Annotated in this window: 44 protein-coding genes and 3 pseudogenes (1 of these 47 cut by a window edge); 21 read left to right on the top strand and 26 right to left on the bottom strand. The window is 73.1% G+C overall.

Annotated features, from left to right (window positions below):
* Window positions 1–12,814, bottom strand: partial view of a type I polyketide synthase gene (locus tag ACZ6EM_RS28055; RefSeq protein WP_465773522.1) — the 5' portion only. 1,499 nt of this gene lie to the left of the window's left edge; 12,814 of the gene's 14,313 nt are visible here — the first part of the coding sequence; the start codon lies at window positions 12,812–12,814; its stop codon lies beyond the left edge, outside the window.
* A 370-nt stretch (window positions 12,815–13,184) separates the two neighbouring features.
* On the opposite strand from ACZ6EM_RS28055, the gene ACZ6EM_RS28050 reads away from it, so the two are divergent.
* A complete protein-coding gene (locus ACZ6EM_RS28050) occupies window positions 13,185–13,517 on the top strand; it encodes a hypothetical protein (protein WP_465773520.1) in 333 nt (110 codons plus the stop codon).
* A 798-nt stretch (window positions 13,518–14,315) separates the two neighbouring features.
* Here the strand turns inward: ACZ6EM_RS28050 and ACZ6EM_RS28045 are convergent.
* The 5 genes from ACZ6EM_RS28045 to ACZ6EM_RS28025 form a co-directional block, all read right to left on the bottom strand.
* A complete protein-coding gene (locus ACZ6EM_RS28045) occupies window positions 14,316–14,762 on the bottom strand; it encodes a hypothetical protein (RefSeq protein ID WP_465773519.1) in 447 nt (148 codons plus the stop codon).
* Window positions 14,763–14,801: 39 nt separating this feature from the next.
* The gene (locus tag ACZ6EM_RS28040) at window positions 14,802–14,966 is read right to left on the bottom strand and encodes a hypothetical protein (protein ID WP_401055222.1); all 165 of its coding nucleotides are present in this window, start codon (window positions 14,964–14,966) and stop codon (window positions 14,802–14,804) included.
* Between the two features lie 16 nt (window positions 14,967–14,982).
* Window positions 14,983–15,186, bottom strand: a complete 204-nt coding sequence (locus ACZ6EM_RS28035) for a CsbD family protein (RefSeq protein ID WP_401055223.1) — start codon at window positions 15,184–15,186, stop codon at window positions 14,983–14,985.
* A gap of 216 nt (window positions 15,187–15,402) precedes the next feature.
* Window positions 15,403–15,666 carry a hypothetical protein gene (locus ACZ6EM_RS28030; RefSeq protein WP_452179747.1) on the bottom strand — a complete coding sequence of 88 codons (264 nt, stop codon included), beginning with the start codon at window positions 15,664–15,666 and terminating at the stop codon, window positions 15,403–15,405.
* Window positions 15,641–16,327: a type III effector protein gene (locus ACZ6EM_RS28025; protein WP_452179746.1), complete on the bottom strand. Its 687-nt coding sequence runs from the start codon at window positions 16,325–16,327 to the stop codon at window positions 15,641–15,643. Before ACZ6EM_RS28025 ends, ACZ6EM_RS28030 begins: the two co-directional genes overlap by 26 nt.
* 109 nt (window positions 16,328–16,436) lie before the next feature.
* On the opposite strand from ACZ6EM_RS28025, the gene ACZ6EM_RS28020 reads away from it, so the two are divergent.
* The 4 genes from ACZ6EM_RS28020 to ACZ6EM_RS28005 all read left to right on the top strand — a co-directional run bounded on the left by ACZ6EM_RS28020 (window position 16,437) and on the right by ACZ6EM_RS28005 (window position 18,207).
* Window positions 16,437–16,871 (top strand): Hsp20/alpha crystallin family protein, encoded by a 435-nt coding sequence (locus tag ACZ6EM_RS28020; protein ID WP_452179745.1) that lies wholly within the window; start codon window positions 16,437–16,439, stop codon window positions 16,869–16,871.
* Window positions 16,872–16,998: 127 nt separating this feature from the next.
* The gene (locus ACZ6EM_RS28015; protein ID WP_465773518.1) at window positions 16,999–17,352 is read left to right on the top strand and encodes an STAS domain-containing protein; all 354 of its coding nucleotides are present in this window, start codon (window positions 16,999–17,001) and stop codon (window positions 17,350–17,352) included.
* Window positions 17,349–17,753, top strand: a complete 405-nt coding sequence (locus tag ACZ6EM_RS28010; protein ID WP_401049091.1) for a DUF2267 domain-containing protein — start codon at window positions 17,349–17,351, stop codon at window positions 17,751–17,753. The genes ACZ6EM_RS28015 and ACZ6EM_RS28010 overlap by 4 nt, the downstream gene beginning before the upstream one ends.
* Before the next feature lie 52 nt (window positions 17,754–17,805).
* Window positions 17,806–18,207 carry a DUF2267 domain-containing protein gene (locus tag ACZ6EM_RS28005; RefSeq protein ID WP_401049089.1) on the top strand — a complete coding sequence of 134 codons (402 nt, stop codon included), beginning with the start codon at window positions 17,806–17,808 and terminating at the stop codon, window positions 18,205–18,207.
* Window positions 18,208–18,662: 455 nt separating this feature from the next.
* Here ACZ6EM_RS28005 and ACZ6EM_RS28000 read toward each other — a convergent pair whose 3' ends face one another.
* From ACZ6EM_RS28000 to ACZ6EM_RS27985, 4 genes and pseudogenes are all read right to left on the bottom strand, one after another.
* A complete protein-coding gene (locus tag ACZ6EM_RS28000; protein ID WP_401049087.1) occupies window positions 18,663–18,899 on the bottom strand; it encodes a DUF6296 family protein in 237 nt (78 codons plus the stop codon).
* A gap of 269 nt (window positions 18,900–19,168) precedes the next feature.
* Window positions 19,169–19,885: a proton-conducting transporter transmembrane domain-containing protein gene (locus tag ACZ6EM_RS27995; protein ID WP_465773517.1), complete on the bottom strand. Its 717-nt coding sequence runs from the start codon at window positions 19,883–19,885 to the stop codon at window positions 19,169–19,171.
* 279 nt (window positions 19,886–20,164) lie between these two features.
* Window positions 20,165–20,488: a plasmid stabilization protein gene (locus tag ACZ6EM_RS27990; protein ID WP_452179740.1), complete on the bottom strand. Its 324-nt coding sequence runs from the start codon at window positions 20,486–20,488 to the stop codon at window positions 20,165–20,167.
* Between the two features lie 2 nt (window positions 20,489–20,490).
* Window positions 20,491–21,347: pseudogene (locus ACZ6EM_RS27985) on the bottom strand (SDR family NAD(P)-dependent oxidoreductase).
* 120 nt (window positions 21,348–21,467) lie between these two features.
* Here ACZ6EM_RS27985 and ACZ6EM_RS27980 point away from each other — a divergent pair.
* Complete coding sequence (locus tag ACZ6EM_RS27980) at window positions 21,468–22,154, top strand: HAD family hydrolase (protein WP_465773516.1); 687 nt, start codon at window positions 21,468–21,470, stop codon at window positions 22,152–22,154.
* A 10-nt stretch (window positions 22,155–22,164) separates the two neighbouring features.
* Window positions 22,165–22,893 carry a class I SAM-dependent methyltransferase gene (locus ACZ6EM_RS27975; protein WP_465773515.1) on the top strand — a complete coding sequence of 243 codons (729 nt, stop codon included), beginning with the start codon at window positions 22,165–22,167 and terminating at the stop codon, window positions 22,891–22,893.
* 652 nt (window positions 22,894–23,545) lie between these two features.
* On the opposite strand, the gene ACZ6EM_RS27970 is transcribed toward ACZ6EM_RS27975, so the two are convergent.
* Entirely contained in the window at window positions 23,546–24,004 is a 459-nt protein-coding gene (locus ACZ6EM_RS27970) for an SRPBCC family protein (RefSeq protein WP_465773514.1), read from the bottom strand.
* A gap of 183 nt (window positions 24,005–24,187) precedes the next feature.
* Here ACZ6EM_RS27970 and ACZ6EM_RS27965 point away from each other — a divergent pair, with 183 nt between their 5' ends.
* The 3 genes from ACZ6EM_RS27965 to ACZ6EM_RS27955 all read left to right on the top strand — a co-directional run bounded on the left by ACZ6EM_RS27965 (window position 24,188) and on the right by ACZ6EM_RS27955 (window position 26,115).
* Entirely contained in the window at window positions 24,188–25,072 is an 885-nt protein-coding gene (locus ACZ6EM_RS27965) for a Rieske (2Fe-2S) protein (protein ID WP_465773513.1), read from the top strand.
* 166 nt (window positions 25,073–25,238) lie between these two features.
* Window positions 25,239–25,895 carry a HemK2/MTQ2 family protein methyltransferase gene (locus ACZ6EM_RS27960; protein WP_401051788.1) on the top strand — a complete coding sequence of 219 codons (657 nt, stop codon included), beginning with the start codon at window positions 25,239–25,241 and terminating at the stop codon, window positions 25,893–25,895.
* Window positions 25,879–26,115, top strand: a complete 237-nt coding sequence (locus tag ACZ6EM_RS27955) for a CDGSH iron-sulfur domain-containing protein (protein ID WP_401051786.1) — start codon at window positions 25,879–25,881, stop codon at window positions 26,113–26,115. The genes ACZ6EM_RS27960 and ACZ6EM_RS27955 overlap by 17 nt, the downstream gene beginning before the upstream one ends.
* Here ACZ6EM_RS27955 and ACZ6EM_RS27950 read toward each other — a convergent pair.
* A complete protein-coding gene (locus ACZ6EM_RS27950; protein ID WP_401051784.1) occupies window positions 26,089–27,084 on the bottom strand; it encodes an iron-containing redox enzyme family protein in 996 nt (331 codons plus the stop codon). The two genes, ACZ6EM_RS27955 and ACZ6EM_RS27950, sit on opposite strands and share 27 nt — an antisense overlap.
* A gap of 311 nt (window positions 27,085–27,395) precedes the next feature.
* Here ACZ6EM_RS27950 and ACZ6EM_RS27945 point away from each other — a divergent pair, with 311 nt between their 5' ends.
* The 3 genes from ACZ6EM_RS27945 (at window position 27,396) to ACZ6EM_RS27935 (ending at window position 30,660) form a co-directional block, all read left to right on the top strand.
* Entirely contained in the window at window positions 27,396–28,415 is a 1,020-nt protein-coding gene (locus ACZ6EM_RS27945; protein ID WP_401051782.1) for a YihY/virulence factor BrkB family protein, read from the top strand.
* A gap of 115 nt (window positions 28,416–28,530) precedes the next feature.
* Entirely contained in the window at window positions 28,531–29,103 is a 573-nt protein-coding gene (locus ACZ6EM_RS27940; RefSeq protein ID WP_401051780.1) for a flavin reductase family protein, read from the top strand.
* Between the two features lie 1,020 nt (window positions 29,104–30,123).
* Window positions 30,124–30,660: a hypothetical protein gene (locus ACZ6EM_RS27935; protein WP_401045481.1), complete on the top strand. Its 537-nt coding sequence runs from the start codon at window positions 30,124–30,126 to the stop codon at window positions 30,658–30,660.
* Window positions 30,661–30,963: 303 nt separating this feature from the next.
* Here ACZ6EM_RS27935 and ACZ6EM_RS27930 read toward each other — a convergent pair.
* Window positions 30,964–31,572, bottom strand: a pseudogene (locus ACZ6EM_RS27930) (molybdopterin-dependent oxidoreductase); the annotation flags it as partial.
* Here ACZ6EM_RS27930 and ACZ6EM_RS27925 point away from each other — a divergent pair.
* Complete coding sequence (locus ACZ6EM_RS27925; RefSeq protein ID WP_401045503.1) at window positions 31,572–31,715, top strand: hypothetical protein; 144 nt, start codon at window positions 31,572–31,574, stop codon at window positions 31,713–31,715. The pseudogene ACZ6EM_RS27930 and the gene ACZ6EM_RS27925 overlap by 1 nt on opposite strands.
* A 144-nt stretch (window positions 31,716–31,859) precedes the next feature.
* Window positions 31,860–32,012: a hypothetical protein gene (locus ACZ6EM_RS27920; RefSeq protein WP_401045483.1), complete on the top strand. Its 153-nt coding sequence runs from the start codon at window positions 31,860–31,862 to the stop codon at window positions 32,010–32,012.
* On the opposite strand, the gene ACZ6EM_RS27915 is transcribed toward ACZ6EM_RS27920, so the two are convergent.
* From ACZ6EM_RS27915 to ACZ6EM_RS27900, 4 genes are all read right to left on the bottom strand, one after another.
* Window positions 31,994–32,536, bottom strand: a complete 543-nt coding sequence (locus ACZ6EM_RS27915) for a DUF6328 family protein (protein ID WP_465773512.1) — start codon at window positions 32,534–32,536, stop codon at window positions 31,994–31,996. The genes ACZ6EM_RS27920 and ACZ6EM_RS27915 overlap by 19 nt on opposite strands.
* A gap of 150 nt (window positions 32,537–32,686) precedes the next feature.
* Window positions 32,687–33,031: a hypothetical protein gene (locus tag ACZ6EM_RS27910; protein WP_452179733.1), complete on the bottom strand. Its 345-nt coding sequence runs from the start codon at window positions 33,029–33,031 to the stop codon at window positions 32,687–32,689.
* A gap of 139 nt (window positions 33,032–33,170) precedes the next feature.
* Window positions 33,171–34,139 (bottom strand): LLM class F420-dependent oxidoreductase, encoded by a 969-nt coding sequence (locus tag ACZ6EM_RS27905; protein ID WP_452179732.1) that lies wholly within the window; start codon window positions 34,137–34,139, stop codon window positions 33,171–33,173.
* A gap of 322 nt (window positions 34,140–34,461) precedes the next feature.
* Window positions 34,462–34,713, bottom strand: a complete 252-nt coding sequence (locus tag ACZ6EM_RS27900) for a hypothetical protein (RefSeq protein ID WP_465773511.1) — start codon at window positions 34,711–34,713, stop codon at window positions 34,462–34,464.
* Between the two features lie 95 nt (window positions 34,714–34,808).
* On the opposite strand from ACZ6EM_RS27900, the gene ACZ6EM_RS27895 reads away from it, so the two are divergent.
* A complete protein-coding gene (locus tag ACZ6EM_RS27895) occupies window positions 34,809–35,123 on the top strand; it encodes an SsgA family sporulation/cell division regulator (protein WP_465773510.1) in 315 nt (104 codons plus the stop codon).
* Window positions 35,124–35,294: 171 nt separating this feature from the next.
* On the opposite strand, the gene ACZ6EM_RS27890 is transcribed toward ACZ6EM_RS27895, so the two are convergent.
* Window positions 35,295–37,907 (bottom strand): DUF6493 family protein, encoded by a 2,613-nt coding sequence (locus ACZ6EM_RS27890; RefSeq protein ID WP_465773509.1) that lies wholly within the window; start codon window positions 37,905–37,907, stop codon window positions 35,295–35,297.
* Window positions 37,904–39,283, bottom strand: coding sequence for an SWIM zinc finger family protein (locus ACZ6EM_RS27885; protein ID WP_465773508.1), 1,380 nt, complete (start codon window positions 39,281–39,283; stop codon window positions 37,904–37,906). The genes ACZ6EM_RS27890 and ACZ6EM_RS27885 overlap by 4 nt, the downstream gene beginning before the upstream one ends.
* 17 nt (window positions 39,284–39,300) lie before the next feature.
* Here ACZ6EM_RS27885 and ACZ6EM_RS27880 point away from each other — a divergent pair, with 17 nt between their 5' ends.
* A complete protein-coding gene (locus tag ACZ6EM_RS27880) occupies window positions 39,301–39,984 on the top strand; it encodes a transposase (RefSeq protein ID WP_465773507.1) in 684 nt (227 codons plus the stop codon).
* 23 nt (window positions 39,985–40,007) lie between these two features.
* Here ACZ6EM_RS27880 and ACZ6EM_RS27875 read toward each other — a convergent pair whose 3' ends face one another.
* Window positions 40,008–40,214: a hypothetical protein gene (locus tag ACZ6EM_RS27875; RefSeq protein ID WP_465773506.1), complete on the bottom strand. Its 207-nt coding sequence runs from the start codon at window positions 40,212–40,214 to the stop codon at window positions 40,008–40,010.
* Between the two features lie 271 nt (window positions 40,215–40,485).
* Between ACZ6EM_RS27875 and ACZ6EM_RS27870 the strand changes: the two genes are divergently transcribed.
* The 4 genes and pseudogenes from ACZ6EM_RS27870 (at window position 40,486) to ACZ6EM_RS27855 (ending at window position 44,095) form a co-directional block, all read left to right on the top strand.
* Window positions 40,486–41,523 (top strand): hypothetical protein, encoded by a 1,038-nt coding sequence (locus ACZ6EM_RS27870; RefSeq protein WP_452179725.1) that lies wholly within the window; start codon window positions 40,486–40,488, stop codon window positions 41,521–41,523.
* Window positions 41,524–42,190: 667 nt separating this feature from the next.
* On the top strand, window positions 42,191–42,508 hold the full coding sequence (locus tag ACZ6EM_RS27865) for an Arm DNA-binding domain-containing protein (RefSeq protein WP_465773505.1): 318 nt from the start codon (window positions 42,191–42,193) through the stop codon (window positions 42,506–42,508).
* Window positions 42,509–42,561: 53 nt separating this feature from the next.
* A pseudogene (locus ACZ6EM_RS27860) lies at window positions 42,562–42,729 on the top strand (pirin family protein); the annotation flags it as partial.
* Between the two features lie 1,165 nt (window positions 42,730–43,894).
* Window positions 43,895–44,095, top strand: a complete 201-nt coding sequence (locus ACZ6EM_RS27855) for a hypothetical protein (RefSeq protein WP_401045494.1) — start codon at window positions 43,895–43,897, stop codon at window positions 44,093–44,095.
* A gap of 21 nt (window positions 44,096–44,116) precedes the next feature.
* Here the strand turns inward: ACZ6EM_RS27855 and ACZ6EM_RS27850 are convergent, their stop codons facing one another.
* From ACZ6EM_RS27850 to ACZ6EM_RS27825, 6 genes are all read right to left on the bottom strand, one after another.
* Complete coding sequence (locus tag ACZ6EM_RS27850) at window positions 44,117–45,847, bottom strand: hypothetical protein (protein ID WP_452178473.1); 1,731 nt, start codon at window positions 45,845–45,847, stop codon at window positions 44,117–44,119.
* Between the two features lie 4 nt (window positions 45,848–45,851).
* On the bottom strand, window positions 45,852–46,334 hold the full coding sequence (locus tag ACZ6EM_RS27845) for a hypothetical protein (protein WP_401045499.1): 483 nt from the start codon (window positions 46,332–46,334) through the stop codon (window positions 45,852–45,854).
* Window positions 46,331–50,395: a discoidin domain-containing protein gene (locus ACZ6EM_RS27840; RefSeq protein ID WP_465773504.1), complete on the bottom strand. Its 4,065-nt coding sequence runs from the start codon at window positions 50,393–50,395 to the stop codon at window positions 46,331–46,333. Before ACZ6EM_RS27840 ends, ACZ6EM_RS27845 begins: the two co-directional genes overlap by 4 nt.
* Entirely contained in the window at window positions 50,392–52,647 is a 2,256-nt protein-coding gene (locus tag ACZ6EM_RS27835) for a hypothetical protein (RefSeq protein ID WP_465773503.1), read from the bottom strand. The genes ACZ6EM_RS27840 and ACZ6EM_RS27835 overlap by 4 nt, the downstream gene beginning before the upstream one ends.
* Before the next feature lie 7 nt (window positions 52,648–52,654).
* A complete protein-coding gene (locus ACZ6EM_RS27830; protein WP_465773502.1) occupies window positions 52,655–56,962 on the bottom strand; it encodes a DUF6603 domain-containing protein in 4,308 nt (1,435 codons plus the stop codon).
* Window positions 56,963–57,014: 52 nt separating this feature from the next.
* On the bottom strand, window positions 57,015–57,671 hold a 657-nt coding region (locus ACZ6EM_RS27825; protein ID WP_465773501.1), incomplete at its 5' end, for a hypothetical protein.

Raw genomic sequence — 57,671 nt, 5'->3', positions numbered from 1 at the left:
GGACGACGTCCACGCGGTCGAGCGTCGGCGCGCCGGGCGCGCCGCGCAGCACCTCGGTCAGGGACCAGTCGGTGTGCGGGGCGAGCGCCCGTTCGCAGGCGGCGATCGCGGCGGCGAACGGCGCGGAGGCGTCGAGCGCCGCCGCGGCCATGCCGGCCCACTGCGAGCCCTGGCCGGGGAAGACGAAGGCCGTACGGCCGCCGCGCGCCCGGTCCCGCACCGCGTCGGGCGCGGGTTCGCCCGCCGCGAGGGCGTCCAGTCGGCCGAGGAGCGCGTCGCGGTCGCGGCCGACGGCTGCTGCCCGGAAGGGCAGGGCGGGGCGGGTGGTGGCGAGCGCACGGGCCGGGGCGGCGGCGCCCCCGTCGGGGCCGGCCCGCAGGTGCTCGACCAGTCGGCTCGCCTGTCGGCGCAGGGCCTCGGGGGTCATGGCGGAGAGCAGCCACGGAACGGTGGTCCCGGTGTCCTCGGACGGTTCGCCGTCCGTGCCGTCGGGCAGCGGGGCGTCGTCGGCTGCGGGCGCTTCCTCCAGAACGGCGTGGGCATTGGTGCCGCTCATGCCGAACGCGGAGACGCCGGCCCGGCGCGGCCGGTCCCCGTCCGGGGCTTCCCAGGGGCGGGCGTCCGCGAGCAGCCGGACCGCGCCGGCCGACCAGTCCACCCGGCTGGACGCCTCCTGTGCGTGCAGGGTGCCGGGGAGCACGCCGTTGCGCAGCGCGAGCACGGTCTTGATGACGCCGGCGACCCCGGCGGCGGCCTGGGTGTGCCCGATGTTGGACTTCAGCGATCCCAGCCACAGCGGGCGGTCGGCGGGCCGGTCCTGGCCGTAGGTGGCCAGCAGGGCCTGCGCCTCGATGGGGTCGCCGAGCACGGTGCCGGTGCCGTGCCCCTCGACCAGGTCGATATCGGCGCCGGACAGTCCTGCCGCGGCCAGCGCGGTCCTGATCACCCGCTGCTGCGCGGGGCCGCTCGGAGCGGTGAGGCCGTTGCTGGCACCGTCCTGGTTCACCGCGGTGCCCCGGACGAGGGCGAGGACCGGATGTCCGAGGCGGCGCGCGTCGGAGAGGCGTTCCACCAGCAGGACGCCCACCCCTTCGCCCCAGCCCGTGCCGTTCGCCGCTTCGGCGAAGGAGCGGCAGCGGCCGTCGGGCGACAGGCCCTGCTGACGGCTGAACTCGACGAAGACGTCCGGGCTCGCCATCACCGCGGCGCCGCCGACCAGGGCGAACGAGCAGTCGCCGGCGCGCAGTGCCTGGCCGGCCAGGTGCAGTGCCACCAGCGAGGACGAGCAGGCCGTCTCCACGGTCACGGCGGGGCCGCCGAGTCCGAGGGTGTAGGCGACGCGGCCGGAGGCGACGCTGGTGACCGTGCCGCTGAGGAGGTGCCCCTCGATCTCGTCGGACGGGTCCTGCGGGCCGGTGCCGTAGCCCTGGGCGGCGACGCCGACGTAGACGCCGCCCTCGCTGCCGCGGACCGACGCGGGGTCGAGTCCGGCCCGCTCCAGCGCCTCCCAGCTGGTTTCGAGGAGCAGTCGCTGCTGCGGGTCCATGGCCAGTGCTTCGCGCGGGGAGATGCCGAAGAACTCCGCGTCGAACTCGGCCGCGCCGTCCAGGAATCCGCCGCCGGTGGTGTAGAAGGTGCCCGGGTGCAGGGGGTCCGGGTCGTAGAGAGTGTCCAGCGGCCAGCCGCGGTCGGCGGGCAGCGCGGCGACCGCGTCCACTCCGTCGGCCACCAGCTGCCACAGGTCCTCGGGCGAGCGGACGCCGCCCGGGAACCGGCAGGCCATCGAGACGATCGCCAGGGGTTCGTCGGCCGCCGCGGGCCCGGCCGCGCCGTCGGCGGCCGCGGAGTCCGTCGCGGCCGTGCCGGTCGTGCGGTCGGCGTCCGGTTCGGTGCCGCTCAGCTCGGCGAAGAGGTGGGCGGCGAGCGCGGCTGCCGTCGGGTGGTCGAAGACGGTGGTGAACGCGAGCGGCAGAGCGGTGGCCGCGACCAGCCGGTTGCGGAGTTCGACGGCGGTGAGCGAGTCGAAGCCCAGCTCGCGGAACGGGCGGTCGGCCATGAGGCCGGCGGCCGACTCGTGGCCCAGCACGGCGGCCGCTTCGCTCCGCACCAGCTCCGTCAGCAGTTTGCGGCCCTCGGGCCCGGACAGTCGGTGCAGCCGGTGCGGCCACGACGGGTCGCCGCCCGTGCCGGGTCCGGACCCGGCGGAGGTGTCCGCGTCCGCGGGGTCGCCGTCCGCCGCCCGGGGCTCCGGGGCGGCCGACAGGCCGCGCAGCAGCGCGCTCTCCCGGACCGAGCCGAAGATCGGCGCGAAGCGGCTCCAGTCCAGCTCGGCGACGACCGGTTCGCCCTCGTCCAGGGCCAGCGCCAGGCCGAGCGCGGAGAGCGCCGCCGCAGGGTCCATCGGCACCAGCCCGTGGCGGCGCAGGCCGTCGCCGACCGCGCCCTCGGCCATGCCCGCGCCGGCCCAGGGGCCCCAGGCCACCGAGGTCGCCGTCAGGCCCCGGCCGCGCCGCGCCGCGGCGAGGCCGTCCAGGTAGGCGTTGGCCGCCGCGTAGGCGCCCTGGCCGCCGCTGCCCCAGGTGCCCGAGATCGAGGAGAACAGCACGAAGGCGTCCAGCGGGCGGTCTTCGAACAGGGCGTCGAGGTGGGCCGCGCCGCACGTCTTGGCCGCCGTCCGCCGGGCCAGTTCCTCCGGCGTGCAGTCCATCAGCGCGGTGTCCGAGGTGAGTCCGGCGGTGTGCACCACGGCCCGTACGGTGTCGCCCTCGTCGCGCAGCCGCCCCAGGACCCGCTCCAGCGCGGTGCGGTCGGCGACGTCGCAGGCCAGCAGGGTGCTCCGGGCGCCGAGCGCCGCCAGGGCGTCGGCCAGCGCGTCGGCTCCCGGGGCCTCGGGGCCCCGCCTGCTGAGCAGGACCAGGTGGTCCGCGCCGCGCTCCGCGAGCCAGCGCGCCACCTGGGCGCCGAGGCCTCCGGTGCCGCCGGTGACGAGGACCGTGCCGCGCGGCGTCCACGGTGCGGGCGCGGGTGTCGCGGGCTCCGGCGCGGGAACGAGCCGACGGCCCACCGGTGCCGGCGCGCGGACGGCCACCTGGTCCTCGCCGTCCCGTCCGGCCAGCACAGCGCACAGCCCGTCCAGCGCGGGCCCGTCCAGCAGGTCCGGCAGGTCGACCAGGCCGCCCCAGCGCAGCGGGTGCTCCAGTGCCGCCACCCGGCCCAGGCCCCACACCTGGGCCTGCACGGGGCGGACCTCCTCCGTGCCGTCGGCTGCCACCGCGCCGCGGGTGGCGCACCACAGGGGTGCGTCGATGCCGCTGTCGCCCAGGGCCTGGAGCAGCAGCAGGGTCCCGGTCAGGCAGGCGTCGAGCGTCGGCAGGCCCGGGCGGGGGCCCTGAGCCAGGGCCAGCAGCGACAGGACGCCGTCCAAGGAGCCGAACTCCGGGAGCAGCGAGGCCAGTTCGGCGCGTTCGGCGGCGACCCCGACCCGGATCACGACCACGTCGGCGCCGTGTCCGGCGAGCGCCTGTTCGCAGGCGAGTGCGGTGTCCTCGGCACCGGGTCCGTCCGGGGTGACGAGCAGCCAGCGGCCGGAGAGGCGGGGCTCCGCGGGCGCGGTGAGCGGCTCCCATGCGATGCGGTAGCGGCGGGGGCCGGCGGGGACCTCGGTCTCCCGGCGGGAGCGCCGGGCGGCGGGGGCCGGGTCCGGCGCGGCCACCGGCCAGAAGCGCCTGCGCTGGAAGGCGTAGGTGGGCAGGTCGACCCGCCGCACGTCGGTGCCGCTCCAGCCCGCCGACCAGTCCACCGCCACGCCGCGCAGGTGCAGCGAGGCGAGTGCGGCGCGGACCGCGTCCGGCTCGCCGCGGCTGTCGCTCAGCAGCGGCACCGTCCCGGGGCCGCCGGGGGTGGGGGTGGCGTCGGGGAGGCAGGTGTGGAGCATGCCGGACAGCACGCCGCCCGGTCCGAGTTCGAGGTACGTCGTCGCGCCCTCGGCCCACAGCCGGCGGGCCCCTTCCAGGAAACGCACGGTGCCCCGGACGTGGCGCACCCAGTGCTCGGGGGAACGGAGTTCCGCGGCCGTGGCCGTGCGCCCGGTCAGGTTGGAGACGATCTCGATGCCGGGCGCGTGGTACGTCAGCGACTCGGCCACGTCCCGGAACGCGTCGAGCATCCCGTCCATCCGGGCGGAGTGGAACGCGTGGCTCACGCTCAGCCGGCGGGTGCGCCGCCCCCGGGAGCGGAACGCCCCGGCCAGGCGCAGCACAGCGTCCGCGTCACCGGACAGGACCACTGAGGTGGGCCCGTTGACGGCGGCGATGTCCACCGCGTCCCGGCCCGCTTCCGTCTCCGGGAGGGGGTGCCCGGTGCGGTCGTCCAGCAGGGCCTGGTGCACTTCCTCCTCGGTGGCCTCCACCGCCACCATCGCCCCGCCCTCGGGCAGTTCGTCCATCAGCCGGCCCCGGGCCGTTACCAGCGCGCAGGCATCGGGCAGGTCCAGCACGCCCGCCGCGTGGGCGGCGGCGAGTTCGCCGACGGAGTGCCCCATCAGCAGGTCGGGCCGCACACCCCAGTGCTGCACGAGCCGGAACAGCGCCGTCTCCAGGGCGAACAACGCGGGCTGGGTGTACCGGGTGCGGTCGAGCAGCGCCGCACCGGGGGTTCCGGGCTCGGCGAACAGGATGTCGCGCAGGGGCAGGTCGAGGTGCGGGTCCAGGCCGGTCAGCACCTCGTCGAGGGCGTCGGCGAACACCGGGTCGTCGCGGTAGAGCTCCGCGCCGGCTCCGGCCCGCTGGCTGCCTTGTCCCGGGAAGAGGAAGGCGGTCCGGCCGGAGCGCACGGCGCCTCCGGTGAGCAGGTGGCCCGATGCCGTGCCGCGCGCGAGTGCGGTGAGCGAGCGTCGGACGGATGCCCGGTCCCGTCCCAGGACGGCGGCCCGGTGTGCGAGCGGGGCCCGTCCCGTGGCGAGCGAGTAGGCGACGTCCGCCAGTTCGGCGTCCGGGTCGGCATCGAGCCGGCTCACCAGCCGGCCGGCCTGTGCCCGCAGGGCCTCCGGTGTGCCGGCCGAGAGCAGCAGCGGCACGGGCGGGGCGGCCCGGCGCGCGGTGGCCGTCGTGGCGGTGTCCGGGGTGGGCACGGCCGAGGTGTCGGTCCGCTCCGGGGCGGGCGCGACCGCGACGGCCGGTGCCTGCTCGATGATCGCGTGCACGTTGGTGCCGCTGATGCCGAACGACGACACGCCTGCCCGGCGGGGGTTCCCGGTCTCCGGCCACGGGGTGTGCGCGGTGAGCAGGCGGATGGCACCGTCGGACCAGTCGACGTGCGGGTTCGGCGTCCCGGCGTGCAGGGTTCCCGGCAGTTCGCCGTGGCGGATGGCCAGCACCATCTTCATCACTCCGGCCACCCCGGCCGCCGCCTGGGTGTGCCCGATGTTCGACTTCACGGAGCCGAGCCACAGCGGCCGGTCCGCCGTGCGCGCCGGCCCGTGGACGGCCTGGAGCGCCTGCGCTTCGATGGGGTCGCCGAGCTTCGTGCCGGTGCCGTGGGCCTCGATCGCGTCGATCTGGTCGGCGCGCAGCGCGGCGTCGGCCAGCGCGGCGCGGATGACCTGCTGCTGGGACGGGCCGTTGGGGGCGGTGAGCCCGTTGCTGGCGCCGTCCTGGTTCACGGCGGTGCCGCTGATCAGCGCGAGTACGGGGTGGCCGTGGCGCAGGGCGTCGCTGTGGCGCTCCAGCAGCAGCACTCCGGCGCCCTCGCCCCAGCCCGTGCCGTCCGCGTCCGCCGAGAACGCCTTGCACCGTCCGTCGGCGGCGAGCCCGCGCTGGCGGCTGAACTCCACGAAGAGCCGCGGGGTGCTCATCACCGTCACCCCGCCCGCGAGGGCCTGCTCGCAGTCGCCGCGCCGCAGTGCCTGCACGGCCAGGTGGAGCGCCACCAGCGACGAGGAGCACGCGGTGTCGACGGTGAGCGAGGGTCCCTGGAGGCCGAGGACGTAGGACAGCCGCCCGGACAGCACGCTGGCCGTGTTCCCGGTCAGCAGATGGCCCTCGGACACGCCCTCGGCGCCCTGCAGCAGCGCGGAGTAGTCCTGGCCGTTGGTACCGATGTAGACGCCGACCTGCCGGTCCTTCAGCGCGGTCGGGTCCTGCCCGGAGCCCTCGACCGCCTCCCAGGCGGTCTCCAGGAGCAGCCGCTGCTGCGGGTCCATGGCCAGGGCCTCGCGCGGCGAGATGCCGAAGAACTCCGCGTCGAACTCGGGGGCGTCGTGCAGGAAGCCGCCCTGCATGCTGTACGTGGTGCCGGCGTGGTCGGGGTCCGGGTCGTACAGCCCCTCGGTGTCCCAGCCCCGGTTCGACGGCCAGTCGCCGACGGCGTCGGTGCCCTTCGAGAGCAGGTGCCAGAAGTCCTCGGGCCCTGCGACCCCGCCGGGGAAGCGGCAGCCCATGCCGACGATCGCGATCGGCTCGTTGCCGCCGGGTGCCGCCGCCCGGCCCGCCCCGGCATCGACGGAGCCGGCGGGCCCGGCGGTGCCGCTCGCGGCGTCCGGCAGGTCCAGGTCCGCGAGCAGCCGGTCGGCCAGTGCCGACGGTGTGGGATGGTCGAACAGGACGGTGGCGGGCAGGGCCAGTCCGGTGACGGCGGTGAGCCGGTTGCGCAGCTCCACCGCCGTCAGCGAGTCGAAGCCGAGCGCGAAGAACGCCTTTCCGGGCTGGACCGTGTCGACGTCGGGGTGGCGCAGGACCGACGCCGCGTGGGTGCGTACCAGTTCGGTGAGGGTCCTGACCCGGTCCTCGTGGCGCGGCAGTACGGCGATCTGCTGCCGCAGGGCGTCGGCGGAGTCGCCGCCTTCCCGGACCGCCGACGGTGCGGTGGTGTCCTGGACGGGCCTCGCGGCAGCCGGGTCCGGTATCCCGTGGAGGAGGGCGGCGGTCCACCGGCCCCTGCCCGTGGTGAAGCGCCTCCAGTCGACATCGGCGACCACGACCAGTTCGTCGTCCTCCGCGAGCGCCCGGCCGATCGCGGTGACGGCCGTTTCGGGCTCCATCACCGGCATGCCGAAGTCCCGCAGCCGTGCGGCGACCTCGTCCGCCAGCATGCCCGGCCCGGCCCAGGCGCCCCAGGCCACGGACGTGCCGGGCAGCCCGGCGGCACGGCGGGCGGCGACGAGTGCGTCGACGGCCGCGTTGGCGGCCGCGTAGTTGCCCTGCCCGGCGTTGCCCACGACGCCCATCACCGACGAGAACACCACGAAGGCCGACAGGTCGAGACCCGCGGTGGCCTCGTGCAGGTTCCGTGCGGCGGTCAGCTTGGCGCGCAGCACCACGGCGAGCCGCGCGGGGTCCAGCGCGTCGAGCACACCGTCGTCGAGGACGCCCGCCGCGTGGATGACGGCGGACAGCGGGTATCGCGCCGGGATGTCGGCGAGCAGCGCCGCCACTGCGGCCGGGTCGGCGACGTCGCAGGCCGCGAAGGCCACTTCGGCGCCCAGCGCCGTCAGTTCCGCCCGCAGCACGTCCGTACCGGGGGCGTCGGCGCCGCGTCGGCCGACCAGCAGCAGCCGCTCCGCGCCCTGGCCCGCCAGCCAGCGCGCCGTGTGCGAGCCGACGCCGCCGGTGCCGCCGGTGACCAGGACCGTGCCCCGCCACCGGACGTCCGGGCCGCCTGCACGGGCCTTCGGCGACCCGGACGACGCGGGGCGGAGCCGGCGTCCGTGGACCCCGGTGGAGCGCACCGCCACCTGTTCCTCGTCGGCCGCGGCTCCCGCGAGCACCGCGCACAGGCGGCGGGCGGCCCGTGCGTCCAGCACCTCGGGCAGGTCGACCAGGCCGCCCCGGCGGTGCGGGTGCTCCAGGGCCAGCGTCCGGCCCAGGGCGGCGGAGGCGGCCTGACCGACGTGTCCGGGCCGCTCCGCGCCGCCCAGGACCGCCAGTCCCTTCGTCAGCGTCCAGAGCCGGGCCTGGATGCCCGCGTCCTCCAGTGCCTGGGCCAGCGCGAGGGTCAGCGCCGGGCCACCGGGCAGGTCGGGGTGTTCGGGGTGGGGGCGCTCCTCCCAGGACAACAGGGACAGCACCCCGGCGATCGGCTGCTCCCCGGCGGTCTCCGTGAGCAGGGCGGCCAGCTGTTCGCGGGTCGCGCCCGGATCGGCGACGACGCACGGGAGGAGGCCGGCTCCGGCCTCGCCGAGGGCGTCCAGGACGGCCGCCGCGTCACCGCCCTCGGGACGCAAAGCGAGCCAGCGGCCGGGGAGGCCGTCCGTCGGCGTGACCGACAGGGGTGCCCAGGCGACGTGGTAGCGCCAGGATTCCGCCTTCCGCTCACGGCTCCTGACGGAGCGCCAGGCTGCCAGTGCGGGCAGGACTTCGTCCAGGGCGGCATGGCCGACCCCGAGGATTTCGGCGAGCCGGGTGGGGTCCTGCAGTTCCAGGTCGTCCCAGCGGTCCTCGGCGGGGGCGGCCGGGATGGCGGCGGGGGCCGTCAGCCAGTAGCGGGTGCGCTGGAAGGCGTAGGTCGGCAGCTCAACGCGCCGGGCCCCCGGGAACGCCCGCGGCCAGTCCACCTCCAGCCCGCGCTCCCAGCCACGGCCGACCGCGCGCAGCACCTGCGCCGGACCGCCCTCCCCGCGACGCAACGTCCCCAGCACCGCGGCGTCCGCACCCGCGGCCTCCACCGACTCCCCCACCGCCACCGACAGCACGGGGTGCGGGCTGGACTCGATGAAGACGCGGTGCCCGGCCGCCAGGAGCGCGCGGGTGGCCTGCTCGAACTCGACGGTCTCCCGCAGGTTGCGGTACCAGTACTCGGCGTCCAGGGCCTTCGTGTCCAACAGGCCGCCCGTGACGCTCGAATAGAACGGCACCGCACCGGACAGCGGCACGATGCCGTCCAGGTCGGCGAGCAGCCGCTCGCGGACCTCCTCCACATGCGCGGAGTGCGACGCGTAGTCGACCTCGATCAGCCGCGCCCGCACCCCCTCCCCCACCAGAGCCTCCACCAACGCGGCGACCGCGTCCGCGTCACCCGACACCACCGTCGACGACGGACCGTTCACCGCCGCCACCGACAACCGGCCGCCGATCCGCTCCCGCACCGCCTCCACCGGCAGGGGAACCGACGCCATCCCGCCACGCCCCGCCAGCACCCCCACCGCACGGGAACGCAGCGCCACCACCCGCGCCCCGTCGTCGATGCTCAGACCACCCGCCACCACGGCGGCCGCGACCTCACCCTGCGAGTGGCCCACCACGGCGTCGACCGCCACACCGAACGAGCGCCACACCTCCGCCAGCGACACCATCACGGCCCACAGCACCGGCTGCACCACATCGACCCGCGCCAGCAGCGCCTCCGAGCCCAACGCCTCCGCCAACGACCAGTCGACATAAGGCGCCAGCGCCCGCTCGCACTCGGCCATCCGTTCCGCGAACACCTCCGACCCGGCCAGCAACTCCGCGGCCATCCCCACCCACTGCGAACCCTGACCCGGGAACACCAGCGCCACCCGACCGGAAACCAACCCGCCGCCGGACACCGCGGCACCCTGCGCCAGCGCCTTCACGCCGTCGAGCAGTTCGCTCCGGTCCCCACCCACCACCACCGCACGGTGCTCGAAGGACGCACGCCCCACCGCCAGCGAACAACCCACGTCCGCCACGTCGAGGCCGGGCTCCGCCGCCACCCGCGCCGCCAACGCCTCCGCCTGCGCGCGCAGTGCCTCGGCGCTGCGCGCCGACACCGGCCACACCACCGTCCCGGGACGCGGGGCGTCCTCCACCGCCTCGGCCGGCGCGGACTCCAGGATGACGTGGGCGTTGGTGCCGCTGATGCCGAAGGAGGACACGCCCGCCCGGCGCGGACGGCCCGTGTCGTCCCACGCACGGGCCTCCGTCAGCAGCCGGCCGGCGCCCGCCGACCAGTCCACCTCGGGTGTGGGACCGTCCACGTGCAGCGTCTTGGGCATCACGCCGTGCCGCAGCGCCAGCACCGACTTGATGACCCCCGCCACACCGGCCGCGGCTTGGGCGTGGCCGATGTTGGACTTCAGCGAGCCGATCCACACCGGCCGGTCCGAAGGCCGCCCCTGGCCGTACGTCGCCAGCAGCGCCTGCGCCTCGATCGGGTCACCCAACCGCGTCCCCGTACCGTGCGCCTCCACCACGTCCACCTCGGACGGCGACAGGTCCGCGTCCGCCAACGCCGCACGGATCACCCGCTGCTGCGACGGACCGTTCGGCGCCGTCAGACCGTTGCTCGCACCGTCCTGATTCACCGCCGAACCACGCACCACCGCCAGCACCGGATGCCCGTTGCGCCGCGCATCCGACAACCGCTCCACCAGCAGCATGCCCACGCCCTCGGCCAGGCCGAAGCCGTCGGCGGCCGCCGCGAACGCCTTGCAGCGGCCGTCCGGGGCCAGGCCGCCCTGCCGGCTGAACTCCACGAGCATGCCGACCGTGGACATCACGGTCGCGCCGCCGGCCAGCGCCAGCGAGCACTCGCCGGAGCGCAGCGCCCGGACCGCGAGGTGCAGGGCCACCAGCGAGGACGAGCACGCGGTGTCCACGGTGACCGCCGCTCCCTCCAGGCCGAGGGTGTAGGCCAGGCGGCCCGACGCGACGCTCCCGGTGTTGCCGGTGAGCAGGTGGCCGCCCTCGTCGGCGCCCTGTTCGAGGGAGGGGCCGTAGTCCATGGTCATCGCCCCGACGTAGACGCCCGTCGGGGTCCGCCGCAGGGTGGACGGGTCGATCCCGGCCCGCTCCAGCGCCTCCCAGGTGGTCTCCAGCAGCAGCCGCTGCTGCGGGTCCATGGCCAGCGCCTCGCGCGGCGAGATGCCGAAGAACTCCGCGTCGAAGTCGGCCGCTCCGGCGAGCGAACCCGCCTCCCGCTGGTAGAACCGGCCTGGTGTGCCCGGTGCGGGGTCGTACCGTCCGGCAGTGTCCCAGCCGCGGTCGTCGGGCAGCGCGGAGACGGCGTCAGCGCCCGCCGACACCAGCTCCCAGAGTTCGTCGGGGCTGCCGACCCCGCCGGGGTAGCGGCAGCCCATGCCGACGATCACCACGGGGTCGTCGTCCGCGGCCCGCCGCACCGGCTCGACCGCATCCGTACTCCCGTCCGGCCGGTCGCCGCGGATCCGGGCGCTGAGGTACGCGGCCAGGGCCGCCGGGGTCGGGCAGTCGAAGACGGCCGTCGCCGGGACGCGCAGCGCCGTCGCCGCGCTCAGCCGGTTGCGCAGCTCCACGGCGGTGACGGAGTCGAATCCCAGGTCGAGGAAGGCCACGTCGGCGGGGACCGGTTCGGACCGCCCGGTCACCGCGGCGATCTCCTCGTCCACCAGCCGTGCCAGCGCGGCGCGCCGTTCCGGGGCGTCCATTCCGGCCAGCTCCGCGCGGAACGCGCGGCCGACCTCCCGGCCGCCGCCCGCGTCGTCCGGCCCGTTCGCGTCGGCCGGGCCGGGCTCCGCGAGCGCCGCCAGGACGGCCGCCGGCAGTTCCGGTGCCCGGGCGTGCTGCCCGGCGGGCGGCGCTTCCCGTCCCGGGGCGGCACCGCACACGTACAGGTCACCGAGCGAGGCCAGGAACCGGCCCGGACCGTCCTGGTCCCGGCGCAGCGTCCCGAGGACGGCGGCCTGCGCGCCGTGTTCCTCCGCGCAGTCCGTGAGGGCGGAGGTCAGCACGGTGTGCGGACTGACCTCCAGCAGGACGCCGTACCCGTCCCGCAGCAGGGCGCCGGCCGCCTCGTGGAACCTGACCGTGTTGCGCAGGTTGCGGCACCAGTAGTCGGCGTCCAGGACCGGGGCGCCCAGTCGTCCGCCGGTCAGTCCGGAGTAGTAGGGCAGCCGCGGTGCGCGGGGCCGGATCGGTGCGAGGTCGGCGCGCATCCGGGGGATGATCGCGTCGATGTGGGGGGAGTGCGCGGCCAGGCCCACCGCGATCCGCCGTGCGTGCACCCCTTCCGCGGCCAGGTCGGCGAGGAATTCGGCCGCGGCGTCGCGGTCACCGGAGACGATCACGGACCGCGGACCGTTGTGCGCGGCGACGACGAGGCGGCCGTCCCAGCCGCGCAGCCGCGGCTCGACCTCGTCGGCCGGGGCCATGACGGAGACCATGTCGCCCTGCCCGGCCAGGGTCGCCTGGGCCTGGCTCCACAGGGCGACCACCCGCGCGGAGTCGTCCAGGGACAGCGCGCCGCTGACCGCGGCGGCGGTGACCTCGCCGACGCTGTGCCCGAGCACGGCGGCCGGTTCCACGCCGTGGAAGCGCCACAGCTCGGCGAGCGACACCGTCACGGCGAACAGCAGGGGCTGCACCACGTCGGCCCGGTCCGCGGCGGGCGCGCCCGGCGCGTCCGGGTCGCGGAGCACGTCGATCGGCGACCAGTCGACGAACGGTTCCAGGGCCTGCGCGCACGCGTCCATCCGGTCGCGGAACACTGCGGAGGTGTCCAGCAGGTCCACCGCCATCCGGGGCCATTGCGCGCCCTGTCCGGGAAACACGAAGGCGACCCGGCGGCCTACCGCTGCGGCACCCTCCACCAGGCCGGGCATGCTCCTGCCGTCGGCGAGCGCGTCCAGCCTCCGCAGGAACCCGTCGCGGCCGTCCGCCACCAGTGCCGCCCGCCGGCTCCCCTCGGAAGCGGTGCGCGCGAGGGTGAACGCGATGTCCTGGGGGCTCCAGTCGTCACGACCGGCCAGGTACGCGTGCAGGCCACGCGCGCCGGCCGCCAGCGACTCCTTGCCGCTGCCTGCCAGTGTCCACAGCAGCGATGCTTCCGTACCGTCGGGGTGCGCCATCGTGTCTTCGGACTCCTTCACGGCGAGCAGGACCATCAGTCGCCGGACCGTGGCGGGGGCCCGCTCCCACGGGTCGCGCGCCGACCGGGACGCCTTCGTCATGCCCGGCGTGTACCGCCACCGGACCTGCGACGTCGATCTTGCCCAAGTCGCATAGCGGCTCGATAGCGCAGGCCGCGACACGACGTGGACAGGGGAGCGGGCGGGTCGCGGAGCAGCGGGAGGCCCGCGCGCGCACCGTGGGGCGGGTCGACCGTCCGTTCCGGCGGACCGCTCCGGGCCCGGAGTTCGCGTCACCCCCGGCTCCCGCCAGATCCCGTCCGGTGCCGCCACGAACTCGGGGCGAGCCCCCCACCTCGACCCGCTACGTCGACGGGGGGCGGGCGGCATCGCCTGCACCACCTCCGTGCTGGCGTACGACACCGCCTACCACCCCAGCAAGACCACCACCACGATCCCCGGCACCGAGATCGGCCAGGGCACCACCCCGTTCACCTACACCTGCCAGGCGGTCCACAACCCCGTCACCGGCGCGGTGACCGACGACAATCGCTCGGCCGTCGGCGACATCGCCGCCCAGACGGTCCACTACGCCTACGACGTCTTCGGCCCGAGGGATCACCAACGCCCGCCTCGCCCGTGCCCAGCTCGGCCAGGGCGACCTCGAACCCGCCGTCACCACCGCCATGGCGATCCCGGCGGGGTTGGCCGCGCACCCACGGGTCGCCGGCATGGCTGATCGACCTCTACGCGGACGTCCGAGCGCCGCTGCTCCACCTCCCCAACTACGCCGTCGCCACGTTCGCCGAACGCCTCGACCGCCACGGCGGCGAGCCCGGCTTCGAGACCGTCATCGGCTACGACAAGGACCAGCCGATCGGCTACGCCTACGGCAACACCATCCGCTCCGGCGAGCGCTGGTGGACCCGGATGTCCAAGCCGATGGATCCCGACCTCACCACCAGCCCGGTCTTCGCCCTCAAGGAACTCGGCGTCCGCACACCGTGGCGCGGCACGGGCGCCGCCCGCCGCATCCACGAGAGCCTCGCGGGCAGCCGCCCCGAAGAGCGGATCACCCTGATGGTGAACCCCGCCGCCGGCGACGGCAAAGTGCTCGCGCTGTACGAATCCTGGGGCTACTCAGCCGTCAACGAGGTCCAGCCGAACCCGGACGCACCGCCGCTCATGGCCATGATCCGGAAGTGCGCGCTCCGAGCATCCGAGCGGGCTTGGGAGCAGTCGCCGGTCCCGCCCGGCTCGGCCGGACAGAACTCCTGGTCGGACTGCCTCCAGCTGGCAAGCATTCGGCGAATGGAGACCTCCTGCAGGCGTGCCACCCGCCCGCACCCGCACGTCGCCGCGTCACCCGCCAGCGGGGCCCAGCACCCCCAGCGGATGACGCGGCGTCGTTTATGGTCTAGCCTTCGGGGTCCTGCTGCGGGATCGGCGCGTCGACGACGTCCACGACGAACTCCGAGGTACCGCTGCCCTCGTAGTCGACGTCACGACGGCTGTGCAGCCGCGTGTGCACCCTCACTCAGCGCCCCTCGGCGCTCGCACCGGCCGCCACGCCGAGTACAGCACGGACGAGCGTGAGACCGGGATGCGGCTCCTTGCTCGTCCAGGTGTTCAGGAGGTCGACCCCGGCAAGGAGTTCCCACGAACGTGGCTCGGCGCTGGCCGGCACCGACACCTCGTCATTGCGGAGCTGGACCACCCAGTCGACGTTGCCGTCGCTGCCGCGCTCGTTCGACATGCGGATTCCGAGGCCGATCGCGTAAGCGCCCTCGAGATGGTCTTCGAGCTCGTCGTCGATCCGGCTGAAGTGGACAGCCTCGCGGACGATCTCGATCGGCCCGAAGCTGCTGAAAGCCCTCATCTCCGGCGGGCACTCGTCCTTGAGGTACCGCCTCGTGGCCATCTGGACGGCCTTGGGGAGGCTGTCCAGCACAGCCTGCAGCGCGACGTCATCGCGGTCCGCCAAGTACGCACCTACAGCGTCACGGCGCATGTTCCGCCTTCCCTACCTGCGCCCTGAGCGCCGGCCGCCCAGACGCATGCCGCCGAACACCAGGGCGGCGAGGAACAGGACGATCCCGATCACGAGCAGCCACAGCAGGCCCTTCACGAGGGCGCCGACGAAGCCGAACACCACGGCGATCAGGACGATGAACAGAAACAGTGCCATCGCGGTTCCGCCTTTCTCACTTGTCGCGCTTCAGAGCGCCCTTCACACGGTCGGCGACGTCGCGCACGCCGTCCTTGACGTCCGCGGCGGCCTGCTTGAGCTTCGACTCCGCCTGGTCGGCCTGCCCGTCGCCCTTCAGCTCCTGGTCACCGGTCAGGTCCCCGACCTTCTCCTTGGCCTTGCCGGTCACGTTCTGCATCTTGTTCGACAGGTCACCCATCGATTGCTCCGTCCATCCGTCAGTGCGCGAATCCCACTGTCTGATCATGCACCTTTGCCCGGTTTCAGGGGTTTTATGCTCGCGGCATGCCGATGAGGCGCGGGCCGTCCTGAGGGGACCGCCTGGGCGGGGCGGACGGCGGCGCGAGGCGGTACGCGGGCCGGGGGGATCGACGCCGCGTGCCGCCGGCCTGCTGACCGCGGGCAGGCGCGCGGTTCAACGAGCCTCTCCCGCGGACGGGCACGGGTGGCGGGCCGGGCCGCCGGGGGTGTCGGGGCCCTGCGGGGGCCAGGGCTGGGTGGCGAGCCGGCGGCGCAGGGCGTCGAGGCGGGCGAGGCGGGTGTCGAGGACGGTGCGGGCCGCGGTGCTCTGTTCGCGGATCCGCAGTTCGATGGCGGTGAGGCGGTCCTCGATGTGCTGCCACCGGTCCTGGGCCAGGGCCGGGGTCGAGTGGTCAGGCGCGTCGTTGGTCACTGTCATGGCGGAGGCGGTCGGTGCGGTCGGTGAGGTCGTCGAGGCGGGCGGCGAGGTCGGGATGGGCGTCACCGAGGTGGGGGCGCATACCGGTCAGGGGCGCTATGAGGTCGGCCGGGTCGGTGGCGCCGAGGGCGGTGCTGAGGGCGTCCAGGGCGGGCCCGGCTTCGGGGGTGTGGCCGGGGGCGGCGGCGATCCGGGCGGCCAGGACGCGCAGGCCGGCGGCGTGGTCGCGGGCCCAGGCGTCGACGGCGCGGTCGGCGGCACGGCGGTCGCGCACGGCCTTGACCCGTTCCGCGCCGGTAGCGGTGGCGTCGGTGGTGTCGGTGGTGGTGCGGGCGGGGCGCAGGCGCAGGTAGCGGTTCTCGGCGGCCTGGCGGCTGGCGACGCCCATGGGTTGGGCGAGGTCGGCCCAGGTGGCGCCTGCGGCGCGGGCGGCCTCGACCATCGGGGCCTCCCAGTCGGCGAGCTGGGTACGCACCTCCCGCAGCAGCACGAGGGCGGCCAAGGCCTGCTCGGCACCGCCTCCCGGTACGCCGTGGCCTGCGGGACGGCCGGGTTCCCCGGCCGTGCGCACGGCGTCGTCGATGGCCGCGAGCGCCGCGGCGGCGGCGAGGAAGGAGACCGGCTCGGGCCTGGCTGCGGGCTTCGGGGGCTTTGCGCTCATGCGGTCATTCTACGGACGACGCGCAGCAATTGTCATCGGATGGATGACGTGCTACAACGGTGTCAGGTGAAGCGCACTGGCACCCAACGATCAATGGAGGTGTTTCGCGATGCTGCTGCGCACTGACCCGTTCCGCGAGCTGGACCGGCTGACCCAGCAGTTCCTCAACACGACCGGTACCTGGTCGCGGCCGACGCCGATGCCGATGGACGCCTACCGCGCGGGCGAGGAGTACGTGATCTGCTTCGACCTGCCCGGGGTGGACCCGCGGGCGCTCGACATCGACGTCGAGCGGAACATGGTGACCGTCAAGGCCGAGCGCCGTCCGCACCGACAGGGTGACGACGTGAAGTGGGAGCTGTCCGAGCGCCCGCTCGGTGTGTTCTCCCGGCAGGTCATGCTCTCCGACACCCTCGACCCGGAGGGGATCACCGCCGACTACGACGCCGGCGTGCTGACCCTGAAGATCCCGGTCGCCGAGAAGGCCAAGCCCCGCAAGATCGCCATCGCCCACGGCGACGGCCACAAGCAGATCCAGGCCTGACCTCTCCCCGAGCCGTCCCGTGCCGCCCCGCAATCCCCCCGGCGGCGCGGCACGGGACACCCCGGCCCTGGCCTGACCTTCCGGACACGCCCGCGCCCCGCGGGACCAACGGACAGCGAGCCGCCCCATGACCACCCCGGCACCACAGTTCACGGTGAGGGTGTGCGGCGAGATCGACCTCGACACCGCCGCGGACCTGCGCCGCGAGCTGTCCCGCGCGCTGGTGGACCACCGGCAGGTGGTGCTCGACCTGTCACAGGTGACGTTCATGGACTGCTCGGGACTGAATGTCCTGCTGGAGGCCCGCAACCAGGCCGACCGAAACGGGGGGCACCTGGCCCTGCGCGGCATCTCCCGCCCGGTGGCCCGGCTCCTCGAACTGACCGGCCTGACGACCTGGCCGGCCCCGGCGCCGTGCCCGCCCGGCCGCACGGCCCAGACCCGGCGTCCGCCGCCGATCGGAGGGAGGAACCCGCCATGACACTGCACTGGGAGGCGTTCCTGGACCAGGTCCGGGAACGCGGCGAATACGACACAGCCCAGGAAGCCGAACACTGCGCGCACGTCGTCCTGGCCCTGCTCGGCGCACACCTGGTCGGCGCCGTGCGCTCGGACCTTGCGGCCCGCCTGCCCGAGACGCTCGCCCTGGTCCTGCTCAACCCGCTGCAGGCCACCGAACCGCTCAGCCCCGAACGGTTCGTGCGCGCCACCGCCGCCTGGATCGAAGGCGCCACCGAAACCACCGCCTTGTGGGACATCGGCGCCGTCCTGTCCACCGTCGCCGACGCCGCCGGCGACCAGCTCATGGAACAGGTCCTGCTCCAACTGCCGCCCGGCTACGACGTGCTCTTCGGCCGCCCCGCCGCCGGACAACACCCCTGACCCCCATCACGGCCGCCCCGGCGCGGCGGCCCACGCCTGGAAGGCCACCCCCATGACCCGGCACCGCCACCTGATCCAGCAGGTCCGCACCCTCGGCCGCTACCCCAGCGACGACGAAGCCGAACGCGCCCTCGCCGCCGTCCTGGCGCTGCTCGGCTCCCAGCTCACCGGCGACGAACGCTGCGACCTCGCCACCGCACTCCCCGAGCGGGCGCGCGCTGTCTTCGCTTCCCAGATCCCCCTGCCCCAACCGGTCTCGGCCCCCGCCTTCGTCGAAGCCGTCGCCGACGCCCTCGGCACCACCCTCGCCGCAGCCCGCTGGGACACCTCCACTGTCCTGGCCGCCCTGACCGACCTCGCCGACGACCACCTCACCGACCGCATCCTTCACCAACTGCCCCACGGCTGGGCCCTGCTCTTCGGCCGCGCCGACCTCACCCCAATCGCGGCCTGAACCGCCAACCATGACGTGGCGGCGACCGCGCATGCCCAATCGACCGGCTCACCTCGTCGGCCGGGACCTCCGCGACGGCCCGTTTCCAAGGCCAGGGCTCGTCACCACTCCCCGGGTGACCCGACCGCGGGCGCGGCCGTGCTGCGGAGCCGGCCGGGTGTCGCGCCCGCTGGACCAACGCCGGCCGCCGACGGACCGACCGGACCGGGGGCGGGATGTCGCGGGCTGCTGTCCGGGCCGGAACCACCGGCCGCGCCGGAAGATGTCGACGGCCTCGTCCACCGCGCCATACGCGAACCTGCGCACCCCGCCAACCCACCGGAGCGCGGACCGGCGAGCGGCCGTTCGAGCCCGTCTGCTTTTCGCCAAATCGCCACGGTGTGCCCGGACGGGCCGCCGGAGTCCCGAACCATCAGGTTCCAGACACTGCTGCCTTGCCCACAGGGGTCGCCCGCTCAGGGCATCGGGACGGCGTCCAGGCAGGGGTGGCGGCCGTCGTATGCGGCGGGCGCGGACAGTACGGTCGCCACGTCGCCGTCGATCCGCATCCGCCACTGGCCGGAGGCGTCCGTCCAGACGTGGCCACCGCTCGGGGCGACGTCTTCGCTCAGGTGCACCGGGAGCACCGTGGGCCGGGCGTGCGCGCCGACAGGTCCGGGCAGCGTCACCGCGTAGCGCCGGTGAACGGACATGGCCACCACCTCTCGTGGCTCGGGCGCCCGGGCACTGCCTCCAGCCTGCCCGGGTGCGCGCCCGGCTGTCCAGGCGCGGGCCTCGCGCCCTTTCTTTGGCCACGCTCACCTCGGCGGGCCGCCCGCCACACCTGCGGGCCCGCACACCCCGCACGGGGGCGCCGGGTTCTCGGGGCGCCATCGGCCTCTGGCCGCCTGCCCCACCGTACGCCGCACGCCGGGAGCGCGGGCCGGCAGTCACGGTGTCCGTTCTGCGGGCAGGACGATCGTCATGGCGCGCGGCAGGGTGCGCTGCGGGGAACGGATCTCGGGTTCCTCGCCCTCGCCGGTGGTCTCGTCCTGGTCCGGTCGACTGCGCGGGGCGGGGCCGATGCCGAAGAAGATCCGCAGGGCCGCGCGGAGAGCGGCGGCGCCGGTGACGGCGGAGGCGGCGACGAACACGGCGGGCAGCCACGGCTGCCACCGGCCGCGGCGTCCTCGCTCAGGGCCTTGCCGAGGCCCGTGCCGAACGGCGGCATCCCGGCCAGGGCCAGGGCGCCGGCCACGAACAGCACGCCGACTGTGCGCAGGTCACGTGCCTTGCCGTGCGGGCCGTGCTCGTCGACGGAGCCGTAGCGGTCCAGCAGGACGCCCGTGAGGGCGAACAGTGCGGCCTTCACCAGGCCGTGCGCGGCGACGTACACCGCGGTGCCGGTGGCGCCGTCGGGGGTGAGCAGGGCGACGGCGATGAGGAACAGGCCGACGTGGCTGATGGTGGAGAACGCGAGCAGGCGCTTGAGGTGGCGCTGCTGCCAGCACATCAGGGCCCCGAGCAGGGCGGTGAGAAGGCCGAGGGCGGTGAAGGTGGTGCGGAAGGCCTGGTGGGGGATGCCGCCGGGGCCGGAGAAGACGGTCCGGTAGATGCGGGCGATGCCGTTCCCCAGGCCGTTGTTCGATTGCCGGCCGCCTGGCGACACCGCGACGCAGGCGGCGCGTCCACGCGCCATCCAGGGCCCAGCCGTGTCATGGGCTCCAGGTCAATCGGGAGGCTCCGGCGGGCGGGGGTGCCCGGGTTCCGGCGGAGCCGGTTCCGTCGGCTCGCGCGGGGCGGGCGGGGCGGGCGGTTCGGGCGGAGGCTCGGGCGAGCCGGGAGGCGCGGGCGGATCCGGCGGCACCGGAGGCTCGACCGGCTCCGGCGGACCGGGCGGCCGCGGGGGCTCGGTCGGTGGCAGGGGGTTGGTGTCGGGGTCGGGCGGTACGGGAACGGTACCCACGGTCACCAGCTCCTATCGGCCCAGGGCGTGTTCGAGTTCCTTCTTGTTCATCTTCGAGCGGCCGTGGACGTTGCGCTGCTTGGCCTCGTTGTACAACTGCTCGTACGTGGGACCCTGCGAGCCGCTGTGCGAACGCAGACCACCTCGACGGGAGGACGAGATGTCCTTCACCGAGCTGCGGCTGGCGGTCTTCGACTCCCCGTGCCGGGCCCTCTCCTTGTTCACGGTGCGCGCGGCGATCTCCTTGGCGCGCTTCTCGCTCTCACCGCGCTCCAGCGCGCTGTCCTTGATGTGCTCGTACTGCCGCTCCCGTTTGGGAGTCGATCCGCGAGGCATGATCAGACACTCCTTTCCGACGACTCCGGGGCGCGTGTTCCCCGCATCCGTGAGAGGAACCCGCCACCGGCGCCGGGCAAACCGGCTTGCACCCGTCCGGCCGCGCGACGCCCCGCGTCGGCGAGGGCGCCGAAGGCGTGCGCCACCTGCTGCTGGGGGCTGCGGTCCCGGGCCCGGTCGTCGAACCGGCCGTGCGCCCCGAAGTCCCGCCGGGCATCGACCGGCTCGAACAGGTTGTCCGGGTCTGTGGCGCGGCGCCGGCGGTCTTCCTGCTGGGAGCCGAAGCCGGTGCGGGCCGGGTAGCGGTCCAGCAGCCCGGGCACGACGGCGTTCGCCACCAGGGTGGCCACCGTGCTGCCGCCGACCCAGTACTCGCGCCGCCCGGGGTGGTCGGCCGCGTACAGCACGGCACAGGCGGCGACCTCGGGCTGGTAGATCGGCGGCACCGGCTGCGCCCGGTTGGGCAGTCGGGAACGGACCCAGTCGAACTGCGGGGTATTGACGGCCGGCATCCGCACCATCGTGGTCCGCACCCGCGCGCCGGAGGCGAGCAGTTCGCAGCGCAGCGCCTCGTTGACGCCCTGGATGGCGTGCTTGGCGCCGCTGTAGGCGCTCTCTCGGCCCGTTCGGCGTCGGCTTCCACCGCGTCCGTGTCGGCGACGTCGGCCTCGATGGCGATGACCTCGGCGGCGCCGGCCAGCTTGGCCTCCCGCGCGGCCGCCTCGAGGCCGGTCCGGCCGCGGGCGATCAGCGCGAGCCGGTCCCCGTGGGCGGCGAATGCCTCGGCGCAGGCGCGGCCGATGCCGCCGCTGGCCCCGGTGATGACGACGGTGCGGCATGCAGCTTCCATAGGTTCCATGCTGCTCCGGGTTTCCCGGAGACGGCGAGGCAAACGGTCCGGCGCCGCGTGCGTGGCCGGTTGTCGGGTCGTAGCGTCGACAGGGTGGACCTACCCAGGGCGTGAACGAAGGAGGCCTCGATGCCGGCCGCAGCACTGTTCGATGTCGACGGCACACTGCTCGACACCAGCTACTGCCACACCGTCGCCTGGGCCGAGGCGCTCGGCCAGTTCGGCCACACCCCGGCGATGGCCCGCATTCACGGGGCGATCGGCATGGGCGGCGACCAGCTCCTCGACCACCTGCTGGGTGAGGACCGCGACCGCGAGCAGGATGAGGCGATCAGCGCGGCACACCAGGCGCTCTTCGCCCGCTTCTGGCCGCGCCTGCGCGCCTTCGACGGCGCCGGCGGCCTGCTGCGGGAACTGAAACGGCGCGGCTGGACGATCACCCTCGCCTCCTCCGCCTCAGCACGCGACCTTCAGGTGATGCGACGCGCGCTGGACGCCGACGACGCGATCGACCATGCCACCAGCGCCGACGACGTCGAGGCCAGCAAGCCCGCCCCCGACCTCGTCCACGCCGCCCTGGCCGAGTCCGGCGCCAAGCCGGACCAGGCGCTGTTCATCGGCGACACCCCCTGGGACGTCCAGGCCGCCGCCGGGGCCGAAGTCGCGTGCGTGGCGGTACTGTCCGGCGGCTTCGGCGAACGGGCTCTGCGAACGGCCGGAGCCCTCGAAGTCCACCGCGACGTCAGCGAACTCCTCACCCGCCTCGACAGCAGCGCTCTCGGAGACCCGACCCGCTACACGACGCAGCCCGGTTAGCCGCCCGGACGTGGGCGACACCGGCGGCTACGCGGTCTCCGCGGAGTTCTACGACCTCCTGCAGGCCGAGACCGACCGCCGTCTGGCCGAGCGGCGCTTCGCCCCGGCCGCCACCCGGGCCCGCCACGCGGTCCTGGATGTCGGCGCCGGCACCGGCATCGTCACCGAGGTCCTGCTGCGCGCCTCCAGCGTGCCCGTCCACGCCGTCGAACCGGCCCCGGCCATGCGCGCCGCCCTGCTGTCGCGCCTGGCCCACCTCGGGGCGGACCAGCGCGCCCGCGTCACCGTGCACCCCGAGCCCCTCGCGGCGGCAGGCCTGACGGCCGTGGCGGACCTCGCCGTCGCCTCCAACGTGATCGCCTGCCTGGATCCCCCGACGAGGCGCGCCACCTGGAGGGCGATCTCGGCCGCCCTCCTGCCGGGCGGCCTGCTCCTGTTCGATCCGCCACCCGCCGACCTGACCGGTGGGTGCGAGACGATGGGACGGCTCGGTCCGGTGCGGGTGGGCCCCGACCTGTACAGCGCCGACGTCACCCGCCGACCCGACCGCGGCATCCTGCGCGTGGTCTTCACCTACCGCGTCCAACGCGGGCAGGAGCTGCTGCGCGAGGCTCGGGAGGCGTTCGACATGTGGCCGGCCCCGCCCGAGCGTCTCACCGAGGAGCTCGAAGCCGCAGGACTGCACGTTGTGCAGGCCCCTGGATCCGGCCTCGTGGCGGCTCGCCGCCCCGCTTTCTAGACAACCCCGACCTTGCCCGCCTGCGGGTATCACATTCCGGGCGCCATGCCGCTGGACGACCCACAGCACGAGCGTTTGACTGGCACTCTGATGGATCCACCAGCCCGGCTACGCACGGATACGCAGCCACGCTGTGGGTCGGCTCGGTCTTCCATGGCCGGAAGGACTGAGCCGTCCGGCCCCCTCGCGCGAGCATGCCGTCAGAGTCGGCATCATCCGCTCGGCCAGCCCCACGCACCGCCCACACGCCACGGCGAACAGGCCGCGGGAATCGCACCGCGGCTTCGATCCCGTGCCGCACCCGATCAGTCGCCTGTCTCTCCTGGCGGTGTTCCGCCTGGTGCCCCGCCACCCTCGTCAGCCGGTTTCTCACCGGATGCCGGCGTGCAGCGACCGCCGCTGTCCCCCTCACCACCGTCACCTACGGCTGACTGGTCGCCACCGGCCAGGGCCCACCCCACACCGATGGTGACCCATCCACTCACCCTCCGAGCCGGGCCCTGCGGGGCTCGGCTCGGGTGGTGAACGGGGGGCTCGGCTCGGAGTCCTGCGGACGCTCGTGAAGCGCATCCCGTCGACGGGCGTGGCCGTGCGGCGGCCCCGGCCACTCGGACCGGGGCCGCGGCCAGGGGGTGCGGTCGACGACGGACGCTCAGCCAGGGGTGATCCGGCCGCGCCAGCCGCCCTCCTCCCGGCCCTCGTGCTCGATGAAGTCCTTGAAGCGCCGCAGGTCCCCCTTGACCCTCCGGTCGACCATGCCCAGCATGTCGCCGGCCCTCTCGGCCATGCCCTCGGGCTGGAAGTCGATGGCCAGGTTGACCCGGGTGTGCCGGTCGTCCAGCCGCTGGAAGGTCACGACGCCCTTCTGGCGCACGTCGCCGTCCGTCGTCCGCCAGGCGATCCGCTCGTCGGGCAGCTGGTCGACGATCTCGGTGTCGAACTCGCGGGTGACACCGCCGATGCTGGTCCGCCAGTGATTGTGGCGATCATCCAGCTGGGTCACGGCCTCGACGCCTTCCATGAAGCGCGGGAACTCCTCGAACAGGGTCCACTGGTTGTACGCGGTGTGCAGCGGGACGTCGACGTCGACCGTCTCCTTCACCGTGCTCATCTGGGCCTCCTCGCGGGGTTTGGCGGCCGGGGCCTTCCCGGCCCGCCCGCGCGCCTTCCCGATGCGCCGCGCCCTAAGCACCGCCACGTTCATCCCGCGGGGCCCGGCCGGTGGGTGGCATGGGGGCTGCGCACTCGTCAGGGAAGCAGGTTTGGCGGACGCGGGCCCGGCTAGGCGCCCGGCATGGACTCCTCACTGCACACTCACCCGTGGTCCCGGCGGCTGCGCCGCGCGCTCGACGCGCCGGCCCGTTGGGAGTTCCTCGACACAGCCGCCGAACCGCTCGCCGGCGCGGTGGCCGGGCTGCCGCTCGGGCCGTACCGCGACGCCCTGCACGGCGTGTGGCTCGGGCACCCGCTGCACCCCGCACTGGTCCAGTTCCCGCTCGGCTGCTGGCTCTCCGCCGGGCTGCTGGACTGGACTCCCGCCGCGCACCGCGGCGCCGACCGTCTGGTGGCGGCGGGCCTGCTGGCCGCCGGCCCCACCGCGCTCGCGGGCTGGGTCGACTGGGCCCGGCTCGACCCGCCGCGCCGACGCACCGGGCTGGTCCACGCCGGCGTCAACACGACCGGCGTACTGCTGTACGGCGCCTCGCTGGCGGCCCGCTGCCGTGGTCGGCGGATGCACGGCCGACTGCTGGGCCTGGCGGGGCTGGCCGCCGTCTCGGCGGGCGCCGCGCTCGGCGGGCACCTGTCCTATCGGCAGGCCGCCGGTCCGAACCGCGCGGCGGCGGTGCCCCCGCTGGCGCCGTCGGACTGGGTCGGGCTGGGCGTGGTCGACGACTTCCCGCCCGCCGAACCGGTCCGCCGCATGGTCGGCGAACTGGCCGTGGTGGTGGTTCGCGACGGGGACGACTGCCATGTGCTCGCGGACCGCTGCGCCCACCTCTCCGGGCCGCTCTCGGAGGGCACGCTGATGGACGGCTGCCTGCGCTGTCCATGGCACGGCAGCGAGTTCCGGCTGCGGGACGGCGAGGTGGTGCACGGACCGGCCACCGCCCCGCAGCCGGTGTTCGAGACCCGGGTGCTCTCCGGACACCTGGAGATCCGGCTGACCGAGCCGACCTGACCGGTCCCACCGGGTCGCTGTTCGCGCCCGGCACGTCCGCCCGTCGCACCACCCGGACCGGGGGCATGCGAGCGTCCGTGGTCGGCGGAGTGCGGCCGCGGCGGCCACCCGCGGTGCCGGCCGGTGTTCGAGGTGTGGGCGCCGTCGATCCGGGCAGCCGCCCGGCATGCTGTTGATCAGAGCGCCGGGAGTCTACGCGCCTCAGGGCGACACCGAGCTTCTGCTCGCCTGCCTGCGCCGCGAGGTGCTGGACGCCGCCAGCCGGGTGCTGGACCTCGGCACCGGGACCGGTGCGGTCGCCCTCGCCGCAGCCGGGACGGGCGCGCGGGTCACCGCCGTGGACCTGTCGGCCCTGGCGGTGGCGACCGCCTGGGTGAACGCGAGGCTGAACCGCCGCAGGGTGCGGCTGTGCCGCGGCGATCTGGGGGCCCCGGTCGCCGGCCGGCGCTTCGACCTGATCACCGCCAACCCGCCGTACGTCCCCACCGGCGACGACGTGGCGCGGCCCGGCCGCGGGCCCGCTCTGGCCTGGGACGCCGGTGCGGACGGGCGGCTGCTGCTGGACCGGATCTGCCGGGAGGCGCCGCGGCTGCTGGCCAGGGGCGGGAGACTGCTGCTGGTGCAGTCCTCACTCGCCGGTGTCCCGGCGACGCTGGCCGCGCTGCGGTCGGCGGGACTGCGGGTGGCCGTGGTGGCCCGGCGCTGGCAGGCCTTCGGGCCGGTCATGACGGCGCGCGCCGCACTGTTCGAGCGGCGGGGGCTGATCCGGCCCGGCGAACGCGAGGAGGAGTTGGTGGTGGTGCGCGGTGTCCGGGAGCACTGACAGGGCCGCGACCCGGGTGGTCATCGTGCCGGGCGGGCCGCTGCTGGTCGAGGGTCCGGTGGAGGTGGTCCTGCCGGACGGGACTGTGCGCCGCTGCGACCGCCCGGTGGTGGCGCTGTGCGCATGCCGGCGCAGCCGTCGCTATCCGTTCTGCGACACCAGTCACCGGCGCCGCGCGCGGCCGGAGCGGGCTTCAGATCCGGCCGTCGGGCAGCGGTGAGCGCAGCGAGCTTCGGCCGGTCCGCCACCGGCCGAGCAGGTGGTCGGCGAACCGGCTGTCGACGACCTCGGCGGCCGCGATGCCGAACGCGATGTCGGCCTCCAACTCGGGTTCAGCAGTGATCAGTTCTTCGATCACACCGCGTCGGACCAGTTGCTCGTGGACTGCGTCGGCTTCGATGTGCTCGCGGTAGAACAGCGTGCCGTCCGGTCCTGCGCCGAGGCGCTGCAGGGCTGCGGCCAGGCGGGCGGAGCCGGGCGAGGAGGTGATCTCGACGGTGGCGAAGTGTCCGACGGCGGCGCCGCGCAGCGCACGGTGCAGGCCGAACAGTGTCATCAGGTTGACCACCGCGAGCGCGGGCGCGGGGACGAGGTCGAGGTAGTGCCGGTATTCCGGATCGAGGCCGAAGTCGGCCATCATCCGTGCGAACAGCAGGCAGTGGGCGCGGTCGGGCCGGCCGGCGCCGTACTCGTCGTAGGCCACCGTCATCAGCACCGCCTGGGCGGGACCGTGGAGCCGTGGCAGCATCCACAGCTGCGGGTCGGCTTCCTTGAGGTGGTAGACCGAACGGTGCACCAGGTACTCACGGGCGTGCCATCGTGCGCCCTCGGCCAGCAGGTAGTGCGACGGGCCGGCGCCGTCCAGGGGCTCCGCCAGGAGCCGTTCCAGGGCCTGGCGCAGCGGCCGGACAGGCTCCGCCTCGGCGCGCACCGCGGCGAGGAACGGCCGTTCCAGCTCTCGCCTGTAGGAGAGCAGTTCGGGTTCCCACTCCCAGCCCGGGTGGACTCCGGGCAGCCCACGGTCGTGGAGCTCGTAGCAGAGGTGGAGGGCGAGCTGGTGGTCCTCGCCCCAGGGATCGGTGGCGGGCTCGGGCGGTGCCAGGAACCGGGCCGCACCGGGCGGCCCGGCGGTCAGCAGGCCCAGCACCGCCTCGGACAGCGGCCCGCGCGGCTCCGGGAGCCCGCTCACCGCCCGCTCCCGCGGCCCTCGGTGCAGGCGCACCACACCGCGACGGCGGTGCCCAGGTCGGATTCGGAGGCCGAGCCGAACCTGCGCAGCAGGGCTGCCGGCCCATGGTCACGGCGCGGTTCGCTCCCGATCCCGGGCTGTGCCGCCTGTTCCCTCCGCTCCATCGTGCCCGCCTCCACGCGATCGTCGTCCCTGGCGCTGAGCGGCTGCCCTGGTTCGGTCGTGTCTAACGTTCGGATTTCTCACGGGTGCGGGCCGTCGCGGGGCGGCGCCGGGGTGTCGGCCCGCGCACCACGGGCAGACGCGTCGGCGTGAACCCGATCGAACGAACCCTGCGCGCCCTCGACCGCTTCCAGCAGCGCCACCGCGTTCCCGGTCTGGTCGTCGGTGTCGTCAAGAAGTACGGCGACGACCGTGGAGGGCTGCTCGCCGCCCTCATCACGTACTACGGCTTCGTGGCGCTGATCCCGCTGCTGCTCCTGCTCAGCACCGCACTCGGGTTCGTCCTGCACGGCCACCCCGGTGCCCAGCAGTCGGTGCTCGACTCCGCGCTCGCCGACTTCCCCATCATCGGCGACCAGCTGCGTCAGAACGTGCACTCCCTCCAGGGCAGCGGCCTTGCCCTGGTCATCGGCGTCCTCGGGCTGCTGTACGGGGCACTCGGCATCGCGCAGGTGCTCCAGCACGCCATGGCCGAGATCTGGAACGTCCCGGGAGTGCGGCGGCCCGGCTACTGGCCGCGGCTGGTGCGCAGCCTGTTGCTCTTCGCCGTCCTCACTGCCGGGCTGCTGCTCACCACGGCCGCCGCCTCACTGGTCGGCACCGCCTTGGGCGGGCCGCTCGCCCGCGTCGGGGGGCTGCTGATCTCGGCGCTGCTGAATGCCACGGTGTGCCTGGCCTGCTTCCGGGTGCTCACGCCCAAGGAGGTTCCCGTCAGGGCGCTGTGGCCGGGGTGCGCGCTGGCCGGCCCGCTGTTCACCCTCCTCCAGGCGTTCGGCGCCCTGCTGGTCACCCACGAACTGCGCCACGCCGGCCAGGTCTACGGCTTCTTCGCCACGGTGATCGGCCTGCTCTCCTGGCTCTACCTGGCCGCCCAGATCACCGTCTACGCGGCCGAGACGAACGTCGTGCTCGCCCGTCGGCTGTGGCCGCGCAGCATCCTGCAGCCCCCGCTCACCGACGCCGACGAGGACGTGCTGTCGTCCGTCGCCAGGCAGGAGGAACGCCGCCCCGAACAGCACGTCGACGTCTCCTTCCACGACGAGGACGGAGGTGAAGGCGTGGGCGGGGCGGAGGGCGACGACGACCGGCCCTCCGGCCCCGGGACGTGATGGACGGACGGGGACATCACGCTGCGCCGTGCGCGAGGACGAGGGCCCGGTGTGGTCGCGGGAGAAGAGGGTACGCGCGGGGCGACCCGCGTACGGCGAGCGTAGGAGGCCCGTCATGGCCGATCCGGTGAAGTCGACCGACCGGCGGGGAGACTCGAACGGCCGCACCGCTGAGCGGCCGTCGAACGGGCCCGGACGTGGGGCACCGGCCGAGAACGACTTCGACGACTTCGCCGCCCTGCTGGACTACCCCGTGTACGTGGTGACCGCCGCCGGGCGCGAGCCGGCCGGCTGCCTGGTCGGGTTCGCCGGACAGTGCTCGATCCGTCCCGCGCGGTTCGTGGTGTGGGCGTCGAAGGCGAACCACACCCATGCCGTCGCCCTGGCGGTGGAGGTTCTCGCCGTCCACCTGCTTCCGCCCGACCACCGGCTGGCAGAGCCGTTCGGGGGCCGGACCGGCGACGACACCGACACGTTCGCCCGGGTCGCGTGGTACCAGGGCCCGCACGGCGCGCCGGTCCTCGCCGAGGCACCGGCCTGGTTCGTCGGCCGGATCCTGGACCGTGCCGGCTGGGGGGACCACACCGGGCTGCTGCTCGCCCCGGTCGTGGTCCACACCCCGCCGGGGGCGGCCCCGGTGTTGTCTTCCCGGGACGTGGCAGACATCGAGCCGGGCCATCCGGCCTGATCGGTCCTACGGGCCACGGCGTTCCCGACCAGCGCGCCGCCGTAGACGGTGGAGCCGACGCCGATCAGCCAGGACCGGACGGCCGGCACCCGTCCCGACGGTGCTGTAGGAGACGGCGTTGGACACCAGCAGCGGCGCGAGGACCACCCGGGAGAACAGGCGGGGGCCGGCCGGCGCCGTCATCGTCGCCGCACCTCCCGGCAGGTCCCGCGGCCGGCGAACAGCAGCCGCGCCCGCGGCTCGTCGGGGGACGGACGCATGGAGGACAGCCGTGAGCCGGTCGTGCGGTCGCGCCTTCCTCGTCCGCTGCGGGGGTGCCGGTGGTCGTCGTGCAGTCAGAGTCTGTGGGCTTCGCGGCCCCTGGTGGCCGAACAGGTGGCGGATCCGACCGCCCCGGGCGGGCTCATCCGGTGTGCCGACGGCCCGGCCACCCTGCTCGGCGGCACGTTCCCCCGCGGGCACGGTCGCCTCGTCACGGGTGGGCGGAAGGGGCTGGGCGGGCGCTGGGCGGGTTTCCCCGTGCGCGCCCGGCCGGACGGGGCGCCGGGTTCGCCGGGTCATCAGGGCCAGGCCCAGGCAGAAGACCAGGGCGAGGGACACACCGGACAGGAAGATGCCCAGGCTGTCGAGCGTCGCCAGGTCGTTGCCCAGCACGGTCACCTGGTAATCGGGCCCGCCGGAGAGGTTGTCCGCGATCAGCGTCCGGCGAAGGCACCGGACGCCGTCATCAACAGGAGTCCAAGCAACAGCAACATGGCGATTCCTTTCCGTCCCGGTCCCGGTCCCGGTCGCCCCCACCGGCCCGCGCCTACCCGGGCGGGCCCGCTCACCACGGCACCGGGGGGCTGTCGCGTGGCTACCGCGGTCAACGCCGGGCGCAGCCCGCGCCGCCTGTGCGGTCCGTGCGCGAGCGCCTGGCGGCAGCTCGCGGCACGATGAAATGACCGCACCGTCTTCGACCCGCTGCGCCCGCGCGCTCGACGATCCCGGTGTCCGGCCCTTGATCCGGGAGGAAGCGTGATGTCCGCCCAACCGTTGGCCGAGCCCCTGCACATCTACCTGAACGACCACCTGACCGGCGCCTTCGGGGGCGCTGCGCTGGCTGACCGCATGGCCCGTACTCACCCCGGCAGCCCCCGCGCGCATGACCTGCGGCGGCTGGCCCGCGACATCGAGCACGACCGTGACGCTCTGGTGAGGATCATGACCCGGCTCGGCGTGCCCGTGCGGCGCTACCGGACCTGGCTCGGCCTCGCCGGTGAGCGTCTCGGCCGCCTCAAGCCCAACGGGACCGTCGTACGCCGGGCGCCGCTCAGCGACCTGATCGAGTTGGAGACGCTGCGCACCGGCGTCGAGGGCAAAGCCGCGCTGTGGCGGGCGCTACGTGCGATCGCTGACACCGATGAGCGCCTGGACCGGGTGGAGCTGGACCGCCTTGCCGAACGGGCAGCCGAACAGTCGCGCACGTTGAACGGCTGGCATCAGGTGGTCAGCGCCGCCGTGCTTGCGCACCGCCCCGGCTCCGGGCCGGGTGCCGGCTCGGGCACGGTCTTGTGAGCGGCTCGGTATTCGTGGATGAGGCAGGCCTGGCCGGGTGGTACGTGAGCTCATGCGGCGTTCCAGGCGGCCGGGAGCACGGTGGCGGTGGCGGGATCCCTCACCTGTGGCCTGCTGGCACCGGCATTATTCATCGCCCTCGCCGATCAGCACGGCACCCGGGTCATCTCACCGCGCCTGGAAGGCGACCGGCAGACCATCCAGCAGGAGTGGGTGGCCGAAGCCCTGAGCCTTCTCGGACACCTATCACCCTCCCTCGCCCTGACCCCGCGAGGAACTGGAGCCGGGCGGGGTCAGTGGTGGTGGTCGAGGGGCGCGGTACTCGGCTTCGGTAGCGGCTTCGCCGGTGTTGAGGTCGCGGCCGTAGGTCTCGCAGGCGTCCGGGTGGGCCCAGAAGCGGCCGTCGGCGTACAGCCGCTGGGTGCCAAAGGGCAGGACGGGCGTGGCCGGCCACTGGGTGCCGCCGTGTTCGCGCAGCAGTTGGTAGCTGAGGCCGGTGTAGTCGCACGGGCGGCCGGCGCTGCACAGCTGCCAGGCGGCGAACGCGGACGGGGCGTCGTGCCAGGTGATCGGCGGGCGGCCGGTGCGGTCGCGCAGGTCCATGCGGCGGGCGAAGTCGAGGAAGATGTCGAGGTCGGCCCTGGCCTGGCCGGGCGGGTCGACGGCCTGTTCGGAGAGGTGGACGGTGCGGTCGGCGTTGGTGAAGGTGCCCGTCTTCTCGCCCCAGGTCGCGGCCGGCAGCACGACGTCGGCGAGCGCGGTGGTCTCGGTGGGGAAGATGTCCTGCACCACGGTGAACAGGCCGGGCCGGGCGAGGATTTCGCGGATCCGGGTGAGGTCGGGCAGGGAGACGGCCGGGTTGGTGGCGCTGATCCACAGGAACTTCAGGGCGCCGGTTTCGGCGAGGCGCCATGCGACGCCTCACCGACCCCGGCACCCACGACGCCCAGGCCGCCGCCCTGCTGCGCCACCCCGACCTCCTCGAACCCGTCGCCGCCCTGCACCGGGGCCAGCTCGTGGAACGGCTGACCGTCGAGGGCGCCCCACTGGCCTGATACCGCCGGCCGGGTGAGCCGACCACTTGGGCCCGCGATGCACACAGCGGCGGGGGCCTGGGCGGCCAGACTCGGCAGGCGCGGCCGGCAGCGCCGAGCCACGCCAGTGCCACGCGTCTACCGACGAGGCGGACCGCGGTGGTGATGAGCGACCAGGACACCCCGCAGAACCCGGCCGAGCGGTTCCCGGGCCGCCGCTGCCCGACCGAGAAGAGCCAGTCCCATCCCGGCAGCGGCGAGCGGATGCGGCCCCAGCCGGACCAGCGCTGCAGGAAGCGTCATCGCGAGGGCCCGTAACCACCGCCGGTGTCGCCATGCTCGCGCGTTGCTGCCTGGCGGGCGGCTGTGCGCCGCAGCACGACCTGGGGCAGGACGAGCCAGGTGGCGGTGAACCAGAGCAGGCAGGCGGCGTTGAGGCCCCAGGCGGCGGCCGGGTTGCCGGTGGCGGTGCGCAGCAGGAGCAGCAGGGCGGCGGCGATGGTCAGGGCCAGGGTGGTGAGTCCGGTGGCGATGAGGCGGCTGGCGACGTGGATGAGTTCGGGTTTCATGCCGTGGCCGGTGAGGAAGCGGTGGAAGGCCACGGGTGCGATCAGGGCGCCGGTGGCGACGGCGCCGAGGACGACGGTGGCGACGTAGAGGTTCTTGTCGAAGTCGGGCAGGGTGGCGAAGCGTGGGGTGAAGGCCACGCCGATGAGGAAGCCGAAGAGGATCTGTGCGCCGGTCTGGCACACGCGGACTTCCTGGAGCATCTCGTTCCAGAGCCGGTCGGCGCGTTGCTGGGGCGTCTCGTCCCGGCCCGGTGCACCGTCATTCTTCGTCAACGGGTCCTCCCCCGCCTGCGGGCGGTGCTTTCAGCGGCCCGTCTGGGCCCCGGAGCGGTGCCGCTGGCACTCTCCACGCCGCCGGTGTGGGTTCGCCGCACGGACCGTCGCCTCGTGCGGCGCGGTGGGGCAATGGTCGTCCGTGACCGGTCAGGGGCGGTCCTTATGGTGGCCGCACAACCAGGCCAGCGCCTGGTAGGCGCCCAAGGCGTACGCGGCGTCCGTGCGTTCGTCCAGCGCGTCGCGCAGGCGGACCGCGGCGGCCTGGCACTCGGCCAGTAGCTGCGCGCGGCACGGCCCCGTGGCCCCGAGCGCGGCGGCGGCGGTGACCGGTGCCGCGACCTGGGCACCGGCGGCCCACCGGTAGGCCCCCAGAACCCCGTAATCGAACCCCGTCCAGGGCTGCGGACGCCGGTTGGCGGTGTCGATCGCGTCGAACACCTCGTCCAGTGGGCGCACCCCCACGGCCGGGATCGTCGTCTCGTCACTGGTCATGCCCGCAACCTACGACGACTCACCGCCACCCGCCGCCCGGCGGGACACCGGACAGTACTCCGGCAAGGGCCCGCCTGCCGGATGCCGGGCGTTCGGGTGAACCGCCCCGGCCGCAGGTGGCCCGCCTACCGGGCCGGGTTCAGAACGCCGCGCGCAGCGCCGGCAGCAGGGTGGCCTGGGCCCAGTCGAGGAAGGCGGGCTGGCTGTCGCCGCCGACCTGGACGAGGGCGATCTCGCCGAATCCTGCGTCGGTGAACGGCCGTACCGCCTCGACGAAGTCCTCGACCCGGTCGCCGCACGGGATGGCCTCGGCGACGTCGTCGGGGCGGACGAGGCGGCTCGCTGCGGCGAAGCCGGCTGGGCCGGGCAGTTCGGCGTTGACCCTCCAGCCGCCGCCGAACCAGCGGAACTGCTCGTGGGCCCGTCGTACGGCGGCGCCGCGGTCGGGGTCCCAGCACACCGGCAGCTGGCCCACCGCCGGTTTCCCGGCGCCGCCGTGCTCCGCGAACCCGGCGATGAGTTCCCGGTCGGGCTCCACGGCGATCACCAGGTCGGCCAGCCGGCCCGCCAGTGCGCAGGAGCCCGGCCCGGACACCGCCACGCCGATCGGGGGCGGCCGGTCGGGCAGGTCCCAGAGCCGGGCTCCCTCGACATCGAAGTACCGGCCTCGTGTGCTCACGTACCCGCCCTCGAACAGCGCTCGGATGATCTGCACCGCCTCGTCGAGCATCGCCTGGCGCACCGGCACCGCGGGCCAGCCCCGGCCGACCACGTGCTCGTTGAGGTTCTCGCCGCTGCCCAGGCCGAGCCGGAAGCGGCCCTGGGACAGCAACTGCAGCGTGGCGGCCTTCTGCGCGATCACGACGGGGTGGTAGCGGAACGTGGGGCAGGTCACGTAGGTCATCAGCGGGATCCGAGAGGTCGCCTGCGCGGCGGCGCCGAGCACCGCCCACGCATAGGGCGCATGGCCCTGCTCGTCCAACCAGGGGAAGTAGTGGTCCGAGATCACCGAGAAGTCGAAGCCCGCCCGCTCGGCACGGACGACGTCCGCGACCAGATCACTCGGGCCACGCTGCTCGGTCATCATCGTGTATCCGATTCTCACCATGACCCGCGCCTGCCCCGATTACCGCACCCCTCACACCGACGGCCCCGCCGGCGCGTCGCCGCCCGCGTGGGCGGCCGAACCGCCGCCTCCTCCTCCGCCGGCTACTCTGCGGCACAAGCGCTGACCGGCAACGGGCGGTGTTCGCCCACCGCCGCTCACTCACCGACGTCGACGGTCTGGCCCGCCTCACCGTCGGCCCCGGCATCGTGGGGGCTCAGCCGTGCCCCGGCACGTCCTCCTGCCGCCCCACTCTGACCGACGGTATTCGCGCCGCCACGGCACGCCGCAGCGCACCCGCAGGCCCCCCGGTGAATTGCTCGGGTCAGCAGTCTGCGGGCAACGCGATACGGCACACTTGCCCGGCCTCCAGCTCGACGACGACGGCCAGCACCGGATGCAGCCAGCGCACCACCGACCGCGCCCCCGGATGTGGCTCCCGAAGCCGACCGGCGACCGGCGCCTGTAGCTCTGCCCGTTCCTGCTCGGAAAGCTCCCCGGTCACCAGGCACCGACCGTCGACGAGCACCACCAGCAACCGCTCCCACGCGCCCGGTTCGCCGACAGCCCCGATCACCCGGCCCCTCACCGCGCCCCGCCCGGACGCCGCTCCAGCGCGGACGGCACGATCATCAGCAAACTCCCTCCGTATACGAGGTCAATCATCCGAGCATGCCACCGCACACCCACGGGATGCGATCCGTGTGCCGGTCGAGTGCTCTCGGCGCGGACCAGCGGCGGCCCGACAGCCCTCTGCCCGACGTCCTCGTCGAAGCGGAGCTCCGCTTCGACGGGGCCCTTCCGTACGCGGCATGCCTGGCGTTCCCGCTGACCCCGTGCGGCTGCACCGGCTCCGACGCCAAGGTGTGCTGGTACTTCAGCCGGGATCTGCTGAACGAGGGGCGCCACTCCCCCGCAGGCGACGGACACCAGGCGCCGACGAGGACACGCCGCCGCAGTATCCGCCGTCGGCCCACACCAGACTGATCGTGCGGAAGCCGGAGGCGAGCCGGGCCAGGACGGATAACACGGGCCGCTGACGGCCTCGGAGTTGTCACACTGGCACACACCACGTGATCATTCCGGGGCCGTCACCATGCCCGGACGGCAGACCCCGACCGCCACGCATCACGCGTGATTCAGCCAACCGACAGGCTCTCAGTCACCCGTCGCGAGCACCTCCCGCAGCGCCTTCGCCTGCTTCACCACCTGATTCGCCCCGCCACGCCCGGCGGCCTCCGAGACCTTCGCGATCGCGCCCCGCGCTCCGCTGCGCTGCGCGCAGTCCACTGCCACCCCCAGCAACTCGCCGAGCCCCCGCGCCGACGTACGCGAGAGCAGGCCGGGCAACGCCCCCGCCAATACCGACCACACCGTCCCGTACGCCCCGGTGTCGGCTGCCGTACGGAAGGACTTGGCGAGCCGGGCGGGCTCGGCCAACCCGCATGACGCCATGTCGGCCAGCATTCCCCCGAGCAGCGCGCCGTCCAGATCGCCCCGGGCCGCGAGCACCAGCAGGCCGTCCACGGCGGCCAGCCGGTCCTCGGGAAGCCGGGCACCCAGCCCGTACCCAACCGCGAGATGCACGGCCGGCCCGGCGGGTCCGGCCGCCTCGGCGAGGTGTGGCAGCAACCGCGTGCACCCCTTGACCTCCGGGTTGGCGACGCCACCGGACCAGGTCAGCATCTTCGCGGCCAGCAGCTCCCGGTGGTTGGGGAACACCGAGAGCCAGTGGGCCGACTCGGGCGAGCGGCTCACGTACGTCCGAGCAGCAGGGGCCTGCGGCTGAAGCAGCCACCGGCAGTCGGCCGCGAGAGGCTCGTCGGGAACAGCCAGGGACTGTTCGACGTGCTGCGACACGGCATCCAGCCGCCGGATCACCTCCCACGGCGCGAGTCCGGGCTCCGCTGCCGTCCCGAGATAGCCGGGCCCGGACAGTCGGGTCGGCAGGCCACCGGCCTTGAGCCAGCGTGCCGTCCGCTGCCCGGCAGTGGAGGTGAGGTGCTCGGCGGCGGCCAGGACGTCGGGGTCGTCGGTCGGCACGACACGGAGCAGCGCCTGCGAGAGATCGGCATCCCCGTCCTTGGCGTCCACCGCCTCGTACCCGGCCAGCCGCTCCACCAGGACGGCCGCGTCCAGCGCGCCCGTGCCCGAGGTCGGCGTGGCCAGCAGATACGGGGTCCGGCGGGCGATGATCAGCCGAGCCGCCTCCTCCAGGCGGCCCGCGAGCTGGTGGCCGAACGGCGAGGTGTGGTCGCGACTGCGCAGGGCACCGGTCGGCGCGTACCCGGAGGTCGCCGCCCTGGCGACGTAGAGGAGGTCGCGGGCGGTGCAGTCCTCCCAGTCGCGTCGGGCGTGGTTGTGGCCCGCGAGTACCGGCAGCAGCGCCTCAGTGAGCGCCGGCCGGCTCAGGTGGGCCTGCCGTACCAGCCCGTCCAGGGCCCGTTCGAAGGCGACCACGTCCGGGTCGCCCAGGAGGATCGCGCTGAGCTCCTCGGCCACTTCGGCCGGGCTGCCCAGCGGTCCGGGGACCGGCGCGGGTTGCGGTACGGGCGGCAGCAGTTCCTCGTACGTGCCACTGGGCGACTGGGCTCCGAGCAGCTCACCGGCCGACGCCGTGTGTGCCGGGTGGAGCGCTTCGGCGGCCTCCCGCAGCCGTGGCAGCACCCCTTCGCCCGCCGCCGCCAGATGGCGGGCGATCAGCTTGAGCGTGTGCTCCTGCACCTCCGGATCGGGGTGCCCGAAGGCCTCCGAGGCCGCCAACACCACCTGTCCGGCCAACGCCGGGTCACGGCCGGCGGCCTTGTCCAGCCGGACCAACTGGGTGCGGACTAGTTTCTTCTCGGTCCGGAACAGCACCGTCCCGGACGCTTCGACGAGCAGGTCGGCCGCCAGCAGCCCGGCGTCGTCCAGCTCGCCGAGCACCTGTTGGGCATGGACCGCGACGGTGGACACGGCGTCGAGCAGCGCGAGATAGCTCCTGACGCGGGCCGCGTTCTCGTCCGTGGACGGCGCGAGTGCCTGAAGCACCTTCAGGAAGACCCGCTGATCGCCCACCCTGCCTCCACGCACCAGGCGGGCCAGGCAGCCGTCGAGCATCTCGGCGCGATCCAGGACGCCCTGCTCGGTCAGCCGCGCCAGGCAGACCGGCCACCCGCCGCCGGGCTCGGTCACGTACCAGGAGCGGTCGAGGCTGGTCCCGATGTCGGCGATCTCGAACAGCCGAGGCACCAGCAGCGGGACGAAGGAGTCACCGGACAGCCGGTCCCACAGGTTGTCACCGGGCATCCTGCCGGTCAGGTGGGCGGGTAGGTCGCAGTGCTTGGCCGACCGCTCGTGCACCCAGCTCAGGACGAACTGGTCCGAGGTCGGCACCGGACACCCGGTCGTGCGCACAAGGTGCTCCAGCAGCCGGTACTCCCCCCACCAGCGCCCGGGCCGCCGCTCGGCGAGCCGGGCGACGACGTCGTGCTGCCACTCCAGCGGCTGGCTCTCAATGACGGCCAGCAGGGCGGGGTGGCGCGAGACCTCGCTCCAGCCCAGGCCGGGGCCGCCGATCCAGTCCGCCGCACCCGAGGACGAGGTGTGGCACCCCAGCCCGGCGATCAGCACCGGCTTGCCATCGGGCGCTGGCCACTCGGCGTCGCGGATCTCCTTGCGGATCACCTTCAACTCCGGCAGGAAAGCGTGCCGCTGACCTGGCGTCAGCCCGACCAGCTCCCGGACGATCCCGTCGATGTCCTCCGCCCGTACCAGCTCGATCAGGTTCATCGCGCCCCCTCCCGGTTCCCGTCCGCGTTCTCGTCCCGCGCCAGGCCCACGGCCAGCGCATGCTTGCACGGCCCGCGCCCGCCCCGGTACTTGGCCCACCACAGGCAGGTGCAGCTCAGCTTCCCGTCCGCTGCCCGCCGCACCCGCTGGACGTGGTCGTCCACCGTCACCAGCGCGCCGCCACCCTCCTCCAGGGCCACCGCACCGGCCGCGACCAGGGCGTGCGCTGCCTTCAGGCGCGGGTTCTGCGCCTCGGCGCGGCCGGAGTCGTACGGCAGCTGCCGGTGGAAGTACGCGGCTTCGGCCGTGTCGTAGCCGATCTGCCCGGACGTGCCGAGCCGGGTGAGCGCCGCGCGGACCCGCTCGACGCTCAGCCCGGCCTGCTCGGCGAGTTCGGCCGGGTCGACCGGGGGCTCCCAGGCGAGCAGCACCGACACCAGCTCGGCGTCTGCCGCCGCGTCCGCTCCCGCGAGCGCGTCCAGCACGCCGCCCTCGCCCGAGAAGCCGCGCGAGGCGTCCGGCGACAGAGTGAGCGTCAGCCGCATGCCGGGCAGCACCACCTCCCAGGCGGCGGCCATGGCCGACGGACCGCCAGGTGGCCCGTACACCCGCAGGGCGAGCGCGTGCCGCAGCACCCGCTGTAACGCCACCAGCCGCTCGGGGCCGGGCAGGCGGACCGCGCCGGGGACGGGCCTGCTGGTCGGTCGCAGCGTACGGCCTGCGGGCACCACCCACTGTTGCACGGAGCGGCCGTTGCCGCGCGGGAGCGAGCGCAGGAAGCGGACGGCTTCGGCCGCCGGTACCTCGGCGCGCAGGTCGAAGCCGGTGGCGAGCACCTGAGTCTCGGCGAAGCCGCGCAGCCAGCGGTCCGGCAGCGGGACCTTCTTCTCCACCAGCGGGCCGTCGAAGGTGGTCACCTCCAGCGCGTCCGGGCCGACCGCCAGGTGCAGCGGGTCGGCGGCGCCGATCCGGCCGAGGGCCTCGCGGAGTGGGTTGTTGACGTCGACGTTGGTGGTGCCGTGGCCGATCTCATCGCCGTCCAGCCCCTCGGCGAGCACGTCGAGGCGGGCGTAGACGCCGCAGCAGCCGGAGAAGGACTCGAAGCGCAGCCGGTCGCCGTTGGCCGTCACCACCGGATCGAGCGAGGCCCGCAGTTGCGGCTGGTAGTACCGGGCGGCGGCCACGTCGGCGACCGCGAGCAGTGCTGCGGCGGCGGGCGCGGGTGCGGTGAGGAACCCGCGGAAGAGCTGCGGGTTGGCCACCAGGCCGGCGGGTATGGCGCTGCCCGAGGTCTCCAGGGCGAGGCTGCGCCCGGCGCTGCTCTCATGCACGGCGGAGGAGCGGAGATAGGCGTACGTCTGTACGGCTTGCGTCATAGCCAGGACGATAGGACGTGATACCGACAGATCCGATTTCTGTAACCTGTTCCTCCGCTCTCCGTAATCCAGATCACACGACGCCCGCCCGCCTTCTGCCAGCATGGGCAGGTGACCGAACCATCAGACCGGACTCTTCCGGCCGAGGGCGGCGATGCGCACCTTCGGAGGTCAGGTCACCGCGCAGGCCCTCACCACAGCCGGAGCGGACGACAGGGCGGAAGAGACACGTGATCGTTGACACGATGGGCCTGCTGCTGGTCGTCGCCGTCACCTCCGCGTCCGTGCAGGACCGGGCCGGAGGCCGAATCGTCCTGGCCCGGCTCGCCTCCGGCTTCCGCACGATCAGTCTGGTGTGGGCCGACGGCGGATACGCCAACTCCGTTGATTCCACGCTGCTTTCATGGGCTCACGACGCGTTGGACATCGTCGTGGAGATCGTGAAGCGGACCGACGACGTCAAGGGCTTCAAGGTCCTGCCCCGCCGCTGGGTGGTGGAGCGAAGTTTCGGCCGGCCGGCCCGAAACCGTCGGCTGGCCCGCGACTACGAACGGCTGACCGCGACCTCCGAGGCCCTGATCAAGGTGGCGATGATCCGCCTGATGCTCGTCCGGCTCGCCGGGCAACCATCGCGGTGGAGCCATGAATCCCGCCGCAAGACCGCCCAAGCCAACACCGTCGAGGACCTCATCGCAGCGTAATCAACCGGCCACCCGACAGGCTCTCAGTGCTGTGGATCCCCCGGGCGCACGCGCAGATGCTGCACGCTGCAGGTGAAGGCCAACTGCACGTGGGTAACCGACTGTTCCACCAGGGTGGGCCGGCGCCGGAGCAGGGCGTCGAGCCCGAGTCGGGCCTCCAGGCGGGTGAGCGGTGCGCCCAGGCAGAAGTGGGTTCCCAGGCCGAAGGAGAGGTGCGGGGTGTCCCGCACCGACACTGCTCGACCACGCCGAGCAGGTCGCGGACTACTTCGCCCTCTACTACGGACTGGACCAGTGACCACCATGCCCCCGGGAGCACCGAGGTGACGGCGGACAGCCCCGTGGCGGGACGAACGTCCCCACCACGACCTCCGCCAACCCCGGTCCTGACCAACGCCTCTTGCTCCGGCCTCCGGCCTCACCGGGACCACCGCATCCGCCGGTACGTCAGAATGTCCCCGCGGCCGGGCAATGGGCCAGCAGAACCGGAGGCAGTGCTTCATGACCCGTTACAGCGTCGACCCCGAACGGCACGAGCTGATCGCGACCTCGGGAACAGGCGAGGGTGATCTCGCCACCCGCATCGTCGCCCTCCCCGCCAACGCCCAACTCTCCACTCTCCTGGGCCTTGCCCGCGCCCTCACTCATCTGTCCGAGGCCGCGTGGCGCACCTACACCCACCCCGCCAGTGCCGCCTCCTCCATCGAGCCCAACAGCGAGGGCTGGCGCCGCTCGGAGGAACGCAACTCCTTCGACGAGGTCCCCGACGCCATCGCCCGGCCCAACCTCCCCCAGGACGGCATGCTCGACGTCTCCTACAGCCCCCTCGTCGAATCCGCCCACCGCGCCGGCCGCGCCCTCCACACCCTCGACGACCAGAAGCTCACCGACGCCGTCCTCGCCGAAACCGCCACCGAACTTGCCGCCGTGGAGAACGCCGAACTCGGCGACCTCACCGGCCGCGCCCGCCAGGCCGTCCTCCTCAGCCGCGAAGGCGCCTCCCCCGTCCAGGTCGCCGCCGCCGACCGCCTCCTCGAACAGAACCCCTTCGGCCCCGCGGCCCTCCTCACCGAGATCGACCCCACCGCCGCCGCCGTCGCCGCCGCCCACTGGCTCGCGGCCGCCGCCGAGGTCACCGCCGAAACCACCGGCCGCTCCCCCACCACCCTGCTGCTCGAAGCCGACGACATCGAAGCCCTCCCCCACGAAACCCCCACCCTCGTCCTCGAACTCCTCGAAGCAGGCATCTCCCCCTACGACGCGGTCACCGGCCTCGTACGCCACGCCCTCCACATCGCCGACGGCCTCCTCCCCGACCCCGCGGGCCTGCGCGAACAACTCGAAGACCTCCTCACCGGCATCCACGCCTGCCAGCTCCTCCACGAGGAGTACGACGAACTGGACGACGAGGACGCCGATGCCGACGAGGCGGAGGACGGGGACGACGAACCGGCCGAGCGGCACCAGGACCGCAGCCGCGAACGCTTCGCCCACCTCGTCCGCGAAACCGCGACCCGCCACCGCGACCGGCTCACCTGACCGGCGACCGCCTGCCCGGAGACACGACGCATCCCCTCGACAATCACCCAGGGTGACAGCGGAGGGCTCTGGCCACCGGGCCTGTCGGCAGCTCCGCGTGACAGCCGTCGACCTGTCGGCAACCGTACGTCCGCCCCAGGCCGTCGACACCCGCCCTCGATCGAACCCCGGCCGATACTACTCAGCGTAACCGCCCCAGCATGCACGTCTGGCGTTCAATCAGGTCCGGGAATTCCGCATCACCGAAAAGCGGCCGCAATTCCGCCTCCCCCGAAACGGCCCGAGCGGCCCCGCGGGCGGGGAATGAGAGCTCCATTCCCTGCCGATATCCGGAGGAATTCGATAGAATCAGAGCATCCCAGAACCACTCGCAGCCGACCTCCGGCCGCACCGCAGTCGGCGTCGCGCCCCGGACCGTCCCGCACCCGAGAGCATCCGTCCGGTCGCCATCAGCGACGACACGTCCGGACGCCAGGGCTCCGGACATGATCCACAAGGCTGCGAGCCGCTCAAGGAAGCCGCAGGCAATCTGGCGCAGGTCAAGGGATCACACCAGGCCAGAGGCCCTGAAAGCCTCTGGTGGTCGCACGGTGGTCCCGTCGGCAGCCGCAGTGCGCCCGCACGGGACGAGACTGGAAGGGCCAGCCCGACCACGACTCTGCGTGAAGTGATCATCATGCGCTCCTCCGCCAAGCGCGGCCGCGTCTACCGCCGCCGCGGCTGCCGCGACCAGCACCGCAAACAGCTCGGCGCCCGCTGCCCCCTCCTCGCCGCCGACCCCCACCACGGCACCTGGACCTTCGCCGTCGACAGCCACACCGCCGTCGACGGCAAGCGCCACACCATCCGCCGCGGCGGCTACCTCAAGAAGAAGGCCGCGAGAAAGGCCCTGCACCGCTACCTCGAAGGCGAACGCACCGGCATCCCCCGCGACCCCGATCAGAGCATCGCCGCTCCATCCCGTCCGATGCTGACGTTCTGCTGACCGCGGATGGTCCACCACGCCCCTGACCTGGGAAGAAACGCGGATCACGTGGTATGTGGTGGAACTTCATCGGGCGGTCCCACGAGGACATCGTCCAGGCCCGCGACGAGTGGCAGGCCGCCACCGACCGCTTCGGCGAAGTCCAGGGCTACCCGGGCGACCGCCTGCCCGCCCCGGAACTCCCCGGGACCCCCCTCAAGCCACGCGGGAACGTGCGCTGACCTGCACGTTAGGCGATCGGGGGCGCGGTGGCCCGGGCCACCGCGCCCTCGCCCCGAAGTGCACCTGCGCTCACATCGAAGCGCCCCCGCCGGCACTCACATCCTCACTCGACGCATGACACGGTTCGACCATCCGCGACAGCGCCTGACAGGACCAATGCTGACCCTCGGTCGAGGCGCTGGACGCCCTCGTCGAGCGTGCCTGCGAACCGCCCACCAGCATCTCCCGGGCGAAGCAACTGCGCTGGGTCGCCGGCGAACTGCGCACCGCCCTGGAGCGGGGCGCGATCGTGCCCACGGCCGCCGGCTCACTCGCCCTGCTCTTGGCGCCGGGCACCCTCTCCGCCTACCTCACAGCTGCCGAGCGGGGCCTGCTGCGGCGCAAGCCCGCCGCACGACCGGGCCAAGCGAGGCCGTCGCTCTGTCCAGGCACACCCAAGCCGCGATGCGCCACTGGCTCACTGTCCGCGGCCACCTCGTCGCACGCGACACCACCGAACCCATCGGCCCTGTAGGTGCCAAGAACCATGTCTGTGCTGGTCAGTTGACGTATGGGCGCTTCCGCGAGGCAGGCTGGTCGAGTGACAGCGGAGGTCTCGCTCGGTGATTGCCAGCTGGCTCCGGCCGGCTCCAGGATGGTCCGGCGCTACTGCGACTGCCCTACCTGGCCTTGACAAGTGCGTTCACCTTGATACGGCTCCTGCCGATGAGCGACCGCGACAAGGACGCCGAGATCCTCGCGCTACGCCACCAACTGACCGTGCTACAGCGACAGACCGACAAACCGAAGCTCACCCGGCCCGACCGCGCGCTGCTCGCCGCACTCCTGCACCACCTCCCCCGGACACACCTTCGGCAACTCCAGCTGATCGTCTCCCCCGACACGCCCCTGCGCTGGCACCGCGACCTGCTGCGCCGACGCCACGCCAAGGCCTCCCGCCCCAAACCTCATCAGGAACCAGGCCCACCTACTCCACGCGCTGCGCGAGTACGAGCAGTTCTACAACACGCACGGGCCCCACCACAGCCTCGCCAGCGCCGCGCCCCTACGCCCACTGCCCGAACCCATCACCGAACCCATCACCGAACCCGACCGGCTCACCCACCCCGACATCCGCCGACGCGACCACCTCGGCGGCATCCTGCACGAATACCAACATGCAGCGTGACCAGCACGGACGTGGTTCTTGGCACCTACAACGTCACCGCATGGGGGCACCTCCCGGCCGAAGGCCGGGGGAGGGCCACCCAGCAGGTCCGCAACCTCCTGATGACCCTGGACGACACGCGCACAGCCAGCATCCGCTACCTGATCCGGAAAATGCCGGCTGCTTCATCGAGGCCTTCGTCGGCGGCGGCTCAATGATTCACCTGTCGCCAAGAGCGCCTACGGCTTGGCTCCCAGATAGAACCTCCAGACATCCAAGTTCCCTCCGTCGGGAGACCTCTTCTGAAAAGTCCATCCTTTCCTGAGCGGTACGGTCGCTACTTCCCAGGCGTCAAGGCCGATCTCAAACAGCATATTTCCGCCGGACCAGACGTTGATGAACTGCTTCTTGCCATGTTCGTTCCTGACCGTGGCGATCATGTCGGCATCAACGGCGACTGAGTAGGACGTACCTGACCACCTGGCGACCGTAGAGGCAGGGAACAGGCCGTCGATCCGGCCAGCGAACACGGCGGGCCCGTTGGCAGTAAGGGTCTGACCTGCAGCGATGTTGACAGGTCCGCCTGCGATGAGGGTACGAGCCACGGTGAGCGGGGCACCCGCGTCGCGGGGGTTTCCGCTGATTGGGCTGAAGAACTCGACGGCCTCGGATTCGTTTCCATTGACGCTAATGATGTGCTTCACGAACAGGATGCCGTTCCCAGGCTCCGTCGACTCGACCTTGAGGTTGCCCTTGGCGGTGGTTGTGCCGATACTGGTGAGTCCACCGTTGGCAGTGAGCATCTTGCCCGTGGCGAGGGTGAGGTTGTCTCGGACCGTGATCGCATCACCGTTTGTGGAATTGATGTAGTTGGCTCGAAATGTATGACTGGCCGAGACCGTCAGATCATTTTGGGCGAGAATGGGGCCATTGGCCGTGAGCGTCTTGCCCGTGGCGAGGGTGAGGCCATTCTTGACGCTGATGGTGCCGGTTACGGTCGTGGCCTGCACGGTGTCGACTTTGAGGGCTTTGCTAGTGGCGATGGTGAGGTCGTTGCCGACCTTGATGGCGCCGTTGGCGGTGCGGGCGTTGATGTGATCGACATCGAGCGTCTTATTTGGGCCGAGGGTGAGGTCGCCGGTCGTGACGATATTATTTTTGATACTGATGCTGCCAGTTGCGGTCGGGGCCGCCACGCTGGTGACGGCGATATCGGGGTCGTTGACCTTGATAGAGGTGGTGAGGTAACGGACTTCGTTGCCCATCTCGGCTTGAAGGATGAAGCTTGAGTCGTCGACCAGGTCCACCGGGGAGGTCCAGCTGTCGCCGCTGGCCGTGGCTGATCCCTGGGTGCCGTCCGGCTTCCGGTAATACATGGTGTATTTCGCCTGCGCAGTGCCGTTCCAGTGGAGGGTGGGCTTGGTGCCGCGCTTGATGGCCACGGTGGCCGGGCGGAAGCTGTGTAGGTAGAAGGAGTCGTCGCTCTTGCTGACCGTGCCTGTCCCGGCGCGTTCCTGGTACGGGCCGTCCTCCCCAGTGGTCGAGGTGGACTCCTCCCAGGTGATGTCGACCTTGCCGACGCCGCCGTTGACCTCGATTCCCCACAGTTTCAGCTCGACGCTCCAGGTTCCGTCGAACGCGGCGGGCTCGTCCGGCGGCGGCGAGCAGGTGAAGACGACCTTGTCGGGGTCGCGGGTGTCGGCCTCGACAGTCCAAGCCCGCCTCCCTGTGGGAACGGTCAGCTCGTAGTGGATCAGGCTCGGTTCGCTGGTCAGGGCGGTGGCCTGACGGCCGGTGGGGATGCTGACCGTGAACGACTTGCAGTGCACGGGCCAGTTACCGCCGGACTTCACCTTGCCGTAGGTGAACGTCAGGTCGGCGTACTCCGGCTTGGCGAAGGTGGAGACGTGGATCGGGTCCGAGGGCACCAGGACGGGCGGGAGCAGCATGGGGGGCTTGGGGGTGGTCACGGTTCTAGGCCTCCTGGATGGCTGTGGTGGCGTTGCCGGTGCGGCGCTGCGGGCTGCTGTCGCCGGGGGCGGTGTCCTCGGTGATGCGGCTCTGGGTGCCGGGCGGGGTGCTGATGTCGAGGGTGAGCGCGAGGGTCCAGCTGCCGTCGAAGTGGGCTGGCTCGGCGGGGGTGAGGGTGATCAGGGTGGTGGCCGGGTCGGTGGTGGTGGTTTCGACCAGCCATTGCCGCCCGCGGCCGGGGCCGCGTTCGAGGTCGAGCCGGGTGCGGTAGACGACGGGCTCCCCGCTCCGCACGGTGGCGGAGTCGGCGAGAGGCAGGCTGACGGCGATCCGGGTGCACTGCACCGGCCAGCTGGTGCGGCCCGCCGGGTCGTCGCCGACGGTGAGGCGGACGCGGTTGAGGGCCACCTCGCCCGGCTGTTGGGCCGCTGCCGGGGTGTGTTCCAGGTGGTAGGGCAGCAGCAGGGCTGAGTCCGGGCTGGTCACGACGCGGTTCCTTCCTGGGCCGGCGACGGGGCCGACGAAGAAGCTGGGGCCGGCTGGAGTTGGAGGTAGCCCGAGCGGGCGACGGGCGGCGGCGCGTCGGGGTGGGAGAAGTGGTCGGCGTTGTAGATGAGGTGCTCGTCCCACTCCGGCAGCGGCTGGCCGCTGGCGGTGCCGTCCACGGGGAGCGGTTCGGCCCAGGTCCAGTCGCCGTGCCAGGCCGCGGGGCGGGGCATGACGAGGGACTTGTCCGGCGGCTCGCCCTGCACGCTGAACTCGCGGACGGCGCAGGGCCCGGCGGCGGCAGCAATGTGCCGCAGGCGCAGGAAGCGGACGGTGAGCGGCGTCTCGGGCTCATAGTGGATCTCGTCCACCTGGGCGGAGCCGCGCAGCACCGTCCACTCCTCGCCGTCATCACCGCAGGCTTCCAGCTCGGTGGCCACGGGCTTGCCGCTGCCGTCCGGGCGGCCGAGCAGGAGGTCGATGGCTTCCACCCGGCGTTCGGTGTGCAGGTCGAGGCGGACCCAGTCGCCTGCCGCCGGCACATCGCCGCTCTCGTAGCTGGTGGTCGGGTCGCCGTCCGTCATCGCGGAGGCCGGGTGGCCGGGTTGGGCCTTGAGGGAGGCCGTGGCCGCCGGTGGGCCGAACCGGTCGGGGGCGAGCAGCGGGTTGAGGCGGAAGGAGGCGCGGATGCGGGCGAGGGCCCGGTGCGTGGTGTCGGCGTCCACGGAGACTTCGGCCACGGGGAGGATGTCGGTGGTGGCGTGGACGGCGGTGTGGGGGCAGGCGAGCAGGGTGAGGTGGTGGGTGGCGGGGCGGTCGGCGGGCCGGGCGGGCAGGGTGAGGTGGGCGCCGGCTCCGATTGGCGTCACGTAGGGGTTGGCCGGGCCGTTCGGGTCGACGGCATGGAAGCGGTGGTAGCGGGTCGGCTGGTCGTGGTCGTCGGCGGCGAAGTAGCCGATGAGGCCGTCGGAGAGTCGGTCTGGGTCGCCGAGGCGCACGGTCCAGCGGTAGTCGGGGTAGTTCGCCGCCGGCGGGTTGAGGGCCTGCTTCCAACTGGGGTCGGTCAGCGGCTCCCCCATCAGGTCCAGGCTGAGCTGGGTGCGGATGAGGGCGATGGGGCGGCCGATCAGGCGGGCCGGGGAGCGGTCCTCGTCGGGCGCGGGTTCGAGGATGTGGTCGAGCGCGGTGTCGATCGTCCTGGCCAGCGCCTCGAAGGCTTCCGGTGCGTGGCCGAGCAGGCCGCGGGCGAAGGCGGCGAGGTGCGGGTAGGCGGCGGCGAAGTCGGCGTCGCGCGGGTGGCGGTAGGGGGCGTGCGGGAGCGCGTTCCAGGCCGTGGTGCGGGTGTTGTGGACGTCGCGCACGACACGCAGTTCGCCCAGCGGCTCTCCGTCGGGGCCGTAGGCCAGCAGGGTCCGGTCGAGGTGGTTGACCAGCAGCCAGCCGGCCACCGGCGCCTCGGCGCCGGGGAGTTGTGCGGCGTCACCGGCCTCGGCGACCTCGGCGGGTGGCTGGTCGCCGCGCAGCGGCACGGTGTCCAGCCGGACCCGGGCCGGTTGGATGAGGCGGGGCGGCAGCTGCACGAAGCGCTGCGGGCCGGGCGGGTTCGGGAACAGGTCCTTGTCCGGCAGGACGCTGTCCGCGCGGACCGGTTGGAACTGGATGGGCTGGCTCTGGGTCGGCTGCACCAGGGAGTACACCCGACCGAAGCGGTCGATGACGACCAGCTCGATGAAGTGGAACTGGCCCGCTCGCACGGGCTGGAAGCGCTGTTCGCCGTGGCCCTCGGCGCCGTCGGGGACGTGGTTGGTCTCCCCGGCCTGGGACAGGACGGCCTGGTCGGTGACGGCCTGGGCGGCCCCGTCCAGCTGGATGAGCCAGTCGTGGAAGCCGTCGAGGGCCTGGGAGAGCACGTCGATGCCGTCCAGTTCCGCCCGCATGGCGTGCAGTTGGCCGGCCAGCTGCGGCGGGGCGTGTTCGGCGAGCCGGCGGGTCTGCTCGCGCAGCACGTACCGGGTGGCGGGAGTGACGAAGGCGCGCGCGCCGAAGGCGTTCCAGCGCCGTCCGCCGTCCCCGTCGCCGGGCGCGGCGCCGGTGCCCTTCCAGCGGTAGCGGTAGCGGTCCGGCTCGGGGTCGCCGTCCTGTCCGAGGCCGAACTCCCAGTTGGGGGTGGCGTTCTGGCCCTGGTAGGGGGTGGCGCAGTGCTTGATCTGCCACTGGAGGTAGAGGGGGAGCCAGGGCTGGCGCCAGACGTGGGTGTATTCGGGCCAGGGACCTTCGGTGTGGGCGGCCGGGTCGGCGACGACGGCGTGCAGCGCGGTGTCGGTGCCGCCGGTGGCCGGGGTGCGCACGGCCTGGTCGAGCAGGGCGAACTCGGCGACCACCGCCTTGATGATGCCCGGTACTTCGGGCGTGTTGGCGGGCAGCAGCGGGTTGGCGGGGACGGGCACCAGGGTGCCGTTGATCTTCACCTTGGTGAGGAGGCGCGACGGCAGGCGGCAGGGCAGCGGGTCGTCCTCGTCGCGGCCGAGCGGCTGGGTGGTTCCGGTGCCGGTCAGGGCGAGGACGGGGTCGGCGGGGCGGTGGTAGCTCTGCCTCGGCGTGCGCTTGAGCTCCAACTCGTCGGGCAGCCGTTGGGTCTGGGCGTAGCGGTCGATCGCCGCCTGGGTCTCTTCGGGGGTCAGGCCGTGCGGGACCAGGCTGCTCAGCCGCTTGACCTCGGTGTCGAGCGCCGTCACGCGCGCGCGGGCCTCGTCGATCTTCTGGTCCCAGGCCCGCTCGTCGAAGGCGTAGTCGAGGGGTCGGCGCTTCTCGGGCAGGTTGCGCAGCCACCACAGTGACCACAGCCGCCATTGCGCGGCGGCGAGTTGGTGGCGGGCCTGGTCGTAGTCGTCCTGGGCCGTGTTGAGGGTGGCGATCCAGTCCGGCTGTCCGGGGGGCGGGGCCTGACTGTCGGCCGTGTCGCTGGGCCGGTTGACGACGTGCCAGGTGACGCCGCCGTCGTGGCCGCTGAACCAGGAGCGGCGGGTGAGCTCGTCCAGGGAGTTCTGCCAGTCGGGGCCGTCGAGCTCGTCGGGGTTGCCGTGGAACAGGGCGCGGACCTGGTCGGCGAGCTGGGTGCCGGCGGCCTGGTGGTCGACGAGTGCGGCGACGGCGTCGGCCGTGCTGTGCCCGATCGCGACCTTGACGTCGCGGGTCTTGGGGCGGTCCGAGTCCGGGTGTCCGCCCTCGCGGTTCCACGGGATGCCGAGGGCGGTGCCGACGTAGCGGGTGCGGGTGACCGTGGCGGGCATGCCGTCGGGGGCGGCCCAGCCCAGGGCGCGCAGCACGTCGGCCACGTTGCCGGGGTCGGCGTCGGGGGGCAGCAGTCCCTTGATGTCGCGTGCGGTTTTGAGGATGTCGGCGCTGTCCTTGCTGTACCAGCCGATCACGCAGTAGCTGACGGTGCAGGGCGGCGGGTAGCTCTCGCTGGCCTTGAGGTCGGCGAGGGTGTCGTGGAAGAGGAAGACGTTCTCGTGGTACGGGGCGAAGGCCGCGAAGGCGGGCAGGCCGCTGCCGATGGCGGTCAGGAACAGCGGCCGGTCGGCCGGCTCGCTCCAGCGGCCGGCGGTCAACGGGTGGACGCGGCCGATGTAGTCGGCGCGGGGCGGCCGGTCGGGGTTCGGGTCGACGAAGGGGGTGAACGCCGACTCGACGGGCCCGCCGTCGGCCTTCTCCAGGTAGTCGCTGTGGACGAGGAAACCGGCGGCCTTCATGACGCCGCGCACCTCGGCGTAGCGCACCACCAGCCACCTGTTTGGCACCAGCGGGAAGGTGCTGACGCCGGTGGCTGGGTCGATCACGCCGGTGGCCAGGGCCTCGGGCAGCTGCCACTGCACGTGGATGCCCTCTTCGGGGTTGCCCTCGGAGTGCTGGATGGGCGGTTCGGCGTTGCTGCGGAAGTCCTTGGAGAAGGTCCACGGGTAGCGCGGACTCCAGCGCCGGAAGTCGTCGAAGTTGGCCACGTCGCGGGTGGCCAGTAGCGCGTGGACCTCGACGGGGACGATCAGGTCGGTGTCGGTCATCGGGCGCTCTCCTGGCCGGGCGTCGGGTCGAGGGTCAGGCGTTGCTCGACGGGGGCGTTGACGAGTTGCAGGGCGAACTCGCCGGGTGCGAGGTCGCCGAGGGCGGGGTCGAGGACCTGGGCGAGGGCGGGCACCAGGCCCCGTTCGCCGCGCAGGGCCAGGACGTCCGGGGCATCGTCCCCCGCGCGCGGGCGCAGGTGGCGGGTGAGCAGGCCGCCGCCGACGGGGTAGTCACGGCGCAGCGGGTAGCCGAGGTTGGTGCCCGGCCGGTGGTCACGCAGGTTGATGACGCTGTTGTCGCCGGTGGCGCTGGTGCTGTCGATGCCGAAGTGGATGCCCTGGCCGGGCTCGCGGATGACGATCTCCTCGGGCAGGGCGTCCAGGAGTAGCAGCAGGGTGTCGGGAGCGAGGTGGTCGCGGCGCAGCTCGGTGTTGTCCGCTCCGGCGGCGGTGGTGAGGATGTCGAAGACCGGCCAGGCTTCGACGAGTTCGGAGCGGATGAGCAGCCCGGCGCGGCGCGGTTCGGCGGAGCGGGTGCGGCGGCGGTCGACGGCGGCGGTGAGCGCCGGGTCGACAGCTGCGTCCAGGGAGGTGTGGACGCCGACGTCGCGGGCGCCGGCGAGCAGTGCTTCGATCCAGTTCTCGTCGATGCGGAACAGCCGGATCGACTCCGGGGGGAGCATCGCGGGGTGCGGCACCAGGTAGTTGAACGGCACCCGGCGCAGCAGCGCCAGTTCGTCCAGCCAGGCCGGCAAGGTGCGGGCGTGCCGTGCGGCGGTGGCCTGCAGGACCGCCATCTGGGGCTCGGCGGTGAGCGCGGCATGGGCGGCGGCCTGGGTGAGCCGGGCACGGCGGCCCCGGCGGGCCGAGACCTGGCCGGCCGGGACGAGCGGGCTGGCGAGCGCCTCCAGTAGGCCGGCGGCGAAGGTGGGGGCGGCGAGGTTCCGCAGGGCGCGCCCGTCCAGGTCGCCGGGGTCGGCGGCGGCGAGCACCGGATCGGCGGCCAGGGCCATCACCGTCGCGGCGGTGTTGGCCAGTTCGCGCCGCGCCCGGGTCATCTCCTCGCTGTAGTCGGGGTCGCTCAGTGCCAGGGTGCGGCCCAGCGTCCAGGCGGCGGCGTAGGAGACGTCGAACAGGCCGTGCTCCGGCTCGTAGATCAGCGCGTGGTCGGCGGTGGTCTTCGGCTCGTCGCGGGCGAAGTCGCGAGTCACCGGCGCGATCACGGGGGTGAGGGGGCCGCGGTACCAGCCGTAGGTGGTCTCCCCCGACAGCAGCCGGTAGGGCAGCGGGGTGTAGCCCAGGTGCAGGCGGCGGCGCGCGTACTGCTCGGCGTCCGCCGTGGAGCGGGCCGCCACGCTCCCCTCGGGGCGCAAGCGCAGCGCCAGGTTCTCCCGGTCCGCGCGGGCGGGTGCCACGAGGTTGCTGAGCAGCGCTGCGGCGTCGCGGGTGCCGGCCGGGTCGCTGGTGAACGTCCACGAGTGCAGCACGCACAGCCGCACCGCCTGGGTGCCGGTGGGGAGTTGTCCGGGGTCGAGCCTGCCTTTGAAGCCCTCCAGGGAGACAAGGTGCGCGGTGTAGGTGCCAGCCTGGCTGGGGAAGCGGTTGGCGGCCAGCACGGCGTACTGGCCCTCGGTCAGGATCTCTTCGTTGTCCAGCATTTGCGGTCGGGTGGAGACGTCGCGGACGTGGGCGAGGTAGTGCAGTTCCTCCTCTCGCGGCACCAGGGTGGTGAACAGCTCGGCTGGGACGTCGATGCTCTGGCAGCGGCCGGCCTCGATGTCCGGGGTGATGCCGGTGTCGCTGAGGTCCGGCCCGAGGATGCCCGGTCCGGGGCGGCGCAGCTCGGCGACGGTGCGGGTGGTGGTCTGCCCCAGACCCTCCGGGTCGTCGGGCAGTTCGCCCGCGCGGACGACCATCAGGGCCAGCCACGGGGCCTGCTCGGGTACCGCGCGGGCGCGCAGCAGCCGCTCCCAGGGCAGGATCGAGCGGTTCAGGGTGATGTGCGGCAGGGTGCGGCTGAAGTCGCCGCTGGCTCCGTCGGCCGGGTAGTGGGCGTGCACGGACGAGGGATCGAGGACGAAGCGGACCGCGCGGATCTCGAACTGCTGCGTGGCGGTGGGGATGGCGGGCGTGTCGACGCGCACGCCGTCCTTGGTCAGGTGGTGATCCGCCGTGAGGGTGTAGACGCCGGCGGTGGCCAGCGGGCGGCGGTAGTCGTGGAAGGCGACGCGGAGGTCTTCGGTGCCGCTCAACGTCGGTTCACCTCTCGGCTGTGGTGGTCATGGGCGCGTGGGTGAACGTGGTCTGCGCGAGGTCCGCGTAGCGGGTCAGCGCGTCGTCGGTGCCCGGGGCCAGACCGAGGCCGGCCAGGGCGGCGTGCACCGAGGCGCGGCGGGCCGCGGTGGGCGGCGCGGCGATGCCGGTGGCCGGGTCGACGATGGTGGCGATGCTGCCGTCGTCCGGGGTGGACGGCGGGCCTTGTGCCGTCGAGCCCAGCTGCGGGATCGGCGCGTCCGGCAGCCCGTCGACGTCCAGGGCCTCGGCGTCGACCCAGCCGACCGCCGGGGCCAGTTCGGGCTTCGGGATCTCGAAGGTCAGGCCGGCCAGGCAGCCGCTGAGCAGCCCGTCGCTGCCATCCAGCACATCGCTGGGCTTGCCCAGCGGCTTGCCCCACATCGCCTTGGGCATGTCCTGCCGGTAGACGGCGACACCCCATCCGGTGGGGGTGTAGTAGTCGGGGGAATCGTTCCAATGCAGGGTGACGTGGTGTTCGGAGGCCACGCCCTGACCCTTGGGCCCCATCGGCCGGATGTCGATGGTGTCCGTGGCCGTGCCCTCGAAGGTCTGGCCGTTGAAGACGATGCGGCTGGCGGGGACGGCGGCCTCGGTGCGGACGGCGAACCCGTCCATCGAGACCAGCAGGGGCTCCCCCGCCGCCGACCGGATCGCGCTCTCCTCGGGGTCGACGTCGACCAGCAGCCCCCGCAGCGGGGCGATGGAGAGCGGGGCGGGCAGCTGGACGCTGAACTCCGCCCAGTCGATCGCCGGTACGCCGTCGCGGCCGGTGCCGAACTCGACGGTGAAGCTGATGAACCAGACCTTGATCTTGGCCCGCCCGCCGATCGGCGGCCCCCACAGGTCCAGCTCCACCCCGACTTCCAGCGAGACCCGGACCCGGATGAAGAGCACCTTGACGGTGGCCGCGACCCCGATGTTGAGGCCCATCGACAGGTCGAAGTAGAAGGGCTTCCACTGCACCAGCGCGTCCAGCCAGGCGGTGAACCAGGCCTGCAGCTGGATGCCGTGGCCCTTGTCGTAGTTCGCGGACAGCTCGCCGCCGGCCATGAAGGCGCCGTCGGTCAGCGCCGCGTACACCTGCCCGCGGATCGCCACCGGGCCGATCGCCCACCGCCAGCCCACGCGGGGCGGGTCGGGGTAGTAGTCGGGCTTCTTGAAGTTCTTGTGGTAGCCGCCGAGGGTGAAGACGAAGCCCTTGCCGCCGCCGAGGGCGGTGCGGTCCTGGCCCCAGATGTAGAGCGACAGGCCACCGGTGAGCTCGGCCGCCGGGTCGATGACGTACGAGCCGGGCGCGATCACCGCGTCCATCGAGAAGAGGCCCTGATCGTGGTGGTAGCCGATGGCCAGGTCGATGACGATCCGCGCGATCGGCTTCTTGGCGGCCTTGCTGCGCGGCAGGTCGATGGTGGTACGGCCGATCAGCAGCACCTTCCAGGACTCGCCGCCCTCCACCAGCAGCAGCGCGCGCGAGCGCAGGAACTCGAACGAGCTGAACTCGATCCCGCCCGCGCCCCAGTACTGGCCCTCGCGCGGGGTGATCCAGCCGCCCGGGCCGGCGAGCTTCTCCAGCACCTGTGCGGGCGTGTCGCCGCTGCCGACGCCGTCCAGCCGGTTCACCAGCGGGAACTCGCCGACCTGGTCGATCGTCGGGGTGCGCACGGTGCTGTTGATGCCGAAGCCCAGCGAGATGGCGATCACCCGGAACGGCGGCGGCCCGAACAGTCCCTGCTCACCGCCGGAGATCTCGCCGAACAGGAACAGTGACGACCAGCCGTCCACGGCCTTGGCATACGACCCGGCGGCATTCAGGGCGAAGAACCCGGTCTCGATCGCGGCAAGCCCGACGAACTGCTCCTTGAGCCCCGGGGCGACCTCCGAGCCGGTGCGGCGCTCCACCATGCCGCTGATCCTCAGCGGCGGTTTCTCCAGCTGCACGCCCGCCCCGCGCAGCCGGGGCGCGACGTCCAACTCCCCGTCGATGCCCAGTCCGAGGCCCATCAGGATCAGCCGCACCGGGCCCACTGACAGGACGGCGTCGAGGGCGACGAAGATCTGCCCGTCCGCGAAGCCGATCCCGATCCCGGAGAACCGCACCGGGCCGAACACCAGGTCCAGCTCGCGCGACCAGCCCTCGTCCGCCGCGCGCACGGCGAGCGGGCCGAGGGGAACAGCCACGAGCGCGCCGCCCGCACCTGTGGTGATCGGCAGGACCAGCGGGACCTGCGACACTCCACCGATGCTCAGCTCGATCTGGACGGCGGTACCGGGCCCGGCCGCCCGATCGGCGGCGAAGCGCGGCAGCCTGCGCTCCGCTGCGGAATCCGCCTGATCCAGTGCGGAGTTGAGCAAGGCGGCCCGATCGGCGGTCCAGCCGGTGGGCGTCGAGGTGAAGACGATGGCGTCGAGCACCAAGTCCGCGCCGGGCGGCATCGCCTCGCCGACCAGCGGCAGATCCGAGGCACGCGCGCCGAGCCGGGCCCGCACCGCGGCGGCGGTGCTGCGGGGGCTGCCGGCTCCGGTGCCAGGACGGCTGGCATAGACCCAGCCTGTGCGTTCGGTCGCGGCCGTCAGCAGGACCTCACCGGTAGCGGAGTCGTAGCGCGCTGACAGGGCCTGCAGCTCGGGTCGCAACGCCTTGGGCAGATCGGGCAGATCAACGCCGAGGGCGGCCATCAGGTCCTGCATGGGAATCCCCTGCTCACTCGCCCACTCGAGGGTGAGCCGCGAGCCCGCGGCGTCGGCGCCGAAATCCCCCGTGAAGTCCACGACCCGGGGCTCACCGTCGACCTCCACCCCGACCGTCAAAGAGGCCGAGAAATCCACCGGCCGTTTCCCCGAAGGCGGCTTGACGCCGACCCACGCGTCCAACGCGAAGGCCGCGCCTTCCAGCCCGTCGCCCAGTGGGAGCGAACCAGCACACCAGACACGCCCTGACAGGTCCGAGGCCAGCGACAGCGTCACGCGGTCCACTGCCAGACCAGCCACGGCTTGTGGCACAGGCACGCCGAACGTCTGCTCGAACCAGCCTGCAAACCCGGCGAAGTCCACCTGGAACGCGGAGCCTTCCACCTCCCACACCCCATCGGGCCTGCGCCGCCCCTCCAGCACAGCAGGAGTCCCGCCCACGTCGAGCGTGCCCGCCAATGTCACACCGGGGACCGATGTGCCGGTGCCGGCCGAACGCAGCTCCAGTCCGGTCAAGACGACATCCGCAGCCAGGTGCCAGCGCGCATCCAGTGCCAGCGCCAGGGTGTAGGACCTGGACGCCACATCGGCCGAGACGTGGATGAACCTCAACTGGACGCCGGCGGGGTCGATACCGGTACCTGTCAGGGCCCCGTCCCCGATCAGGTCACTGCCGCCCGCAGGGTTCCACAACACCGCCGACAGCCGACCCGCCGGCAGCGCCAACTCACCGTCCAGAACATAGGACCCGCGCACCGTGCATCGCACCCCCAGCGTGACGTCCACCTGCCACGCCCCGGCACGCTCCCGCACCGCGTCCAACCGCAACGGATCGACCCGGTCCAGCTCCACCAGACCCGGGATGAGTGGCCAGCTGGCGTCCCCCTGCAGCCGTAGGGCGACGCTCACCTCCTCCAGGCGTCCCAGGTACCGGTCGAACGCCGCGCTCACCGACGTCAGCGACAAGCTGCCCAGCCGGCCGCTGATCTCCTCCGGCAGGCGCACGAGATCCATCACCGACGCGTCCAGGAACGGAAGAGCCGCCAGATCCGCCAGCTGATCGAAGGCCGGGGCGTCCGGGAAATCCCCGGACAGTCCGACGACGGCCGACTGCGCGCCCAGCACCCGCACGGTCTCGCGCCTGGCGGGGCTGCCAGCAGGAAACGCCACCGTCAGGTACACCTCTGGGCGGGCACCGCCCAGGGCGTCCGGCAGCGCAGCGAAGACGACCGACAACGGGTCGAACCCCAGAGGGCGAAGCCTGGTCAGGTCGGTCTGCAGATACTGCGTCTCGATCACCCAGGACGGAGCCTCCACCGCCACCCGGCAGCCCACCACGGACATCCGGCCCGCGTCGGCGGCGAAGTGCACACGCGTCGCCAGCTTCACACCCAACTCCGGGATGTCACAGACTCCCGCCGCCTCCAGGGCCTCACGGTCGAAGACCGGCACGGACAGGCTCAGCCCACCCCCCAGGTACACATCGAACAGGTCGGACACCTCCGGGATTCCGAGCGCCGAACCCGGCAGCTCGAAAACCCCAGACCCGCTCGAGCTGTCGAACAAAGCCAGCAGCTCGGACACAGAAATCGCCACAGCGCCCTCCGGGAAGCTCGAGTGAAATCCGCGGACATGCTCAGGAGCCAGCCGGTGGCGGCGCGGCAATCGCGCTCTGCCTGCCCGGCTTCAGAGCGAATGCGGGAGCCTTCTCGGCCGGCGCGTCCGCAGCCAGTGCCGTCAAGGCTGGACCCGTGGGATCGTAGAAGATCTGCGCCCATTTCCCGGTGCCCGGGAACCCGGGGCTGGTGAAGAACAGGCTGAAGAGAGCTTTGCCTGCCACGTTCCGCCCTTCCGCTGCCCACGTGGCGGTGATGGGCTGCGGCGCGAGATCGTGAACGGTGAAATCCCGATCAGGGACCGGCATGCTTGCTTCTCCGGGCCCCTGCAACCAGAAGGACTCGTGGTCGGGGCTGAGTTCGTACCTGCGGGTCAACAGGTCGACCATGCCCTCCCGAGAACTGGCCCGACTGATCGGAGACCTCACATAGGGGTACGCGGTCTGACGCTGCCCGATGATCCCGAACACCGGCCCCGTGAAACTTCCCGGCGGCTCCTTCAATCGGCGGACCGAAAAACTCGGAGCCGACCCACCACTCCGATAGTAGAACTCCGCCCAGTAGCCCCCGGGGCCGGCAAACTCGGGCATCTCCAGGTACAGGCAGAACAACGGCTGCCCCGAAGGCGGCACCGACACCCACGTGGCGGTGATGGGCTGCGGCGCCAGATCGTGAAC

The organism is Kitasatospora sp. NPDC041917 (genome assembly GCF_055589745.1).
Note: the sequence above shows the minus strand (reverse complement) of the source record. Positions and strands in the feature narration are given on the sequence as shown.

Coding starts and splice junctions, on each gene's coding strand:
- ACZ6EM_RS28040 (WP_401055222.1), bottom strand. CDS start 14,966: ATGGCACTGTTTCTGTTCATCGTCCTGATCGCCGTGGTGTTCGGCTTC.
- ACZ6EM_RS28035 (WP_401055223.1), bottom strand. CDS start 15,186: ATGGGTGACCTGTCGAACAAGATGCAGAACGTGACCGGCAAGGCCAAG.
- ACZ6EM_RS28030 (WP_452179747.1), bottom strand. CDS start 15,666: ATGACAGTGACCAACGACGCGCCTGACCACTCGACCCCGGCCCTGGCC.
- ACZ6EM_RS28025 (WP_452179746.1), bottom strand. CDS start 16,327: ATGAGCGCAAAGCCCCCGAAGCCCGCAGCCAGGCCCGAGCCGGTCTCC.
- ACZ6EM_RS28020 (WP_452179745.1), top strand. CDS start 16,437: ATGCTGCTGCGCACTGACCCGTTCCGCGAGCTGGACCGGCTGACCCAG.
- ACZ6EM_RS28015 (WP_465773518.1), top strand. CDS start 16,999: ATGACCACCCCGGCACCACAGTTCACGGTGAGGGTGTGCGGCGAGATC.
- ACZ6EM_RS28010 (WP_401049091.1), top strand. CDS start 17,349: ATGACACTGCACTGGGAGGCGTTCCTGGACCAGGTCCGGGAACGCGGC.
- ACZ6EM_RS28005 (WP_401049089.1), top strand. CDS start 17,806: ATGACCCGGCACCGCCACCTGATCCAGCAGGTCCGCACCCTCGGCCGC.
- ACZ6EM_RS28000 (WP_401049087.1), bottom strand. CDS start 18,899: ATGTCCGTTCACCGGCGCTACGCGGTGACGCTGCCCGGACCTGTCGGC.
- ACZ6EM_RS27995 (WP_465773517.1), bottom strand. CDS start 19,885: ATGGCGCGTGGACGCGCCGCCTGCGTCGCGGTGTCGCCAGGCGGCCGG.
- ACZ6EM_RS27990 (WP_452179740.1), bottom strand. CDS start 20,488: ATGCCTCGCGGATCGACTCCCAAACGGGAGCGGCAGTACGAGCACATC.
- ACZ6EM_RS27980 (WP_465773516.1), top strand. CDS start 21,468: ATGCCGGCCGCAGCACTGTTCGATGTCGACGGCACACTGCTCGACACC.
- ACZ6EM_RS27970 (WP_465773514.1), bottom strand. CDS start 24,004: ATGAGCACGGTGAAGGAGACGGTCGACGTCGACGTCCCGCTGCACACC.
- ACZ6EM_RS27965 (WP_465773513.1), top strand. CDS start 24,188: ATGGACTCCTCACTGCACACTCACCCGTGGTCCCGGCGGCTGCGCCGC.
- ACZ6EM_RS27960 (WP_401051788.1), top strand. CDS start 25,239: ATGCTGTTGATCAGAGCGCCGGGAGTCTACGCGCCTCAGGGCGACACC.
- ACZ6EM_RS27940 (WP_401051780.1), top strand. CDS start 28,531: ATGGCCGATCCGGTGAAGTCGACCGACCGGCGGGGAGACTCGAACGGC.
- ACZ6EM_RS27935 (WP_401045481.1), top strand. CDS start 30,124: ATGTCCGCCCAACCGTTGGCCGAGCCCCTGCACATCTACCTGAACGAC.
- ACZ6EM_RS27925 (WP_401045503.1), top strand. CDS start 31,572: ATGCGACGCCTCACCGACCCCGGCACCCACGACGCCCAGGCCGCCGCC.
- ACZ6EM_RS27920 (WP_401045483.1), top strand. CDS start 31,860: ATGAGCGACCAGGACACCCCGCAGAACCCGGCCGAGCGGTTCCCGGGC.
- ACZ6EM_RS27910 (WP_452179733.1), bottom strand. CDS start 33,031: ATGACCAGTGACGAGACGACGATCCCGGCCGTGGGGGTGCGCCCACTG.
- ACZ6EM_RS27905 (WP_452179732.1), bottom strand. CDS start 34,139: ATGGTGAGAATCGGATACACGATGATGACCGAGCAGCGTGGCCCGAGT.
- ACZ6EM_RS27895 (WP_465773510.1), top strand. CDS start 34,809: ATGCCACCGCACACCCACGGGATGCGATCCGTGTGCCGGTCGAGTGCT.
- ACZ6EM_RS27890 (WP_465773509.1), bottom strand. CDS start 37,907: ATGAACCTGATCGAGCTGGTACGGGCGGAGGACATCGACGGGATCGTC.
- ACZ6EM_RS27885 (WP_465773508.1), bottom strand. CDS start 39,283: ATGACGCAAGCCGTACAGACGTACGCCTATCTCCGCTCCTCCGCCGTG.
- ACZ6EM_RS27870 (WP_452179725.1), top strand. CDS start 40,486: ATGACCCGTTACAGCGTCGACCCCGAACGGCACGAGCTGATCGCGACC.
- ACZ6EM_RS27840 (WP_465773504.1), bottom strand. CDS start 50,395: ATGACCGACACCGACCTGATCGTCCCCGTCGAGGTCCACGCGCTACTG.